We start from the raw sequence: 57406 nt of genomic DNA on the forward strand, positions 1-57406 counted from the left end.
GGTGCGTGACCCGAAGTAGTCGGTCTCGGAGTCGAACGCCGCGAACACCGTCGGCCCGGCTTCCGGATGCCACAGCCCGTGCTCGTCGGTGTCCAGGCCCAGACAGTCGCGGTACCACGCGCTCAGGGCCGCCGGGTCGGCGGCGCGCCGGAAGTATCCGCCGATTCCAAGTACACGTTCCATGCGGCCATGGTGGCAGGGCCGGCCTCGAGCGGGCCGGTGCCACGCCCCGGCCCGGTCACCACTCCTCGCTGCGTGCGGTAATATTGATCACGAGCCGGTCGCCGCAACTCACGTCGCCTGTTCATGCGTTGGTGGTCCAAGGAAAGACGCCCCACTTCCTGTGGGGAAATGCAGGTGCAAGGCCTGCCCGGCGCTCCAATCGGGGCCTGTCCGCACAGCCGGACAGGCCCCGACGTGTTTCCTCGGCTCACCCCAGCCGTGGCCCGGCGCGCGGACCTCGTCCCCCAGGGAGCCGGTCTGGCTGCTCGCACTCGGCGGGGCGGTTGCCGATCTCCGCCCGCTGGTAGCCTCTGCACGCGCTGACCAGCGCAGCCGCCCTGGAATCGATCCTGCGGCTCCGTTCTTGGAAAGAGTGACGTGATCAAGCGGGTGCACATGACCGCCGGAGTGGTTCTGGCGGCAGTCATAGTTCTGTCCGGTTGCGGCGCTACGAAATCGGACGAAGCGAAGTCCACTCCGCAGCCTGCGTCCACGGCAGGGAGGTCTGACAGCGGCGGCAAGCAGAGTTCGCATCCGACCGCCCCTTCCACCCCCACGGCGTCCGCCTCCGTCACTGCTGCCCCACCACTCAAAGACGGCACCGCCGTGCTCACGCGCTGCGCGGACACGGACGACCCGTACGCGACCGTCGCGGTGCGGAATCCGAACGGACGCCAGGGTGTCTTCGCCGTGAAAATCAGCTACAAGAACGCGAACGGCTTCACCATGGCCGAGACCTACGACCAGGTGCCGGTTCCCGCGAAGAGCAAGACGAAGGTCCGGGTGGCCGTTGCCAGCGCGGGGCCCGTGGACCAGATCGCTCGCTGCGAGGTCGATCCACGGGCCACCGCCGTGCGGTGACAGCCCACGGAGCGCCTTTTGTGGAGCTGCTGAGCGGAGGCCCGCAGGACGCCCGGTCCAGACTGCCCCGCTTCGACCGGCTTGTCTCGGGCATCGCCCGCGAGCACGAGCCGAGTTCGGGACAGCGTGGGGCAGCCCGCAGGCGGCCGCGGCTACCCTCACTCCGTGATGGAGCAGTGGAAAGGCCACATAACCCGCCATCCCCTCTCGGGCGCCGTGGAGTTGACGCTCGCCTGGCAAGCCGTACTCCTGCTGTTCGCCAAGGTGATCCTGCCGCCGCTGGCCCCGTCATGGTTCCCGGACCTGGGCGCCTGTCTGGTCAATGCGGCCTGTTTCGCAGCTGTCTGGTGCGTGCTGTGGCGGTGGGGATGGCTGCGCGCCTCCGGTGCCGCCACCCTCGGCCGGCGGCACCGCTGGTGGCTCGCCCTGCCGATGCTGCTGATCGCCGGCTCGTACGCCCTCGCCGGCCTCGACGGCAGGACGACGGTCGTGGTCAGCTCGCTGGTGTCCCTGTTGTGGGTCGGCCTCAACGAGGAGGTCTACAGCCGGGGCCTCGTGCAGCAGACTCTCACCCCGCTCGGCCCGGTGCGCGCGGCAGCCGGCGTCGCCGTCCTCTTCGGTGCCGGGCACTTCCAGAACTACCTTTTCTTCGGCGCACCGTTGGAGGACACCCTGTGGCAGATGCTGTCCGCGGGGCTGTTCGGGTTCACCTGCGCCGGTCTTCGTTTCGCGATCGGCTCCGTCTGGCCGATGGTGGTCGTCCATGGGCTCGACGACTTCTTCCAGGTGCGCTCTCCTGGCGCGGCTCCGGACTGGTGGCAGGTGTGTGTGTACGTGTTTCACGCCGTGTACGGGTGGTGGCTGCTGCGCCGCTACGGCACCCGAGACGTCCTTGCACCGCGCGGTGCGGCCCCCACGGACGACGACGAGCACCCCGAAGCAGCCGGGGCGCTCGATTGACACGTTGACTGCCACGGCTGCGGCCCGACGCCGCTCGCCCCCTACCATTCGGGGGCAGGGGGCTCACGGGGGCCCGGGGCAGGGGGCTGAGCATGTGGTCGATCGGTTCACGGCCGGTGTTCCGGCGCTTCGTCGGCGCCGTCGCGGTCGGAGTGGCGCTGGCCGCGACCTCAGGATGCACGGTTCCCGTCGATGCCGTCACCGGCATCTCCGTCACCGGCGACGGCCATCTGCTCGGCGTCATGATGGTCTGCGGACATCAGATCGATGGCGCGACCCTCTACGTGGACAGCGACGACGTCGACAAGACGGTCACGGTCGGTTCATGGACCGCCGACCGCCCTCTGGAGGTCGGTCTCACCACCTGGACCCTCGATTCGCCTGCCGCCGGCTGGACCACGACGAGATCCCTCCCTCGCCTCGCCACCAAGACCACGTATGCCCTCTACGGCTGGACCAAGGACAACTCGTGGTCATCGAGGAGTGTCTCGTTCACCCCGAGCGACCGGGACGGGCTCTCTCCAGGGGAAGTCCGCTACGACAAGATCTCGGACGATGGTGACGCATCCGAAGTCACGGTCCCCGTAGCGGAGTTCAGAGCGAGGGCCTGCCAGGGCAGGTGACGCTAGTTCAGCGCGATGTGCCAGCGGTTGTCGGCCGTGCCGTCGTCCGCGTCCTGGATCGCGAAAGCGCCGACGGCGGTGGAGTTGCCCGCGATGGCGAGCAGCTTGCCGCTGTTCACGTTGCGGATCTTGTAGGTTCCGTCGCCTTGGTCGAGCAGGGTCCATTTGTGGTCGGCGGTGCCGTTGTCGTCCCACTGGAGAACGGTCGCGCCGTCTGCTGTGTCCATGTTCAGGACGCCGAGCACCTTGCCGCTGTTGGCGTTGCGGAAGCGGACCGCGCTTCCGTCAGTGATCATTTCCCATTCGTGGTCGGCGGTGCCGTTGTCCGTCCATTGCAGAGCGCGGCCGCCATTGGCAGTGGACATGTTCTGGATGCCCAGCAGGAGACCGCTGCTCGCGTTGACGAGACGGATGGTGTTGCCGGTGGTGTTCCAGTAGACGGCGTAGTTGAAGCCGTGCGCGTCGTAGAACGGGCCCAGGTTGACGGTGGAGCCGCCGGAGGTGGCGGTGAAGGCGAGTGAACTGCTGGTGGTCCGTTTGATCGAGGACGTGGTCAGTGCGGGGTGGGCACTGAGTGCGGAGTCACCGTAGTTGCCCGCGAGGACGACCGGGCCGTAGGTGATCGCGGCGACGTTCGCGTTGTCGTTGGTCGGTCGGATGCCGATCCGCATGGGCAGGCGGACGGTGACCGTGTCGCCGGAGGTCCACGAGCGGTTCAGCGTGGCGTAACTGCCGGGTGTGGTGGTGAGGGTTTGCGCGACGCCGTTGACGCTGATGGTGGCCCCGGTGGTCCAGCTCGGTATGCGGATGCGCATCGCCCACGTTCCGCTGACGCTGCCGGTGACCTTCAGGGTCGTGGTGTCGCTGACCGGGTAGGTCGTCGTCTGGGTGACGGTGATACCGCGCTCCGTCCAGGTGAGCACCGACGGCACGAACATGTTCACGGTCAGCGTGGTGTCGTTGTGGAAGTAGATGGAGTCCATCAGCCTGGTGTGCATCTCCAGTCCCGTGCCCTGGCAGCACCAGAACGTGCCGTAGTCGGTGCTCCAGGTGCCACCGCCCCACGCCGGGCCCACACCACGTCGGCCTCCCGGGTTGAGCGGGGTGAAGTAGGTGACGTGGCCGTGGTCGTCGGCCGGGTTCTGCTGGCCGATCATCTGGTTCAGCCATGCCCGCTCGTAGTAGTCGAACAGCGCGGCGCGGTCCGGATCCAGCGCGAACAGCTCCCTGGTGAGGGTGAGCATGTTGATCGTGTTGCAGCTTTCGCACGTGTCCTTGTTCAGGTAACCGGCGATGGCGTTCGGGGCGCGGAAGTGCTCCGCCTGGCTGTTGCCGCCGATGGCGTAGGTGTGCGCGTTGACGGTGATGTTCCAGGCGTTGGTGGCGATGTCCCGGTAGCGGGTCGTGCCGGTGGCCTTGTACTCACGGGCGGCCCCGATCCACTTGGGCACCTGGGTGTTGGCGTGGAGCCCGTTGAGCTGGTCCTGGTTGGCCGCCAGCGGGTCGAACACCGCGGCGTGGTCGAACCGCTGGGCGACGGTGAGCCATCGCGCGTCGCCCGTCTGCTGGTAGAGGTCGGTCAGCACGGTGTTCATGCCGCCGAACTCGGTTTGCAGCATGGCCTGCATCTGTTGGCTCGTCAGCCTGCCGGTGCGCGCGTCGACCCATCCAGCCAGGGCGAGCAGCACGTCACGGGCTTGGGTGCTGCCGATGTGGCGCCATACGTCCAGCAGGCCGGCGAGGGTCTTGTGGATGGTGTAGTAGGGCACGTTGCCGTTGTTCAGGGTCCGCTGCTCCAGAGCGGTGAAGTCGGCCTCGGGGTAGCCGGAGAGGTACCCCGCGCTGAAACCGGCGGCAGTGTTGTTGGCCTGGCACTTGGCCAACTCCGCGACCATGTAGGTCGCCTTGTCCCGGCAGGTGGTGTCACCGGTCGCGGCGTACAGCTGGGCCCACGCCGTGAGGAAGTGCCCCTGGACGTGGGTGCGGAAGGGGAACGTCGGCGCGTCCCAGCCGCCGGTGGCGGCCGCGCCGTTGGTGGACAGCTTGTGGTTGGCGCGGAAGTTGTACAGCAGCCGGTCGACGTCGACGAACCGCAGGTAGTTCTGGGTGCGGTTCTGGTTGTCCAGCCATCGGCTCGCGGTGAGCCGGACCTGGCCGAGTTCGAAGGGGTGCGCCAAGACCCCGATGTCGCTCCTCGCGGGGGCGACGGCCGCTTGGGCGGCCGGCGCGCCGAGGAAGGATCCGGTGGCAGAGGCGGCCGCGGAGGCCCCTGCCAGTTGCAGGAGACGACGCCTGCTGACGGAGGAAGACATCTCGAACCCTTTCGATACGGCAGAGCGACTGCCTGGACTGTTGATGTGCCGGCTCACACGTCCAACGGTCGGGCCTGGCGGGTCACGGGCTTGAGTGCTGCCGACCCGGCGCCCTGCACACCGGCGACATCGCCCGCACGTGGTTCGACTTTTCAAACATCGTTCGAAATATGGAACGCGGAGCTTCACCGACACGTTGGATGGACTAGTTGGATTAACGGATACGGACGTTGCCTGTGTCCAGCCGTGTGAACACAAAATTCTGACCGACCGTCGGGTCGCCCCGCCGTTCTGCGGCCACGCCCAGGGCGCGGCATCTTCGGAAGCGGCGGCTGCGGTCCCCGTGGCCTCGAGTGTGGTGCGCCGAGCGATCGGTCGTGTCGTATGCATGTACAGGAGACGGAGGGGCGACGGGGCAATAACAGAAACCGGGGGACGTCGCCGTAGCCGGATCAGGGGGCACGGTGAGCGCCGGAGCGCTCATCCGTACGTTCAACCAATCGGATCTGTCGGATGTATTGACGCACTCACTTTTCCAGATCTAGCCTCTGCCCGATTTCGCGAACAGTGTTCGACATATCGTCCAATACGCCTGATCGGACAGTGAGTTGGTCATGAAGACTTCCGGCTGAAGCGCCGGCCACCTGAAACACCGTCACCGGCACCGAGAAGCACACACACCCCGATCGGTGCCGCAACCGCCCCCACCTGGTCAGGTGTTCCTGCCCGCACGCCCTGACACGCCGTCGCCACGGCGTCCTGCGAGAAGCAATGAAACACCGCCGCCCGGATCCGCCCTTCCGGCCCGCGAAGTGTTCGGGTCCTGTCCCGCACGTTCCGAGACCAGGCTCCCCCCGCCGCCCCGCTCCCCCTTCACCCGGCGGCGGCACCCGCACCCGACAGGAGATCCGATGTCTGCGCTCCGCGCCCGGCTGACGGTGATATTGCTCGCCGTCTGCCTCCTCTTCACGGGCCAAGCCCTCACCACACCCCAGCGGGCGGCCGCCGCAGACCCCGGCTACCTGATGGTGCACTTCACCGGCGACTCCGCGACCGGTCAGATGCTGTACGTCGCGCACAGCACGGACGGCCTGCACTGGAACGACCTCAACGGCGGAGCGCCGGTCCTCAACTCGAAGATCGGTACGAAGGGCGTGCGCGACCCTGCACTGGTGCGCTCCCAGGACGGCAGGAAGTACTGGATCATCGCGACCGATCTGTGCGTCCGCTGCGGCTCGACCTACCAGAACGGCAGCCCCAACTTCGTGGTGTGGGAGTCGACCGACCTGGTGAACTGGTCGGACCCGTGGCTGCTCCCCGCCGCCTCACTGGTCCCCGGCGGAAAGAACGCGTGGGCGCCGGAGGCGATCTGGAACCCCGAGACCAACGACTACGTCCTGTACTGGGCGACGAACGCCACGCTGAACGGCATCAACAAGTACCGCATCTACGCCGCCCGCACCACGGACTTCCACTCCATCACCACCCCGCAGATCTGGATCGACCCGCCCGGCAGCACCGCGGTCGTCGACACCCAGATGACCGAGGTACCCGCAGGAACCGGCCCCTACCGCTACCTCAGGGTCTCCGGCGACGGCCAGAACAACGTCGAGGGCAGCAACTCGATCCTGGGGACGTGGACCAACCTCGGCAACCTCGCCAGCATCGGCCTCACCGGCAACGTGGTCGAAGGCCCGGTCTGGATGAGGTTCCAGAACAGCAATCGGTGGGCCCTCTACATCGACTACAACAACCCGCAGGGCGTACGCGAATACCGGCCGATCCTGACGACCGACCCGTTCGACGTCAGCACCTACCAGCTCCAGCCGGCGGCCGACTACGACATGGGCGGCACCGCCAAACGCCACGGCGCGATCACGCCCCTCACGGCCGCCGAGGAGAGCCGCGTCCTCGCCCGCTGGCCCAACACCCCCGCGCAGCGGCTCCAGTCGTACAACTTCCAGGACCGCTACATACGCCAGACCAACTTCGACGTGCGCATCGACCCGAACGTCACCCCGGTCGAGGACTCCCAGTTCCGGCTGCGGCCCGGCCTGGCGGGGACCGGAACCGTCTCCTTCGAGTCGGTCACCTACCCCGGCTACTACCTGCGCCACCAGAACTACGACTTCCAGCTCGTCCGCAACGACGGCAGCAGCCAGTTCGCCGCGGACGCCACCTTCCGCAAGGTCGACGGTCTCGCCGACCCCACCTGGTCGTCGTTCCAGTCGTACAACCACCCCGACCACTACATCCGCCACTACGCCTACCAGCTGCGCCTCGACCCGATCACCACGGCGACGGGACGCAGTGACGCCACGTTCCGCGTGACGAGCTGACACAGGGAGTTCCACTCACCTCCCACTCCACCCCGCATAGGAGTTCTTCATGATCAAAAAACAGTGGATGCACCGCGTCAGGCGCGCACTGCTGGCGGCCGGTGCCACCGCCGCCCTCGCCGCCGGCCTGCTCACCGCCACGACCACCCCCTCGCAGGCCGCCACCCAGGGGCCATGTGACCTCTACGCCGCGGGCAGCACCCCCTGCGTCGCCGCGCACAGCACCACCCGCGCCCTGTACGGGGCGTACAACGGCCCGCTGTACCAGATCAGGCGCGCTTCCGACAACGCGACCAAGGACATCGGCCTGCTGAGCGCGGGCGGATACGCCGACGCCGCCGCACAGGACTCCTTCTGCGCGAACACCAGCTGCGTCATCACCGTCATCTACGACCAGTCCCCCAAGGGCAACAACCTCACCCAGGCACCCGGAGGCGGAGCCGCCGGCGGTCCGGACAACCTCGCCAACGCCGTCGAAGCCCCGGTCACCGTGGGCGGGCACAAGGCGTACGGCGTCTACATCGCCCCCGGCACCGGCTACCGCAACAACAACACCAACGGCATCGCCACCGGCGACCAGCCCGAGGGCATGTACGCCATCTTCAACGGCAAGCACTTCAACGGCGGCTGCTGCTTCGACTACGGCAACGCCGAGACCAACAACCTGGACACCGGCAACGGCCACATGGAGGCCCTCTACTTCGGCAACAACAAGGGCTGGGGCTGGGGCAGCGGCAACGGTCCCTGGGTGATGGCCGACCTGGAGAACGGCCTGTTCTCCGGGGTCAACCGCGGATTCAACGCGGGCAACCCCAGCGTCGACCACCGGTTCCTGACCGCCATGCTCAAGGGCGGCGCGAACCAGTGGGCCCTGCGCGGCGGCGACGCCCAGTCGGGCGGGCTGTCCACCTTCTACAACGGCATACGCCCCACCGCCTCCGGCTACAACCCGATGCACAAGGAAGGCGCCATCATCCTCGGCATCGGCGGTGACAACAGCAAGTGGGCCCAGGGCACCTTCTACGAGGGCGTCATGACCCAGGGCTACCCCTCGGACGCCACCGAGAACGCCGTCCAGGCCAACATCACCGCCGCCGGCTACAGCAGCGCCTCGACCGGTACCGGAACCCTCACCCCCGGCTCCCGGATCTCTCTGAAGGCCACCACCTCGCCCTGCTGCACCTCGCACTACCTGCGCCACAACGACGCCGACTCCAAGGTCGTCATCTCCAACATCACGTCCGCCAGCTCGGCCACCGACAAGGCCGACGCCACCTGGATCGTCCGAGCCGGACTGGCCAACACCTCGTGCCTGTCCTTCGAGTCCGTCGACAAGCCCGGCCAGTTCCTGCGCCACTACAACTACCAGCTCAACCTGAACTTCGACGACGGCGGAAGCAACTTCGCGAAGGACGCCACTTTCTGCCCCACCACGGGCAACAGCGGCACCGGCACCTCGTTCCAGTCCGCCAACTTCCCGACGAAGTACCTCCGCCACTACAACTACACGGTCTACATCGCGAGCAACGGCGGCTCCAACGCCTTTGACTCCACGACGTCATGGGCCCAGGACACCAGCTGGCTCACCGCGGCTCCCTGGAGCTGACAAGGGACCGAACCCGTGGGCGGCTCCGGGCCGGGGCCGCCCACGGGTTCTCCATCCGCCCGCACCTTCCCACGCCCCGGAGACACCAGATGAGCGCCCACCAACCGTCGCGCCGGCTGTTCCTCGGCATGGCCGCGGCCGTCCCGCTGTCCACCACCGGCGTGCTGACCCTCGGCAGCGGGTCCGCGAGCGCGGCGACGGCCTCCCCGTACGTCATGGCCTACTTCACCCAGTCACCGAGAAACCTCGGCACGGACTACGGCCTGCACCTCGCGGTCAGCACCGACGCGCTGCAATGGATGCCGCTGAACCAGAACAACCCCGTCGTGACCCCGACCGCGGGCGACCTCGGTCTGCGGGACCCCTTCATCCTGCCCAAGCAGGACGGCACCTACGTCGTCATGGCGACCAACCTGAAGGGCACCGACTGGACCAAGAAGACGCCGTACATCCACGTCTGGGACTCCGCCGACCTGCGCTCCTTCGACAACTACCGGCTGCTGAAACTGCACGACATGGCCACCCACACCTGGGCGCCCGAAGCCTTCTGGGACGCCTCCCGCGGCCAGTACGCCCTCACCTACTCGGCCGTGAACAGCAGCGGACACAACGTGATCATGGTCAACTACACCACGGACTTCCAGACGGTGACGGCACCGCAGGTCTTCTTCGATCCGGGCTACGACATCATCGACGGCACCCTGGCGAAGGACGTGAACGGCGTCAACTACCTGTACTACAAGGGCCGCAACAGCCTGGTGGGGGCGAGGTCCACCTCCCTCGCCCCCGGCAGCTTCACCCAGTTCACCTCCGGCCTGGCGCCGCAGGGAGGCATCGAGGGCCCGATCCTCGCCGAGGCCTCCGGCACCTGGTACCTGTGGGGCGACGCCAACGCGCTCTTCTACGCCTACCAGACCGACGACCTCTCCACCGGCACCTGGACCCCCACCGACCGGCGCCTCTACACCCAGCCGCTGAACTCCAAGCACGCCGACATCAAGCCGATCCCCCAGACGGTGTACGACCACATGGTCGCCAAGTGGGGAAAGCCTGCCTGGAACCGGCTGAAGTCCTACAACTTCCCGGACAGGTACTGGCGTCAGGTCGATTCCCTCGGCCGCATCGACCCGTACCCGTTCGACCCGTACACCGACTCGCAATGGAAGCTGGTGCCCGGGCTGGCCGACCCCTCCGGTGTCTCCTTCCAGTCCGTCACCGCCCCGACCCGCTACCTGCGGCACTCCTACTACCAACTGCGGCTGGACGCCGACGACGGCACCGCGACATTCGCCCAGGACGCCACCTTCCACAGAACCGCCGGGCTCGCCGACCCGTCCTGGTCGTCGTTCCGCTCCCACAACTACCCGGACCGCTACATCCGGCACTTCAACTACGCGCTGCGTATCGACCCGATCTCCACCGCCACCGGCAGAGCCGACGCCACGTTCTCCGTCTGGTACTGAGCCTGGCGGTCACCCGAGGGAGCGTCCGGGCTTGCTCTGCCTGCATGTCAGGTCCCGGGGCCAGGACCGTGCGGTGTCGGGCCTGGCCCCGGTCCGTCAGGTCTGCAGGCGCCAGTGCTGATTGGCGCCGCCTGTGCACGTCCACAGCTGGACTTTCGTCCCGTTGGCCGTTCCCTGCCCGTTGGCGTCCAGGCAGAGCCCCGACTGTGCTGCGGTGATCGTGCCGTCGGCGTTGACGTTCCATTGCTGGTCCGGCTGCCCGCTGCAGTCCCAGATCGCGGCCGGGATGCCGCTGCCCGCTCCCTGACCCACGCCCAGGCACTTGTTGCCGTAGACGACCAGCTGCTTTCCGGCGGAGTAGGTCCACCGCTGGTTGGAGCCGCCGTTGCAGTCCCACAGCTGTGCCTGCGTACCGTTGGCCGTGGTCGAGTTGTTGATGTCCAGGCAGCGCCCCGACTGCTCGCCGATGATCTGCTGGTTGCCGGAAGGCGGGGGCGGCGGCTGGTTCGAGCCGAACTGGGTGAAGAACTGCCACACCGCCGCGGACGTCCAGGTGCGCCAGCCGTCACCGGTGGAACCGTCGATGGGGCCGGGGTCGTGGCCCGCTCCGTCGAACGCGGCCCAGACGACCGGGTATCCGGACCTGCATCCGGAGTAGGTGGTGATGATGTGCGTCAGGCTTCCGTAGGCCGGCTCGGGCGGGTTCTGCGGGGTGCAGCCGTTCGTGCGGACGAAGGTGTCACGCAGGTCGCGTCCCGACTGGATGGGCAGCACGTTGTCCCGGAGGCCGTGCAGTCCCATGTAGGCGATGGGCTGGTTGCCGCCGTTGCAGCCGCTGAGGTTCGCGCCGGAGTAGACCGCGACCGCGCGGAAGACCGTGGCACGGGAGCAGGCGAGGGCGTACGACATCGCGCCGCCGTAGCTGAAGCCGGCCGAGAACAGCTGGGTGGTGTCGACGCACAGGCCTGATTCGAGCTGGTTGACCATGGCGTCCACGAAGGCCACGTCCTGGCCGCCGGGGTTGGCCCAGCCGTTGCCGTTGCCCTGGGGCGCGACGAAGATCGTGCTGTTGTTGGCCTGGTCCGCCAGACGCCTGAGGCCGTAGTAGGACCAGTTGTAACCGTCCGTGCCGCCCGAGTCGACGTCGTTCGCCGTGCCGCCTCGCCAGTGGAAGCCGAAGACCAGCCGGTAGGGGTGGTTGCTGTCGTAGTTGGCGGGGACCCGCAGGATGTAACTGCGGTTCTGGCCGCCGCTCTGAATCGTGTGGTTGCCGCTGGCCAGCGTCGGGGCCTTGCCACAGCCGCTGCTCGCCGCCGCGGGCGCCCTCAGGCCGCTGCTGAACGAGGTGCCCGCGGCCGACAGGACGAGGAGCAGGGCGGCCAGCAGGGACATCAAGAGCGGTTTGCGTTTCATGCACACCTTCTTCCATGGTCGAATTCAGACGGCGGTGATGGTCCACGCGTTGTTGGTGCTGGAGTTCGGCGTCCACAGCACCGTGGTGGAGCCGTTCGTGGTGCTGCCGGCGCCGTCGAGGGCGGTGCCGGTGCCGCGGTTGACGATCTGGTAGCGGTTGTTGCCCAGGCTGTTGAGGGACCACTGCTGGTTGTTGCCGCCGTTCCATGTCTCCTGGCGGGCGGGGGCGCCGTTGGCGGCGTTGCCCCAGCTGTCGGCGACCATGCCGTTGGTGCGGTTCACGATGCGGTAGTAGCCGGTGCCGAGGTCGATCAGCTGCCATTGCAGGTTGGTGCTGCCGTCGTAGTTCCACTGTTTGAGGTTGGAGCCGGCGGCCACGTTGCCCCCGCTGTCGAGCACCAGCCCGCTGGTCACGTTGGCGATCCTCACCCAGCTCGTGGAGCCGCCCGGCGCGCCCAGAACGGGGATCTCGCCGGAGAAGGTGAGCTTGACGGTGTATGCCAGGGCGCTGAAGGGCGCGTTGGCGGAGGGCATGGTCAGGTGCAGGCCGGACGCGTCCTGGGTCGGTGCGGGCAGGTTGATGTAGGTGCCGGCGGTGTTGCCCAGCAGTTGGGCGCCGGTCAGGCTGCTGAGGTTGATCCGGTTCGAGTTCAGCGTCGTGACGGTCATGGTGCCGCCCTGCCACCCCAGCGCGGTGGCGTAGAGCACCTTGTTGTCCCGGCTGCGGGTGAACCGGACGTCCTGCGGTTTGCCGGCCACCGGTCCGCTGAACGAGCCTCCGCCCATCTTGGTGGGGCCCTCGCCGTAACTCGACCAGGAGCGGGTGGAGTAGACGGCCTCTCCGAAGCGGCCGAGCCAGTCGCCCATCGCGAGCAGGATGGACTGCTGCCCGGACGGGATGGTGCCGTCGGCCATCGGGGCGATGTTCAGCAGCATGCTGCCGCCCTTGCTGACCCGGTCGATCAGCGAATGCAGCAGCGCCTGCGTCGAGTAGTAGCCGATGCCCACCGTGTAGCACCAGCTGGAGGAGGAGATGCTGTCGTCGGTGAGCCAGTAGGGGGTGAGCAGATCCGCCGGGCCGCCGCGCTCGAAGTCGAAGACCTCACCCTTGTTGTTGAGGCCGTCCTTGTAGGTGGCGACGACGTCCTTGTTCCAGGCGACGGCCTGGTTGTAGTAGTGGGCGAGGAACTGGAGCCGGTAGGACTCCTGGACGAGGTTCAGGTCGAAGTCCTGCCAGACCAGGTCCGGTTGGTAGCCGTCGATGACCTCGATCAGCTTGTCGTACCAGAGCTTGTTCTCGGCGGCCGAGCCCTGCTGGCCGTAGAGGATGCGCAGCGTCGGGTCCGACTGGTTGGGCACGTGGTCGTAGAAGCCGTTGAAGTGGTAGGCGTGGTGCAGTGAGGCCATGAACTTCAGGCCCTGCCCGCGGATGGCCTGCGCGTGCAGCCCCACCAGGTCGAGCTTGGGGCCGTGCTGGACGGAGTTCCACGGGTTGGCGCGGCTGTTCCACATGGAGAAGCCGTCGTGGTGCTCGGCGACCGGGCCGGCGAACCGGGCGCCCGCGGACTTGAACAGCCGGGCCCAGGCGTCCGGGTCGAAGTTGCCGCCCTGGGAGGCCAGTTTGGGGGCGAACTGGACGTAGTTGCCCGCCTTGTCACGGCCGCCGTCGATGAAGTTGTTGTACGGCCAGGCCGCGGGGTCGCCGTAGGTGGCCTTGTGGTGGTTGTTCTCGGCGGAGCCGCCGACATACATGTTGCGCGGGTACCACTCGTTGCCGAAGGCGGGGACGCTGAAGGCGCCCCAGTGGTAGTAGATGCCGAACTTGGCGTCCTGGAACCAGGCCGGGGCCGGAGGGTGCTGGTCCACGGAGGACCAGCTCGCGGTGTAGCTCTGGGGACCCTCGGTCGCGGCGGCCTCGGGGGCGAACCGCAGCAGACCGAGAGCCGTCGACGCACCGGCCGCGGCCAGCAGTCGGCGCCGGCTGAGCGGCAGGTGGGAGGAAGTCATGGGGGACCTTTCACAGGGATCGGGGAGGTTCAGGGAGTACGCCCACCGGTCACGGGGTCAGTCGCGGGTCCACTTCTGGTTGCTGCTGCCGTTGCAGGTCCACAGCTGCAGCAGGGTGCCGTTGGCCGTTGCTGCGCCGGTGGCGTCCAGGCACAGGCCGGACTGGTCGCCGGTGATCGTGCCGTCGGCGTGCAGTGTCCACTTCTGGTTGGCGCCGCCGTTGCAGTCCCAGATGTCCACCTTGGTGCCGGGGCTGGTGCCCTGCCCCGCGGCGTCGAGGCAGACGCTGCCGTAGACCCGCAGCTCACCGGTCGAGGTGTTCGTCCACTGCTGGTTGCTGCCGCCGTTGCAGTCCCACAGCGCCACCTGGGTGCCGGCCGTGTGCGACTGGTTCGGCACGTCCACGCACCGGCCGGAGCCGACGCCGACGATCGGGCCGGTCGTGCCGCCGTCGTTCCCGCCGCTGCCGGGCGTGATGGAGAGGTTGTCGAACTGTGCCGTCTCGCCCTGGCTGGTCCCGTAGCCGATCTGTCCGGCCGCCCAGGTGCTGTCGTTCGCGGTTCCGACCGTGGTGCCGTCGACGACGGCGGTGATCGTGGTGCCGTTGAAGGTGAGGCCCAGGGTGTGCCACCGGTTGGTGCCGAGCGCGGCGGTCGTGCCGCGGGCCAGGGTGGTGACGGTGCCGTTGGTGTTGGAGTTGAGGATCGACCAGGCCCCGGTGTCGCTCACCCGCAGGCGGTAGGCGTTCTGCCCGCCGCCGTGGTCGTAGTCGTGCGCGCCCGCACGGCCGATCAGTTCGACGTATCCGGCCTGTTCGAGCAGCACGTCCGACGAGAGGGTGTAGTTGCCCCAGCCCGTCTCGCCGAGCAGAGCGTGCGGATCGGTCAGCGAGTCCCAGGTGATCGGCTTCTGCGGGCTCATCTGGCGCACGCACTTTCCGCTACGGCCGCCCCCGCAGGCCACCGCCTCGAAGGCGCCCTGCCAGTCCATGAGGTACTTCGCCTCGGTGCCGGTGGCGTAGCCGTCGAAGTTGTCGCTGTACGGCAGCTTCAGCGCGCTCCGGGCGGGACCGGTGGCGGTGCCCTTGCCCTGTCCGGTCGTGGTGGTCAGGGTGTACAGGTGTCCGGGCTGGACGGTGAGGCTGAATCCGCCGCCGGACGGGGTGATGTCCGCGCTGTGCACGAAGTGGTCGGCCGGGTTGGCGGACCCCACGTTCGTGGACCAGACGTGGACGGTGCCGGTGGACAGTCCCCCCGTGACATTGAAGTTCAGTGTCTGCGCGCTGCCGGCGTCCATGGTCTCGATGACCGTGGACCAGTCGGAGTTGTTCGTCGACTTGAGCGAGACATAGCTTCCGTTGGCGCGGTTGCCTCCGATGTAGCCGCTGGAGGCGTCGAGGTAGTGCCATCCGATGGAGGTGAACTGGCTGGTGTGCGCCATCACCCAGGTGTTCTTGCCGACCGAGTAGGCCCCGGACCACGGCTGGGAGGCCAGGGCCAGACCCATGGTGGGATACGGCAGGTTGGGGGTGAGCGCGGCGACCACCGGCCAGTTGAGGTAGGCGGTCATCCGGCCGTCGATGTATCCGCGGTTGATGCCGCGGGCCATGGCCTGCGCTCCCCCGTTGTAGTCGTCCGAGCCGTTCTCGCTCGCCCACAGCGGCTTGCCGGAGTTCAGGGCGGCCGCCGGCACCGTGCAGGTGGTCTGGGCGGAGCGGTAGCCGCAGGGATAGTGCGTGCCGATGGCGCTCACCGCGGAGGCGAACGCCGCGTTGGAGTTGACGTCGTTCGCCACGGCCCAGTCCGAGTCAGCCGCGACGATCTTGACGCTGCCGTAGCCGTTGCTGTTGAGAGCGCTGCGCAGCTGCTGGTACCAGGAGACGTTGTAGCCTCGCTCGTTCCATCCGCCGAGGTAGTCGATGCTCAGCCCGTGCTGTTTGGCACAGCCCAGCCACGAGACCAGGTAGTTGACCATGTCGGTGGACCAGAAGTTCCCGTTGCCGATCCAGCCCGGGGCGCCCCAGGCGAGCCCGTACAGCTTGATGTCGGGGTTGCGGGCCTTGGCCTGCTCCATCAGCCACCACTCGTAGCCCCGGTCGCAGTTCAGGTCGGAGCGGGTGTGCTGGTGGCTCGGCTCGGCTCCCGAGGTGGAGTTGGTGTCTCCGCCGATCTCGGCCTTGAGCATCTGCAGCGAGGCTCCGTAGCCGGGCTTGAAGAGGTAGTCGAGGACCTGGCCGCGTTGGGGTTCGGGGTAGTCGATCAGGAGTCTGCTGTTGCCGCCTCCGCCGCTGATGGCGCCGACGCCGTCGAAGGTCCGTCCGCCGGAAGTGCCGTTGAGGGTGATGGAGGTGGCGGCCCGGGCCGGGGTGGCGGTGGTGCCGACGACGCCGCCGGCGGCCAGGACGAGGCCCGCGACGACGGCCGCCGGGACGCGCAGGCGCCGTAACAGCCGTGCGATTGCTGACACGGTGGGGTCCTTTCGCAGGTGAGGGGGTGTCCACGGCCGGTGCGGTCGGCGGACGGTTCAGAGCGGTTCGGGACGGTTCAGCGGACGAAGACGTCCTGGTTCAGGAGGCTCAGCGGACGAAGAAGTCCTGGTTGGTGCCGGGTGTGTTCTTGCACTGCCACTGGTCCAGTTGCTGGCCCAGGTTGCTGCCGCCGCCGTAGACGTCCAGGCACAGACCGCTGTTGCGGTTCTGGAAGGCGTAGGAGCCGTCGGACTGGCGCACGGGCAGCCAGAGGCCGTTGGGCGCTGTGCCGGGAGGCTGTTGGACGATGTCCGGGGTGCCCGCCGTCGTGGAACTGCCGGCAACCGCGATGTCCTGGCCGGAGCTCTGGGCGCGCAGTTCGCCGTAGCCGCCCGAGGCCGGTACGAACTGGAACTGCTGGTTGCTCTGCCCGTTGCAGGTCCACTGGTCGATCGCGGCGCCGGCGCTGCCCGAGTTGCCGTACACGTCGAGGCACAAGTTGTCGTGGGCGGCGACGAGTTGGTGGTAGCCGGTCGGGAAGCCCTCGCCTCCGGAGGTGGCGGGGGTGAGGTAGACGGCGAACGCGTCGTGCGCGGCCTGGAACGTCAACGGCACGGTGATCGAGCCGCCCGAGGCGCTCACGTTCTGGTCGTAGACGGTCAGGGGCGCGGCGAGGGGTGCCTGGTCCGGGATGCGGTGCACGGTGACGTGCACGCTGCCCGCGTTCGTCAGCCAGGGCACGGACGACAGCCCGTTGAAGGTCACGGTCGAGGTACCGGAGTTGCCGTTCGCGTCGCCGATGATCGCCACCGCGCGCTTGTTGGCCTGGTCCGCGGAGGCCGAGATCGCCGTCGACCCGACCTGCCCGGAGGTGGCGACCAGGGTGCCGGTCATGTCGGCGTAGTCGCGCAGCGCCCACCAGTTCCCGGTCGGCTGCCAACTACCGCCGCTCTGGGTGAGGACTCCGGTCAGGTTGGGGGTGATGCAGCAGACCCAGTTGCCGCGCATCGCGTTGGTGTATCCGGACTGTGCGAACCGCGCCAGGTACCAGGCCGTCACCCCGGCGGTCTGCCGGTCGGCGGGCTGGTACTCGTTCGCGGACAGGGGCAGCGGGGCGATGCCCGCCGCGGTCAGGGCGCTGTTGAGGGACTGGGAGACGGTGACGGGGTCGTCGACATCGCCTTCGTCGTGGTTGGTGATCATGTCCGGTACCGTCCCGGCCGCCTTCACATGCGCGAGCCAGGTCCGCCATTCCCCCGGGTTGTTCTGCGGGGTGAAGGCGAGCGACGGTCCCACGATCTGCGCCGAGGGGGCGATGCGCCGGATCTCCCGGTAGGCGGTGTCCCACATCTGGAAGTACTGGGCGCTGTTGACACCCCGGGTCCAGAAGGCGGAGATGTCCGGCTCGTTCCAGATGTCGTAGGCGAACGTCAGTCCCGTGGCCTGGAGTGCGCCCACCGTGGAGTCGATGAAGCTGATCCAGTTGGAGCAGTCGCCGTTGTCGCACGGGTATCTCGTGTTGGACGGCTGCCCGCCGTTGGCGCCGTAGATGTCGCTGACCAGTACCTGGTACTGCGCGTGGTACGGCGGCTGGGTGAGGCGTTTCGCCTGCGCGACGATCGAGTCGAGGTCGGCCCGAGTCGCCGATCCGTACTGGTAGTTGTCCTTGATCCAGCCGCCGGAGAACCAGCCGCCGCCGCGGAACGCGTTGATCCCCAGCGGCTTGATGAACTGGTCCGCCGGCTGGCTGCCGTCCTGCGTGAAGCCGTAGAGGAATCCCTCGCCCACGCCGGTCGACGGGCCCCGCGTCGAGGCCAGGTTGACGCTCAGCGCCTCGCCCGAGACGGCCCGGCTCTCGGCCGTCGCCGACAGTTGCAGCACGAACGCCAAGACGATGCCGACGGCCAGTACCAGACGGCCGGGTCGCGCTGTCGTCCTCATGCGGGTCCTCCTGCGTCACGCGTCTGGGGGTCAGCTCAGTGACCACTGCTGGTTGGATCCGCCGTTGCAGGTCCACAGTTCGACGGGGGTGCCGTTGGCGGTGGCGGCGCCGGTCACGTCCAGGCACAGGCCGGACTGGGCGCTGGTGATCGTGCCGTTGGCGTTGACGTTCCACTGCTGGTTGGTCTGGCCGTTGCAGGCCCAGGTGATGACCTTGGTGCCGGGGCTGGTGCCCTGGCCGGAGGCGTCCAGGCACAGCCGGCTGCCGCCGGAGTACACGGTGAGCTCGCGGGCGTCGGTCCGGGCCCAGGTCTGGTTCGCCGCCCCGGTGCAGTCCCGGATCTGTGTCTGCGTACCCGGGGTCGTGGATGCGCCCGGGACCTCCAGGCACTTGCCCGCGCCCACCGCGTGCAGCGCGGTCGATGTACCGCCACCGCCGCCCGAGCCGTACCCGGCCGCGGTGATGCTCGCCTGGACGGCGTTCTCCGTGGCGTCGGAGGGGTAGCCGGCCGTGATGGCGCCCTCGAAGAACTCGCCGGTGCCCGAGACGCTGTTGTCGCCCCCGGTGCCGAGCAGGACGGAACTGTCGACCTTCATCGGCGAGTAGCCGTTCGGCAGGGGGCCGGAGAAGGTGGTGGTCAGCCCGCCGCTCGCGCCGTTGCCGTATTTGAGGGTGAAGTTGCTGGTGCCGTTGTTCTTCTCCCAGGCGCTGACGAACGGGTAGTGCACACCGGGGTTGTTCGGGTCCTTGTTGGAGCCGGTGTTGGTGTGGAACATGCCGTTCTCCAGGTCGGCCTCCACCCACGGCCCCGACCCGGTGCAGCCGCCGAACCAGCAGGCGTTGCCCCAGTAGATGGCGTTCATGGTGGCGTTGCCGGTGTCGGTGTGGGTGTTCTCACCGAGGCCGTAGTCGAAGCAGCACCACTGGTTCGTGTAGTTCGACGACGTCACCATGTAGATGCCCGAGGGCTGGGATCCGGTGGGGACGCCTTTCGCGTTGTCGTGCCGGTAGCCGACGCCCTGGGCGACCTTGACGCCGAAGACCTGATGGCCGGCCGCGGTCACCGGCAGGGCCATGGCGTCCGCGCCGACATCGGACCCGTTCGGCCCCGGGCCTTTCCAGTAGCCGCCCCAGGAGATCGGCATGTCGTTGTGCTGGGCGGTCTGGTCGTAGATCTTCGTGATCGTGCACGACGTGCCCGCGCAGAACGACACCTGGGACGCGCCGTCCGCGTACCCGCCCGCGCTGAGCACTCCGATGTCGCGGTAGCCGTGGTCGGAGGCCCGCTGGATCTGGTACAGCGGTCCGTTGTACGACGCGAAGAGCGCCCTGGTCGTGGCGTGCGCCGTCACACACGGCGTACCGCCCGCGGCGTAGAGGTCGCACGGGAGCGACGCGTCGGCAACGCGCTGAGCCACTGTTGCGGACCGGGGCGCCGTGGCGAACGCCGGGCCGCCGAACGCGGCCACGATCATCGCCAGGACGACAAGGAGCACGGCTTTCCCTCGCCTGCGGGGGCGATCACCGGCTGGTTCGAGCATGGAAACCTCCTCCAGGGTTCGAATGCGGAGTCACCCCAACGTCCACCGCTGGCTGCTGCCGCCGTTGCAGGTCTGCAGCTCGGCGAGGGTGCCGTCGGCGGTCGCCCCGCCGGCGACGCCCAGGCACAGGCCCGACTGGACGCCGGTGACCGTGCCGTTGGAGTTCAGCGTCCACTGCTGATTGCTCTGGCCGTTGCACGACCAGATCTCCACCTTCGTGCCCGGCGTGGTCTGGTTGTTGTAGGCGTCCAGGCACCTCTGGCTGCTGCCGGAGTAGACGGTGAACTGGTTGGACGCGGTGTGGGTCCAGGTCTGGTTGGCGCCGCCGTTGCAGCTCCAGATCACCACCTGGGTGCCGGCGGTCGTGGTCGAGTTGGGTACGTCCAGGCACTTGCCCGCGCCCACGGCGTGCAGCGCGCCGGTCACGCTGGTGCCGCCGCCGCTGGTGCCGCCCGCGACCCGGTACATCACCGTGCCGTGCGCCGGTACGGAGGCGCTGATCGTGCCTGCGGTGGTGGAGGTCGCCCCCGACCACAGGTCGGTCAGGGTGTAGGAGGACGCGCCGCTCTTCCCGATCGCGGCCGCGGTCGTGGAGATGGTCGCTGTCGAGCCCGTCTCGTTGAACAGGGCCACCGACACGTCCCCGTTGGCCAAGGGCTTGGCCAGCACGTCGAGGCCGCCCGAGGAGGAGACCATGGTGCCCTGCTTCCCGAGGGGGTCCTGGTCGACCGCGATCACCCGGGAGTTGGTCAGGGTGGACAGGGTCTCCGCACTGGCCGAGGGGATGTTGGTGCCCGCGATCAGCGGCGCGGCCATCTCCGCCCACAGGCTGAACTCGCTGCGGCTCTCGGTGGCCGTCATCGAGCCGTTGCCGACCTCCAGCATGTCCGGGTCGTTCCAGTGGCCCGGCCCCGCATAGGAGGCCAGTCCGACGTTGCTGTGGAAGATCGACAGCATGCTGGAGAAGGTGGCGCTGATGTCACCGGTGGTGCGCCAGCTGTTGCCCACGTCCGCGCCCCAGGTCCACACGTTGTCCTGGCCCCAGTTGCACAGGCTGTACAGGATCGGCCGGCCGGTGGCCGCCAGGGCGTCCCGCATCGCGGTGTACCGGCTCTGCGCGGACACCCCGTTGTTGTTGCAGTTGTCGTACTTCAGGTAGTCCACGCCCCACGACGCGAACGACTGGGCGTCCGTGCTCTCGTGGCCCAGGCTGCCCGGATACCCGGCGCAGGTCGCGGTGCCCGCGTCTTCGTAGATCCCGAGCTTCAGTCCGAGCGAGTGCACGTAGTCGGCGGTGCCCTTGATGCCGTCCGGGAACTTCGCCGGGTCCGGCACCAGGTGGCCGCCGGAGTCGCGGTTGTGGGTCATCCAGCAGTCGTCGATGTTGACGTAGGTGTAGCCCGCCGCCTGCATGCCGTTGGTGTGCATCGCCTGCGCGGTCGACTTGATCAGCGACTCGGAGACGTTGCAGCCGTACGCGTTCCAGTCGTTGAAGCCCATCTGCGGGGTCAGTGCCAGCCCGTTGCCCAGGGCGGCGGCGGGCTGCGCTGTGCCGAGGGAGAGGAGAGGGACGCCCACGCTGAGCAGCGCGATGGAGAAGGCGAAAGCCAACGCCCGTTTGATCATGTGCATGTCATTAGCTCCTGGGCCGGGTTGCGGCAGAACTCGCCGTGGGGCAGAGGGACTCAGCGGTATCCGGCTGCGGTGATGTTGGCCTGCACCGCGTTGTCGGTCGCGTCGGAGGGGTAGCCGGCGACGATGGCTCCCTCGTAGAAGGTGCCGGCGCTCAGGTTGGCTCCGCCGCCGGGCTTGCAGCAGTCACCGCCGCTGCCGAGGACGATGGCGCCCTGCTTCTTCATCGGGCTGTAGCCGGCGGGAAGTGCCCCGTCCCACAGGGTGGTCAGGGTGCCGGACTGCGCGTTGCCGCCCTTGAGGGCGAACCTCGACGTCCCGTTGTTCTTCAGCATCGCGGTGACGAACTTGCTGGTGAAGGCTCGCTGGTTGGTGTTCCAGGACTGGCTGCCCCCGGAGTACAGGCCCCATTCGAGGTCGGCCTGGACCCAGGGACCGCTTCCCGAGCACCCGCCGAACCAGCACTGGGTGCCGAAGTTGATCGCGTCCATCGCCCCGGCCGCGTCGGCCTTCCGAGTCGTCTCGCTGTTGCCGTAGTCGAAGCAGCAGCCGTTGTTGACATGGGTGCCGCTGGTCACCATGTACGCCCCTTCGGGCGCGCTGCCGGTCGGCACTCCCGTGAGATGGCCGTCCCGCCAGTAGCTGTTGCCGGGGTTGATGTACAGGGAGTACGCCTTGGTTCCCCCGGCGGTCAGCGACTCCGACGTCGCCTTGGCGGGACTGCTCTGACTCGATCCCGGGACCTGGGCCGATCCCTGGTACCACAGGTCGTTGCCGCGTCCGGACTGGTCGTAGACGACCGTGATCACACAGGAGGTGCCCGCGCAGAACGAGTCCTGCGCCGCCGCGTCGGCGAAGCCGCCGGCCGCCCGTACGCCGATGTTCCTGGTCGTGTTGTCCGAGGCGCGCCTGACCTGGTAGAGGCTGCCGCCGTACGACCCGTAGAGCGCCCGTACGGTGCTGTGCGCGGCCACGCAGGGAGTGCCGCCCGCGGAGTAGAGGTCGCAGGGGCCCGACCCGCCGGGAGCGGGCGGAGTCGTCGAGGTGGTCCACTTCTGGTTGCTCTGGCCGTTGCAGGTCCACAGGATGACCGCGGTGCCGTTGGCCGTGCCCGCCCCGTTGACGTCCAGGCACAGGCCGGACTGGACGCCGGTGACCGACCCGTCGGAGTTCTGTCGCCACATCTGGTTCGCCTGGCCGTTGCAGGTCCAGATGATCACCGGGGTGCCCGGCGCGGTCCGGTTGTCGTAGGCGTCCACGCAGCGGGTGCCGCCCATCGTCCTCAGCTCGCCCGCCGAGGTGAACTCGAACGCCTGGTTCGGCTGGTTGTTGCAGTCCTGGATGTCGAGCGCCGTTCCCGGGGTGTCGACGTTGCCCTTGACGTCCAGACACCGGCCGGACGCCGAACTCACCAGGGGCGCCGGCGTCGCTGCCGGAGCGGACCACGTCTGGGAGGTCGCCGTCATCATGGCCAGCAGCGCCATCACGGCTACGGCGGCGAAGGCCGGCAAGCGTCGTCTGCGAGCCGTGGGACACCGACGGGAGAAGGGTGAAGACCGCATGCTGTTCCTCAGGGATGTGGGGGAAGGTGTCGAGGCTGTGCCAGGCCGAACGGGATGGTGGCTAGGGCGATCGAGAGCACCCACAGGAACCGCTCAGACATCCCATGTCCTAGTGATTCCACAGGTCTTCGAACGAGTCAATACGCTCGGCACACCCCATCAGATTCCGATCCATCCCATGTATCGCCCCTGGTCAGAGCGGTGTGAGGGCATGCCGGAAGCCGCGTCCGGCGACGGCCGCCGTACCGGACGCGGGGTGTGCGTTCCGGGTCACCTCACCTGAAGTTCCAGTGCTGGTTGGCACCGCCGTTGGAGTCCCAGATCTGGACCGGGGCGCCGTTGCCGGTCTGCCCGCTGGGGATCTCCAGCGCCCGGCCCGACGCGACGTTGATCAGGGTGTAGGAGCCGTCGCTGTTCTGACTCGCCCGCCAGTGCTGGTTCGCACCGCCGTTGGCGTCCCAGATCGTCATCCGGGTGCCGTTGCCGGTCTGGCCGCCGGGCTCGTCCAGGACCCGGCCGCTGGCGACGTTCGTCAGCGTGTAGGAACCGTCGCTGTTCTGACTCGCCCGCCACTGCTGGTTCGCGCCGCCGTTGGCGTCCCAGACCTGCAGGGGCGTGCCGTTCGCCGTCTGGCCCCCCGGCACGTCCAGGACCCGGCCCGCTGCGACATCGGTCAGCGAGTACACCTGCCCCGAGACGATGCCTCCGCCCGGATTCCCCGTCCCTCCGCCGAGCGCCGAGAGCGACGCGTCGTAGGCCGGCTTCTTGTTGCCGTTGTTGTCGAACAGCAGCGGGTTCTCCCCCGTCCGCCACGAGTCGCTGTCTCTGATCCCCCACACCGTGATGCCGGTGCAGCGCGCGACACTCATGCAGGCCCGGACCGTGTTGCCGTACGCGGTCGCCGAGGCCTGCGCGATGTCGAGCTCGGTGATCTGCACGTCCACGCCGAGGGCGGCGAAGTTGGACAGGGTGGTCTGGAAGCTCGACGGCGGGCCGCCGGTGCCGAAGTGGCTCTGGAAGCCCACGCAGTCGATGGGCACACCGCGCGCCTTGAAGTCCCTGACCATGTTGTAGACGCCCTGGGTCTTGGCGTCGGACCAGTTCTCGATGTTGTAGTCGTTGTAGCAGAGCTTGGCGGACGGGTCGGTCGACCGCGCGGTGCGGAAGGCCTCCTCGATGAAGCCGTTGCCCAGCACGTCGTGGAACACCGAACTGCGCTGCTGGCCGCTGCCGCCGTCGGCGAACGCCTCATTGACCACGTCCCAGGCGTAGATCTTGCCCTTGTAGTGGTTCATCACGGTGGTGATGTGGTTGTTCATCACGCCGCGCAGGGTGTTCGCGTCCCGGATGGAGCTGACCCAGCCGGGCAACTGCGAGTGCCACACCAGGGTGTGGCCGCGCATCCGCTGCCCGTGCGCGGTGGCGTGGTTGACGATCTGGTCGGCCGGGCCGAAGTTGAAGTTGCCGCGGGACGGTTCGGTGGTGTCCCACTTCATCTCGTTCTCCGGGGTGATCATGTTGAATTCCCGGTCGAGAATCGTGGAGTACGTCGAGTTGCCGAGTTTCCCGGCAGCCACGGCCGTACCGAAGTAGCGGCCGCTGTCGGCGGCGGCCGCGCCCAGCGTGCCGGACGCCGCGTGCGCGGTGAGGCCCGCCGGTCCGGTCAGGGCCAGTGCCGTGCCGGCCGCCAGGGCGGTGGCCGAGAGCAGGGCCCTGCGCAGCAGCGGCTCGTCGTTGAGCCAGGACATGAAGGATCAACCTCCTTGTGCGGTGCGTGAGAAGGGGGTCGCGAGGTCAGGACACGGGCAGGGCGGTCCACTGCTGGTTCGTGCCGCCGTTGCAGTCCCACAGGACCAGTTGCGTGCCGTCGGTGGTGGACGCGTTGGGGTCGTCGAGGCAGCGGCCGGAGACCGGGTTGCGGTAGCCGCCGTTGTACGTCTGCCATTGCTGGTTGGTGCCGCCGTTGCAGTCCCAGATCTCGATCTTGGTGCCGTTGGCGGTGCCGCGGCCGGTGACGTCGAGGCACTTCCCGAGCGCCCGCAGGGTGCCGTCGGAGCGCGCGGACCAGGTCTGCGCGGCGGAGCCGTCACAGGTGCGGATCTCCGCGGCGGTGCCGTTGGCGCTGTTGCCGCCGGTGACCCCCAGGCACTTGCCCGCGATCCCGGAGCGCACCTGCCCGGCCGCGGAATCCGGCGGCTTGATCCAGCCTGCCGCGTCCGCCGCCTGGATCCCCGCGTTGAAGGCGTCCGCCATCTTGGCGAAGCCGCTGTCGTTGGGGTGCAGGGCGTCGGACAGGTCCGCGGCGGTCAGGGCGCTCATGTCGACCAGCCGGACGTGCTTGCCGGCCGCCTGCTCGGCCTGGACGATCCCGGGCAACTTGGCGTTGAACGCGGGCCGGTTGGCCTCCTCGGAACCGCTGGTGGAGATGATCACGGTGCCGACGAGCACGGTCGCGTCGGGTACGGCCCTGGTGATCTGGTCGATGAGCGCGCGCAGCCGGTCGGCCGCGGTCGGGATCTGGTAGTTGCCGTTGAGGTCGTTGGTGCCGATCTCCAGGGTCACCACGTTGGGGCGGTAACGGGCCAGCACGGAGTCCGCGATGCCGGCGATCTGGTCGATCCGCCAGCCGGAGTGGCCTTCGTTGTCCGGGTCGGACATGGTGCCGTTGCGCCCCGAACCCACGAAGTCCAGGGTGTGCCCCTCGGCTGTCAGCTTGTTCCCGAGGAAGTTGCGGTAGCTGTTCCCGGACGGGCTGCCGACGCCCCAGGTGATCGAGTCGCCCAACGGCATCACCCGCAAGGGCGTGGGCGCCGCGGCCCGTGCTGCGGAGGGCGGCGCCTCGGCGGCGGTGGCCGCGGCGGGCCACGCGGCGCCCATGCCGAGGATGGCCGCCAGTGCCGCGGCCAAGGGGGCCCAGTACTTCTTCATCTGCGTTCCTCACTGGGTGCGGGTCAGTGGGTGGGGTGAACGAATCGCCGGTCCGTGCAGGCGTTTTGGAGGCGCGAGCAGGTCAGCGGGGAGTGAAGTCCTGGTTGGTGCCGGGTGCGTTCTTGCAGGGCCACTGGTCCAGTTGCTGGCCCAGGTTGCTGCCGCCGCCGTAGACGTCCAGGCACAGACCGCTGTTCTGGTTCTTGAAGGAGTACGAGCCGTCGGACTGCTGCACCGGCAGCCACAGCGCACTGGGCGTCGCGCCCGCGGCCTGCTGCACGATGTTCGGCGTACCGGCGGTCGTGGAGCCGCCCGAGACCGCCACGACCTGTCCGGAGTGCTGCGCGCGCAGTTGCCCGTAGCCGCCCGAGACCGGCACGAACTCAAACTGCTGGTTGCCCTGCCCGTTGCAGGTCCACTGGTCGATCGCGGCGCCGGCGCTGGTGGAGTTGCCGTACACGTCGAGGCACAGGCTGTTGCTGGCGATCACCAACTGATGGGAACCCGTGGGGAACCCGCCGCCGCCCGAGGCCTGGACGCCCGCCTGCTGGATCACGTCTCGGGCGCCCTGGGGCCAGTTGGTGCCGCTGACCTGGACGTTGCCGGTGAGGACGTTGTTGTGTGGAGGGCCGGTGGCCACATACGTGTTGCCGCCGTTGTACCAGTTGCCGGAGAACGTGTTGTCGTCGGTGTGGTTGTTCGCGTTGGCGTTGGTGAGCGCCCAGTTGCCCGCGTCCTGCACCACGTTGCCGGAGACCTTCAGGTACCGGGAACCCTCGTCGAGGTAGAGCGCGGTGGTGCGGTTGTTGTCGTACATGTAGTTGTCGGAGATCACGGAGCCGGGGGCCGCGGACAGGCTGTAGATGCTGCCGCCGTCGAACATCGCGTTCTTGGTGTCGAAGACCAGGTTGCGGGAGACGGTGTTGTTCTTCAGCGTCGTGGGCGTGCTGTAGATCGGCTGGTAGTTGTACGTGCCCCGGTTGACGTAGTCCTGGCTGCCGCCCGGGTCGTTCATCCCCCAGCCCCAGCCGATGTCGATCCCGTCGTAGGGCAGGTGGTCGCACTGGTTGTGGGTGATCGTCGCGTTGGTGACGTAGGTGGACAGGATTCCCGCGGTCTCCTTGTAGTCGGTGCCCACCCCGCTGACCTTGTTGTTGCTGATGGTGATGTTCTGGTTGGTCATCTGCGGGTTGCTGGGATGGTGCGCGTCCGGCTGGATGCCGCCGACCTGGATGCCACTGCCGGCGAGGTCGGTGAACGTGTTGCCGGTGACGGTGATGCCGTTGGCGCCGAGGCCGGTGCCGGAGGCCGTGGCGACGCCGTCGTTGCCCACGCCCAGTCCGGCCTGCCCGAGTTCGGAGAAGGTGTTGCCCGAGAAGGTGATGCCGGTGGCGGCGGAGACCTGGACGGCCGCGGGCATCTGCTCCCAGTGGTTGCGGGTGGCCTCGAACTGCGTGCATCCCGACTTGCAGGTGCTCAGCCAGTTGGCCGGCATCGCGTAGGCGCCGGTGATGTGGGCGCCGCTCTGCTGGTCCGCGTAGCCGTCGGGTCCGCTCGGGCCGAGCCAGGAGGTCCCGGTGAACCGCAGGCCGGAGAACGCCAGGCCGGTCACGGGTGAGGCATAGCTGCCGCTGATGCCCAACAGGCTCTGCAGTCGGGGTAGTTCGACGGTGAGGCTGTTCGGGTTCTGCCCCGGCTGGGCCCGGTAGTACAGGTCGCCGGCGGACGCGTCGAGGTACCACTGCCCGGCCTGCTTGAGGAACGCGTAGTTGTTCTCCAGGTACATGGTCCCGCCGGCGAACGGCGCGTTGATGGTGTCGTAGCCCCACGAGTTGTTGTTCCACGCGGGCTGCTGCATGGTGATCGTCCTGCCGCTGATCGACTGGACCGGCGCGTAGCGGTCGGTGAAGGAGTTGACGCTCTCGACCTCCATGTGGCTCTGGTCCGAGAGGCCGGCCAGGTAGTCGAGGGAGGAGTCGGTGACGGTCAGACCGGTCTGGGTGAAGGTGAAGGCGGAACGGGGCACCTGGATCGCCGCGCGCGGTGCCTGCTTGCCGTTCACGTACAACTGACGGGTGTTCACACCGGTGCCGACGTGGACCGACCAGATGTTGCTGTTCTGATCATGCACCTGCCAACCAGATATCTGCTGGGCGCCGCTCACGACCGGTTGCTGACCGGACATGGCCTGGTAGGTGATCGTGTGGCCGTTCTGGCCGCCGTCGCCGGAGCCGAAGGTCAGCGGCTTGGACTGCCGGTAGGTGCCACCGGCCAGGTGGACCACGACGTCGGAGTCGGCCGAGAGCCGGTGCGCGGGCTGTCGCGCCTGGTCGATCGTCGCGAACGGCTGCCCGGCGGAGCCGTTCCCGCCGGGAGCCGCGTCCGGGGCCACGTACAGATCGGCTGCCGCTGCCTGCCGCCCGGCCGGTACGGCGAACGCGGCGCCGGCCATCGGCAGGCTCCCGGCGAGTAAGGCGAACATGGCTACGGGGGCGGCCCACAGGCCGCGGAGCGCTCTGGCTCCGGACATCGTCATCCTCCAGTGGGGGGTGGCGCCTGGTGTGGGGGCGCCCGGTGCGGGGACGGGGTGGCGCCGTTCGCCGTGGGACGCGCCTGTCGTCGGACGGTCGGAAGATCTCGGGGCTGGGGCCGGTCCTCTCAGCTGAGGTTCCATCGCTGGTTGGAACCACCGTTGCAGGTCCACAGTTCGGCCAGGGCGCCGTTGGCTGTGGAGGCGCCGGTGACGTCGAGGCAGAGCCCGGACTGGGTGCCGGTGATCGTGCCGTCGGAGTTCAGCTGCCACTGCTGGTTGGCGCCGCCGTTGCAGGGCCAGGTCACCACCTTCGTGCCGGCGGTGGTCTGGTTGTTGTACGCGTCCAGACACAGCTGGCTGCTGCCGCTGTATACGCTCAACTGGCCGGAGGAGGTACGGGTCCAGCTCTGGTTGGCGCCGCCGTTGCAGTCCCAGATCTGCACCTGCGTGCCCGCCGTGGTCGACGAGTTCGGCACGTCCAGGCACTTGCCCGCGCCCACCGCGTGCAGCGCGCCGGTGCCCGTCCCGCCGGTCGCATTGGCGTAGCCGGCCGCTGTGATGTTCGCCTGGACCGCGTTCTCGGTGGCGTCCGACGGGTAGCCGGAGGTCATCACGCCCTCGTAGAACGTGCCTTGGGCGCCCTTGCTGTTGTCACCGCCGATGCCCAGGATGATGGCGCCCTGCTTGCGCATCGGGTTGTAGCCCGCGACGTTGGGACGCACACCGTCGTAGAACGTGGACAGGCCGCCCGACTGCGCGTTGCCGCCGCGGATCGCCCAGTGGTTCGGGCCGCCTTTGACGATGGCGGTCGTGTAGCGGTGGTTGATGGTCGGGTCGTTCGCGTTGTAGTGCTGGTTCACCCCGGAGAACAGGCCGTTCTCCAGGTCGGCCATGATCCAGGGGCCGTTGCCCGAGCCGTAGCCCCAGACCTTGATGTTGCCGAAGTAGATGGCCTCCATGGTGCCGTTGCCGTCGTCGTTGTTGTCCGTCTCGGCATTGCCGTAGTCGAAGCAGCAGCCGCCGTTGTAGTGCGTGCCGTCGAAGATCGCGTACATGCCCTCGGGGTTGTCCCCGGTCGCGATGCCGTTGGTGTGGTTGTTGCGGTATCCCGTCCCGGGTGCCACGAAGACGCCGTAGGCCTTGTGACCGCCCACCGTGGTGGGCGCGGCCGTCGCGTTCGCGAGGTTGTCGGGACCACCCGCGGCACCGCCGCCGGGCGCCTGGGTGAGGTGGTTGGCGCGACCTGACTGGTCGTAGATGATCGAGATCAGGCAGGTCGTCCCCGCGCAGAACGAGTCCTGCGCGGCGGCGTCGGCGTAGCCGCCCGCGCTCAGGACGCCGACGTCGCGGGTGGCGTTGTCCGAGGTGCGCCGGACCTGGTAGAGCGGCCCGTTGTACGAGGCGTACAACGCCCGCGTCGTGCTGTGGGCCGCCACACAGGGCGTGCCTCCCGCCGCGTAGAGATCACATGGTCCGGACGTGGCGGCCCGGGCCGTCCCGGTCGTGGCACCGGCCAGTGCGCCGGCGGCGAGCACGGCAGCGGCCGCCGCCCGGGCGATCGTTTTCAACCGAGAGCTGCGGGAGCGCTCCCACGATGGCACAGATGCCTGCCCCACCTCATTTCCCGGCCGCCCGCGGCGCCGTACGGCAGCGAGCAGTCCTGGGGCGCCACCGCGCCCGAACAGCACGTGGCGTCTCGTACCCGTCGTTCCCATCCGAACTCCCCTACCGTGCCGGCGGAACCCCGTCGCGTTCTGTGCTGGTGCGCTGAGAAAAGCGGAAGCGCTTGGAGGTGCCGATCTTTCAGTGGGATTGCAGAGAGGTTTCGGGGGGAGACGGTGCTCTCGTTTCCGCAGTGCTGTCAAGGGCCTTGACGCTGTCGTCCGGCCCGATTAGCGAATCGGTTCGACCGCCGATCTTCCCGGATCCACCTCCACCGGCCCGCTCGAGCCGACCGGCGTGACCGTGGACAAGGAACGTGACAGGCCCTCACGCCGGCTCCGCTCGGCCAGTCGCGTGCGTCGGGCCGGCGGCTGGGCCGCAACCGCTCGGCGCCTCCGTCACTGCCGTTGACCTGGTGCGCAGTCGCCGAACAGCCGTTGCCGAGGAGACGGTGCGCACCGCACCGGCTGGTGAGACGGCCCCGGGCCCGCCCGTGGGCGTCCTCTTCGGCGTGCGGCAGACCATTGCTCGCGTATCGTGCCGGTCGTGGCTTCTCGTCGAAGCGCTTGCGCGGAACCGATTCGATGACTGCTTCTCGCAACGCGTGAGACGCGGAACGCGTGATGAACCCGGCAGGCCGAACGCCGCCCGCGCGCACTCGACGGGATCGGGGGCGTTCTGATTCTGCGCTGATCGAGATGGACGCCTTGGGGCAAGGGTCAGATCCGGCCGTCCTGGACGTGGACGTGGCCGGCTCTTCAGCAAGTCTGGGAGGTATCCGGCATCAGAGATTCGAACTGACCTGTGATGCCGTCCGGGTCGTCCGGGTCACAGGCCGAAGGCGCCGCCTTCGATGAGGATGAGCAGGCCGAGGGTGATCAGGACAAGGGGCAGCAGGACGGGACCCCAGCGGGAGAGGAGCACGGAGAGGGGGAACAAGCCGAGGACGGCGGGCCAGCCCGCTGGAGGTCGCCGCGGTCACCTTCGCCAACGGCGGGGACAACATCGGCGTCTACGTACCCGTCTTCGCCAACTCGCCCTCGTCGCGGTGGTCCTTCCAGGCTTGCCAGGCGGCCTTGAAGCCCAGCGCGAGCGGCAGGAGCCCGAGGTAAGGGATGACGGAATCGGGCAGGAAGGTGGCGCCGAATGCGGCGGCCACCGCTACGGCGAGGATCGCGGCGAAGCCCAGGTACTGGCCCAGCACGATGCGACGGGCGGATCCTCGGTGGCCGGCGCCCTGGGCGAAGAACAGCGCCAGGACCAGGAGGTCGTCGATGTTGGTGACGGCGAACAGTCCGGCGGCCTGCCCGATGATGCCCAGGTCCACGAGTAGGTGCTGTCCTTTCGATCTCTTCCTTCTCGTGACCATCGAACACCACGCCCCCGTTGACCGTCTTGCGGCATCGGGACCGGCCTCGGTGATCGGTCCGTCGGCTCGACCACGCCCGTCCCTCAGGTCCGCCTCGGCATGACCCACGGTCGACGAGCTCACCGGCACACGGCCTGCCGCCGTCCGCGCCGACCCGGCCCGCCCTGGTCCGGCCAGTCTTGGGACACGCTTTACGCGACACATGCAACTGGAACCCGCGCCGTATCTGTCTGACAGGGGGACGGGCTCGTGAGGGCCGAAGAGCGAGAAAACGGGGGAGTTCGTGGGACGGCGCAAGGGCAGCATAGGGGTCGCATTCGTCACGGGCGTGATGCTGGTGGGCGCGAGCGCCTGCGGTGGTGGCGGCAGCGACAAGGCGAGCGGCGACGACGCAAAGGCGTCGGGAAAACCGAGCGCGAGCGCCTCCCCGTCACCCACGAAGCCTGCGGGCCCGCCGATGCTGCTGGAGACCATCACCCCGCAGACGGGAACGACGGTCGGCGTGGCCATGCCCATCTCGGTGATCTTCACGAACCCTGTGGCGGCCAAGGCGCGAGCCGACGTGGAGAAGCACATGAAGGTGAGCGCCTCACAGCCGGTGGCCGGCGCCTGGCACTGGATGGGCGACAAGCGCGCCGACTGGCGCCCGAAGAACTACTGGCCGTCCGGTACGACGGTGAAGATCGACGCCGACATGACAGGCGTCAGCAACGGCAACGGACGCTACGGCGTGCACGGTTACACGCACACCTTCAAGATCGGTGACGACGTGCGCGCGGACGTGTCGGTGACCGGCCACACCATGAAGGTCACCCGCAACGGCGCTCCGGTGCGCACCCTGTCCATCAACGCGGGCAGCGCCGAGTACCCGACGTGGGACGGCACGATGGCCGTCATCGACAAGCAGGAAAAGGTCCACATGACCTCCTGCAGCGTCGGCATCAGCTGTGACAAGGGCAGTCCGAACTACTACGACCTGACACTGCCCTGGGACATCCACCTCACCCAGTCCGGCACCTACGTCCACTACTCGACCGGCGACCCGAACCCGGGCAGCGGCAGCGCCCGCGGCTCGCACGGCTGCGTGCACCTGTCCCTGCCGGACGCCAAGTGGTTCTACGACCAGGTCAAGCAGGGCGACCCCGTCACCATCACCGGCTCACCCCGCGGCAAAGCCCCGGCCGACAACGGCTACGCCGATTTCAACCTGGGCTGGGACCAGTGGCTCGCGGGCAGCGCGACCGGCGAGCAGACAACCAGCGCTCTGTGAGCATGTCGGTGACGGCTGTGTGAGCAGGCGGTGCTCATCGTTTCGATGGGTACCGCCTTTCCCCGAGCAGCAACTGACACTCGACGATATGCCCGGCGCGTGGCACTGACGGGACGTCAAAGCCTCGTATTCAGGGGCAGGTTGATGTCGACCCGGATGCAAAGTACATGCCAAATGCTAGCCTCCTGCCGTCGTCCGCACAGGAGAGGCACCGCGTGAGGAAACTACTGAGTTTCGCGTCCGTACTGGCACTCTTGACCGGAATCGCCATTGTCTCGACAACGTCCGCCTACGCCGCCACAGACAGAAGCGGGGCGGAACGGCTGAACATCCCGAACAGCAGCGCATGCAGGGCGGGACGCACCGTCATGCAAGGCATGGTCGCCGGGCCGGGCGGCCAGCTCTACATCATCTTCACCAAGGCGGGCGGGGAGGACCCGGTCCTGTCCAGGTGGTTGCGTGACGGCTCGACCTGGGACGGTGCCAGCTGGACCTGCGCCGGGGCACCGACCTCCATACCCGCACTCGGCCACGGCAACGACCTCGCCTACCATCCGGACTACCGGGACCAGGGGCCCGCCTTGATCGCCACCCAAGGAAGTGAATCGGCCTATCCGAGCGCCGATGTGACGGTCATTCACCTGAACTCTTCGGGATCCATTGGCGCAAGTGAGGTGGTCCACCTGCCCATCGGCAATATCAGCGGCCTCTGCTACAGCGCGACGGCGGCCGACGGAGCCGGCAGATATGCTGCCCGGCGCTCGGGCAATCTGTGGACCCATCCCGGTGCCGGTTCGCTGACGAGCGGATGGACGCTGGTGAAGAGCAACCTGACGAGTCACGACAATCGTTCCGACCAAGGCACCGACTGCTCCGAAAACTATGTCTGGAACACCAAGTCCATCAACAGTTCAACGCCCGAAACGGGGTGGAACTGGGTGTACCAGTACAACTGGTCCGGAGGTGACGTGGAGAGCGACATCGGGATTCCGGGGAACGGCAAGACCGACGAGATCGAAGATGTCACCCACATCGGGAGCGACTTCTTCATCGGCGTCAACCGAAACAGCGGGGACCCCGACTCCGTGAAGGTCTTCATCGAGTGAAGCCCGCTTGGCGGGCGGCAATGACCTGGGCGGCGAACGCGCCAGGGGTGGACGCGTCAGGGGTGCACGTGCCATGGGTGCACGTGCACCCCTCGACGTGGCGCCGCCCCTGTTGCCCGCTAGCGCCTCCGGTCGTCGTCGAGTCCAGCGATCACTCTGACGTCCGCCTCGGACATGCCCAGAACCCTGGCGATCTCCTCGACAAGAAGCGGCTCCGGGTTATGCCTTCCGCTGCGCAGCATGTGGATCGTGGACATCGACCGAGCCGTCTCCCTGGCCATCGCCTTGACCGGAATCCCGCGTAGGTCCATCAACCCGGTGAGCACAGTGGCGAACGGATGCGGCTCCAACTGGCCCGCAGGGGCAACGGCCGGCCCGAGGACCACATCGCCCATGTTGGCCTGGAACCGGGTCAGTTGGTCGCCCGCGAACCCGACCTTCGCGACGAAAGGCAGGCTCTCACCATCGCTGGAACCCACCGTGCCCGGCACGGACACCTCGGTGAACCGTGAAGGCCCGCTCTGGCGACCGGTGTCGATCTCCACGGGAAGTCCCGGCTCGACCTCGCGGACCTTCCAGTCAGGGTTCCACCACGGCAGTTCCCCCAACACCTCGTTGAAGAAGGGCGGCAGAACCGTGAGATCCACCGGATCCGGAGGGTTTTTCTGACCACTCCAGATGACATCGGGCCAGTACCTCAGCGCCGCAATCACCTCTACCGTCAGCGTGCGATCCGCAATCACCATCGCCACCCCTCCTGCCCGTCGACACAGCCACAGCATCGCCGATTCCAGGCCCTCCCCGAGCCGACCGACGACCCCGCGAACAACCGCCAGAGGGGTGCGGGGCACACCTTCCCGGCACCCCGCCAGGGCTTCGATCGCGCTCAGGTGCGGATCAGCCCGTCCATGCCTTGATCTGAGCGGCGACCTCACGGACCGGGAGCCCGTCCCGGGCGGCGCGGGCCAGCGGCACAACGCTGTCCAGTCCGGCGCTCACCGGCATACCGTACGCCGGCAGGTAAGCCGCGGTCACCGTGGCAGCGAACAGCAGGTTCCGCGCCTCCAGGCTCGGGTTCCGCGCCAGCTCGCACAGCAGCGCCGCAGCCTTGTGACGGGGCTCGGGATAGACCTCGTGGTCAAGGATCTCTGCTCGGTGACGCGCTTCCGCCGCCACGGGGACGCCGTAGTCGACGACCTGGGGATCCCCCGGAATCTGCTGCGCCACCGCCAGGATCTACGCCAGATCGACGCGGAGGTTCACGCGGCGTCCCTCGGCTCCGCCTGCGCCGGACGGTCCGGCAGGCCCGGGTAGCGGTCCTCACCGACTTCTGCCTCGAACGCGTCCGTGTACGCCGCCAGGAACGAGGCGGCGCCCGCCATGAAAGCGGCACGGGACTGATTCAGATCGGCCTCGATGAGGTCAGCGACATACCCCTGCTGTAGCTATACATCGATACATCGATACCAGTACCTAGCAATCGCGCGAGCACCCGGACCGGCACCCCCGAACCCGAAGCCGGGACGTGATCATTTCCAGGGCGGAGGCAGGCCCTACTGCGTACGCGGCTGCCACTCGAGCATCATGATGGTCGCGTCGTCACGGAGCCTGCTGGTCTCCACGTCCAGGATGGAGTGGATCAGCCGCCGCAGGCTCTCCGGGGCCAGCTCCCCCGCGGCGGTCGCGCGGATGACGTAGTCGGCGAACCGCCGGAGCCCGAACAGTTCCCCGTCGTGGGTACGGGCCTCGGTGACCCCGTCGGTGTAGAGGAGTACCCGGTCGCCCGGGCGCAGGGTCACCTCGTGGATCGTGCGGCCGCGGTCGGACAGCAGGTACGGCAGACCCAGCGGAGGGTCGGCGTCCCTTTCCAGGGCGTGCTCCATCAGCCGGTGGTCCCGGATGAGCAAGGGGGCGGGATGCCCGCAGTTGCACCACCGCAGAACGCCCGAGGCCAGATCCAGTTGGGCGAGGATGCCGGTGCAGAACTGATCGGGCAGCCATTGGGCGAGGGCCTCGTCCACCGTCTGCGCCAGTTGCGGCAGTTCGGCTCCGATCCGGCGCGCGTTGCGGCAGGCCGCCAGGGCAAGGGCGCTGGTCAGGCCGGAGGCGAGGTTGTGTCCCATGGCGTCGAGGACGGTGGCGTGCAGGGCCGTCTCGGTCAGAGCGTGGTCGAAGGCGTCGCCGCCGATCTCGTAGGCGGGTTCGAGGACGGCCGTGGAGACCACGCGCGCGTTGCCGATGGTTCGGGGCGGCAGAAAGGCGCGCAGCATCTCGGAAGGCAGCTGCATGCGTTCGGTGCGGGTGCGCTGGACGTAGGAGTCCTTGAAGGCGCGCCGGGAGGTCACCATCATCGCCACGAGCGTGGCCAGGGCCTTGCCGCGGTTCAGGGCGGCAGCGGTGAGCACGGGGCCGTAGACAGCGAGGACGCCGAGGCGTTCGGCGCCGTCCAGCAAGGGGAACCAGGCCGTCATCGCGCCGGACTCCGTGGGCTCGACCCGCAGGGACTGGGTGCGGTACGTCCAGCCGGCCAGGGAGTCGTCGATGGGCAGTGTCGCGGTGACGTCGGTGAGCGGGACCAGGTGACGCTGCTGGATGTCCGCGAGGTAGGCCACGGAGTGATGCAGCCCGAGGGCCTTGGTGCAGCGGGCCAGGGCGGTGGTGAGGTCTACGGTCCGGTTGGCCGAGTCGGCCAGGAACTGGTGCAGCGGGTCGTCACCGGCATCGGGCATCGTCACCCCGTTTCGCCTCCCTGCGTCGCCTTCCTCAGGCCGCGTGCCATCTGGGACCCGTCGTTCAGCAGTCTCACACCACAACCACCCGAGCGCACTCGGACGGGATCCGCCCGCTGACACGGGGCGCCGGCACGAGGAGCGGCGCTCCCCCCGCCGACCGCGCGACGCCGCACGCGCACGCAGACCGCTGCGCGGCCCCGCGCCCGCCTGTGGGGCCACAGTGGTGGTCGTGGTGCCGTGACTGCTCTGGTGGGACAGGCGCTGGATAGAGTGGCCGCGGGCAGCTCGGCGAAGGGGTGGGGGATGACCGGGCAGGTGGAGGACTTCGACCGCCTGGTCGAGCCGTTCCGGGCGGAGCTGTTGGCGTACTGCTACCGGATGCTCGGCTCGGCGCACGACGCCGAGGACATGGTCCAGGACACGTTCCTGCGGGCCTGGCGGGCACGCGAACAGTACGACACCACCCGCAGCTCACTGCGTACATGGCTCTACCGCATCGCGACGAACGTCTGCCTGACCGCCCTGGAAGCGCGCGGCCGCCGGCCGCTGCCGTCGGGGCTGGTGGCCGCGTCGGACCCGCTCGGCCCGCTCGTCCGCGGGGAGCAGGCCTGGCTCCAGCCGCTGCCGGACTCGATGCTCGACGCGGGCGATCCCGCGGCTGCCGTGGTCAACCGCAGCAGCCTGCGGCTGGCGTTCGCCGCCGCCCTGCAACTCCTGTCGGCGCGTCAGCGCGGCGCACTGATCCTCCGTGACGTGCTCGGTTTCTCCGCCGCCGAGGCGGCGGAGATCCTCGGCACCACGGTCGCATCGGTGAACAGCGCCCTGCACCGGGCGCGTACCGGCGTGCGGGGAGTTCACACCGACGCGGAGCCGACGGCGGCCGAACAGCGCGCCTGGGTCGACCGTTACATGAAGGCGTTTCTCCAGGCCGACGTCGAGGGCCTCAAGCGGCTGCTCACCGAGGACGTCATCATGGAAATGCCGCCCATGCTCAACTGGTTCACCGGGCCGGGCAATTACGGCCTGTTCATGGAGTGGGTCTTCCGGGCGGCCGGAACGGACTGGCGTCTCACGGCAGTTGCGGCCAACGGCCAGCACGGGTTCGCCGCCTACCGCCGCGTCGGCGACGCGTACGAGCTGCACACACTTCAGCTCTTCACCGTCACCGCCGAAGGCATCAGCCGGACCTCGGTGTTCCAGGACTCCGAAGTCTTCGCCTCCTTCGGTCTGGTCGCCCGACTCGATCCCGAAGAATTTCCTTCCGCGGAGGCGCACAGTTCCGGCCCGGCCGCCGGTATGTACTGACGAGTTCCCCGGAGCCCCGGGCGGACCTCTCACAAGGGAGACCCCGATGTCAGACACCCGTGCGGCCGACGCAGCAGCCATCCGGGCCGTCTTGGCCAAGTCCTACGCGGCCTGGGAAGCCGGCGACGCCGACGGCATGGTCGCCGACTACACCCCGGACGCGACTGCCATCATGACCGGCTCCCTGCGCGGCAGCCGCGAGAACATCCGCGCCGGCATGGCACAGGCCTTCGCCGGCCCCCTCAAGGGCAGCTCGACCAGCAACAAGCAGCTCAGCATGCGCTTCCTCGGCGCGGACGCGGCGATCGTCGTCAGCGAATCCGGCATCCTGTTCCCCGGCCAGACCGAGCTCCCGGACGCGGCCAAGGTGAACGCGACCTGGGTGCTCGAGCGCCGCGACAGCAGGTGGCTGATCGCCGCGTACCACAACAGCCCGGTCCTCGCGCCGGGGCAGTAAGCGCAGTACACGGGGCGCCCCTGCGCCAGTAGGGGCGCCCCACGAGGCGGGCAGCTCAGCACACTCTTCCCGGTGGCTTCGGGGGAAGTGCGGGCACCTCGGGCGCACCCAGCCGCTCATGCCCTGCTCCTGCTCAGCGCGTCGCTCCTCGCCCTGCGCCGACCACAGACCACGACCACACCCACCGCATCGACGGAACCGAAGGAAGTGTCCGCGTGAAGATCCTGGTCACCGGAGCAACCGACCGCGTCAGCAGCCACCTGGTGAGACAGTTCGCCGAGCATCATCACGTCAGCGCCACCGGCGAACCGTCCATGCGCACACGCAAGGCCGCACCAGCGTGCGCCGCGGACAACGCGACAGCAGCACGAAGTCCTGGCGGGAGCGGGTGCGATGGCGGCCTCTACGTACATGGAATACGTACTCCTACCGACGCGTTCCCGGCATCCATGCCATTTCCTTGTGTTCATGACGACACCGGGTGTGAGAGCGCAGATGCCACGGAGTGTCAGGCTCGCCATGGTGGGGGTTCGGGTGCGGGCTCTGCTGAGCCTGGCGGCGGGCGCCCTGCTGTTGTCCCTGGTGAGTGACGCGGTCGGCCACGGCGGGGGCGAAGGGGCCGGGCTGCTCCGGTCAGGGGCGATGCCGTCCGTGCCGGTCGCCCTCGCGCTCGTGCTGTGCGGGGCTTTGTCCGGCAGGCAGGCCCCGAACTGGTTCGACCGGTGAGGCGCCCGGCGGGGACGAAACGTTCCGCTCTGCCTGTCGTCGCGGCGTTCACCCTGGCCGTTCTGTTCAGCGCAGGCTGCTCGGGCGGCGACGACACCTCCGCCTACGGGGATCCCACCCTGAGCCCCAGCGCCACGGAGGTCACCGAGTCGCCGACCCCCTCCCTGACACCCCCTTATCCGACCGGAGCCCCCGGCTGCCACGACAACAAGGGGTGGACGACGGCGGAGTCCGTGGACTGGGTGAAGCTCGATGTCGACACTCCCAAGCAGAACTCAGGCTCCGGCGACCTGGAGTTCTCCAGCATCCCGGGATACCTCGGGCCGCTCTGCCACAAGATCACCGTGCAGGTCGAGTTCTGGAAGCTGGTGTACGGCGTCGCGGACGGCGACGACGGCGAGTCGCTCTCGGACGGGTCGCGGCCCGACTACTACTTCGACATCCGCCGCGTGAAGCGTGTCGAGGTGCGTGCCGACGCCGATAGGGAACGGAGGATTGCCCTGCCCGAGTCCCTCTACGCGGACGACCGCAGCCCGTGCGTGGGCGCCCTCCTCACGGTCACCGTCGGCAAGCCCCTCAAGAGCAAGGAACTGCCCAAGGAGGTAGAGGTCGGCGGCACCCAGGACGTCTGGGGAACCGAAACGGTCGAATTCCGCTCGAAGCGGGTCGCCGACTACGAGCTCTCCGAGCCCTCGGCACCGCAGGTGTGCAGCCCGGACGGCCGCCCCACCGCGGACCCGGCCGACGTGCCCCCGCCGAGCGCCGAGCCGACCGGCCTGTACCCGACGGACCTCTACCCGTCGCCCAGCTACAGCTGGGACCTCGAGGACATCCTCCGCTCCCCCACACCCTGACCTGCCTGCGCGGGCGTCTGAACGTGCGCAGGCCTCTTCCCGTACATCAACAGACCCTGGCACACAGCCAGTTCATCAGGACACCGACCTCACCATGGAGAACTGCATGCGCATGCGCACCACGGCCACCGTCGTCACCAGCGCCGCCGTAGTCTCGGCGCTCGGCCTCCCGGGCGCCGCACAGGCGGCACAGCACCCGGGCGCGGCGGCGCCGTTCGGAGCCTTCGTCTCCGGAGGCGTCGAGCCGCAGGACGCGGTGGGCGGCACCACCTTCTCGGACGGCGTCGTCAACGGCGGCAAGGACATCGTCCTCGGCGTGACGGGCAAGAAGACCGTTTCCGTCACGTTCTCCGCCTTCGACGCGGAGGGCGTCGCCCTCACCCAGGCATTTCTGTGGCAGGGCACCGACAGTTCGAGCACGGACACCATCACCGGCGCGTTCCAGTCGGACGACGACCCCGTCTGCACGGAGTCGCCGGCCGAGGGTGGCTGGAGCTACAGCTGCAAGACGGTCTTCACCATCGACCCCGCAACCGCCTTCAAGGACGACAACGGCACCGCCGGTACGTGGAAGCTCTTCCTCGGCGCCTACGACCTGTACGCCAACGCCAGTTACGACGACGACGTCACCAGAACCCAGTTCAAGCGGGCCGCGAAACTCACCGCCAACGCCTCCCCGGAGCCCGTGAAGAAGGGCAAGACCATCACGGTCACCGGCAAGCTCAGCCGCGCCAACTGGACGACGGGCAAGTACGCGGGCTACTCGACCCAACCGGTCAAACTGCAGTTCCGCAAGAAGGGCACCAGCACCTACACCACCCTGAAGACCGTCAAGACGAACTCCACGGGGAACCTGAGCACCACCACGAAGGCCACCTCCGACGGTTACTACCGGTTCGCCTTCGCGGGCACCACGACCACCGGCTCCGCGACCGCCACCGGTGACTTCATCGACGTCAAGTAGGGCGAGCAGGGCCGGATCCGGGCCGGGATCAGCCCGGATCCGGCCTGGCGTCCATGAAGCGGTTCCCGGTGCGGCGGCGGGCCATCAACGCGGCCAGGGCGGTGCGGGAGGAGACCCCGGTCTTGCGGAAGGCCCGGGAGACATGGGTGTCGACGGTACGCCGGCTGACGTAGAGCCGGTCGGCGATGGCCTGGCTGGTGAGGCCCTGGGCCACCAGCTCGGCGATCTCCAGTTCCCGGGCGGTCAGGGTGGCGAGCCGCTCGGCGAGTTCGGCGCGGTCCGGGGAGCCGTACGCGGCCTCGGATCCGCCGTCGGGGGGACGGGTGGCGTCGGCGAGGCCCACCAGCATGCCGCTGCCGCCCGCCTCGGCGAGCCGCCGGCCCCGCAGCCAGGCGAGCGTGCCGTCACGGCCACGCCCCGCGGCCGCCTCCAGCGGGGCGCCGAGCAGCAGAGAAAAGGCCTCCCAGAAGACCGCCCCGCAACGGGTGCTCTCCACCGCCGCCTGGGCGAACAGGTCCGCCGCCGCTGCGGGGTCCCCCTGCGCCAGCGGCAGATGGGCGGTGCTGCGCAGCGCGGAGGCCCGCTGCATCGGCAGTCCCAGCTGTTCCGCCTCCTTACGGGCCTGTTCGGCCCACTGCCGGGCCTCCTCGGATCGACCCGTGACCAGGGCGGACGTGACCAGGATCTCCAGGTACAGCGGCCGCATCGAGGGCTGGATCCGGTGCAGTTCGGGGCCGCCCGCCTGGAGCAGGGCGTCCCTGGCCCGGATCGGATCGCCGGCCATGAGTGCCGCCCAGCCGAAGATGCACCAGGCGGTGGAGGCCCACCAGTTCACCCCGCTACCGGCCGCGGCCACCGCCTCCTCGGCGACGGCGAGGGGGCGCGGATCGCCGGTCGGGCAGGCGGCGACGAGCGCCGAGGCCTTGCTCGCCAGCGCGAACGTGAGCAACTGGTCGCTGCCGATGCCGCGGGCGATGTCCTCCGCCTCGTCGGCCAGTTCCACCGCCGAGGTGACCCGGCAGGTCTGCACCCGGACGTGGGACAGGCAGAGCAGCAGATGAGGCATGACGTAGAGCTGGCCGCTGCGGCGGGCGATGTCGAGGCCGCGCTGGGCGTGCCGCTCCGCGTCCGGGTAGTGCTCCAGAAAGGCCTCGGCCCAGCCGAGTCTGGCGAGCGGTTCGCACAGGGCGGTGAGGTCGTTGTCGGGCAGCGAGTCGACCAGGGCGGCGGCCTGCTGGGCGAGTTCGTGTGCCGCGGTCATGGTGCCCTCGTACGCCTCCCCCAGGGCGGCGACCGCGAGGACGGCCGCCTCACCGGCCTCGTTCCCCATCGAGCGGGCCGCCGCGAGGGCCGCCTCGACCTCGGCTCGGACCTCGGGGTACGAGATGCCGCTGCCCTGGGGCGCGGCCGAGCCGAGTTCCAGGCCGAGCCGGACGACGTCGGCCGGTGCGGGGCCGCGGGCCAGCTCGCGGCGCAGCAGCGCGACGGCCTCGGTGCAGCGCCCGAGGTGACGCTCCACCAGCGCGCACAGCACGACCGCGCGCACTCTGACGTCCTGGTCGTCACCGGTGGGGCAGTCACCGGACGACCGGGACGGGGTGGCTATGAGCTCCTGGAGCAGGTCACGGCTCTCGCGCAGCCCCCCGCACGCGGCCAGGGCGCGGGCTCGCCGCAGCGTCAACTCGCGTCGCCGGGAGGCGTGTTCGCCCGTGTGCGGAAGATGACGGAGCGCCACGTCGAGCCAGTGGGCGCAACTCGCCGGGGCCGTGCGGGCCGTCCGTGCGGCGGCCTCCTCGAGCACGGCCACCGCCGCCGGGTCCCACGCGATCAGCGACCGCTCCACATGGTGGGCCCGCTCGGCGGCGGATGCACCGGCGAGGGCCAGCTCCTCGGCGGCGAGCCGGTGGATGTCGACGCGTCGCAAGAAGGGTGTGCTCTCGTGGACGAGCGTGCGGACGACCGGATGCCGCAGTGTCAGCAGGCCCTGCGGGTCGGAGCGCAGCAAGTCACGGTGGATGAGGTCGTGGACGTCGTCGGTGAAAGCGGTGCCGGAGCGGCCGGTCACCCGGCCCAGCATCGCCGGGGTGGCGTGCTCGCCCAGCACCGCGACGGCCTCGACGATGCCGCGCTGGGAGGGGGTGAGCGCGGTGAGTTCCTCCAGCAGCAGGGCCCCGAGCTCTGGTGGCGACGAGGCATCGGGCGTCGTACCCCCGCGGCGAGCTTGCAGAAGGGTCAGGAAGTACAGCGGGTTGCCCTCGCTCGCGGCATGCAGTGCGGCGGTGTCGGCGGCCGACATGCCGGGGCCGGCCAGTTCGGCGCAGTCGCGTGCGCTCAGCGGCCCCAGTCCGAGTCTGGTGACCGTGCCGTCGTCGACTCCGCGGGTGAGCCTGGCCGCGAGGGACTCGGGGCTCTGGCGGTCCCGGCGCGTCACGGCCAGGACGACAGGGGCGTGCACGGCGTGACGTACGAGATGATCGAGCAGTTCCAGTGACGCGGAGTCGGCCCAGTGCAGGTCGTCGAGGGCCAGCAGCAGTCCGGACGGGGCGGCGAGCCGCGCGAGCAGGGCTGCGGTGGACCGGTGGAGTCCGAAACGGTCGGCCGCGTCGGTGTGTTGGGCGTCGCTCGGCTGCAGCAGGGGTAATACCGCGTCGGCCTCCTGGAAGCCGTCCAGGGCGCGCGGGTCGAGGTCGGCGAGCGCGTCGGTGAAGACCTGGAACGGCACCTCCCGCTCGTACTCGGTGGCCCTGCCACGCAGTACGGTCAGTCCGCGGCGGCGCGCCCGCGCGCAGACCTCGCCCAGCAGCCTGCTCTTGCCGATCCCTGCCGCACCCGTGATGTCGACGACCTGGGATCGGCCCGTGCCGCGGCTTTCCTCGCCTTTCGCCGCGCCCCGGGCGGCGCGGGCGGAGCGGTCGAGCAGTTCGTCGAACCGGGCCAGTTCAGCAGACCGGCTCAGCAACGGGGCTCTGTCCCCGGCGTCTCCAACCACCCCGTCCGCCGCCACAGTTACCCCCGTGTCTTGACATTCCCCTCACATATCATTCTCATCTGTTGATCGACATAACCGCCGCATCTGCACCGCGGAACGGACGTATCTCACACATCGCGGCACCGTCACCGACGGTTCTTCTGAGGCTGACCACGCGGTACACCGCCCGCCGGTCCCGGCCGGTCGCGGTCGCGTGGCGGTAATCAACTTGCTGCCCGCCCCGTCGGCCGGGCAGGGTCCGGATCATGCTTGAACTACAAACCTTGGAAGCGGACGACTGGCCCCTTTGGCGGGAGTTGCGGCTGGCCGCGCTTGCTGAGGCGCCCTACGCGTTCGGATCGACGCTGGCCCAGTGGCAGGGCTCCGGCGACCGGGAGGAACGCTGGCGCGCCCGCCTGTCGATTCCTGGCGCGCACGATCTCATCGCGCTCCTCGACGGCCTCCCGGTGGGCATGGCCAGCGGAGTGCCGGGCGAGGGAGCAGGGACCGTGGAGTTGATCTCGTTGTGGGTCGCCCCCTCGGCTCGCGGCAAGGGCGTGAGTGACCATCTGATCCAGTCGGTCGAGCGGTGGGCGGCGGAGCGCGGTGCCGCGACGCTGCGGTTGTCCGTCAAGCCGGACAACCGCAAGGCGACCGCGCTGTACGAACGGCACGGTTTCACGGACACGGGTGAGCCCGGCGATCTTCTGCCCGATGGCGTGGGCAGGGAGCGGGTCATGGCGAAGCGCCTGACGACCGCTGTCTGATCTCCCCGTCCGGGCACTGCGGGATCCCCCGCGTGCCCAGGTCGCGGCGGCGAGGGGGCGATCGCCCGAGCGGATGCCGTGCTCGTTGCGGATGCGGGCGCGTTCTCTGTGTGCAGCGCCGGTGGGCAGTGCGACAGCTGTATCGCCAGGTCGCATACGTAGCGAGGCAGGTCCGTGTACGCACGGGCGGCGGCCAGTGCGACCTCGGATCCCGCCTTGAGCAGAACCACGACACGGCGTTCCCCCGCGGCGGCTTCCGCTTGACACGGCCACCATATCGGTAACAGTGTAGCCATTATGAGTACCTGGTCTGAGCCCCAGCCCGATTCCCGGTTCGTCGAGGTGGACGGTCTGCGGATCCACTACAAGCGCGCGGGGAACGGCCCGGCACTCGTGCTGCTGCACGGCAGTGCCTCATCCCTGCAGCACTTCGACCGCGCGACGGATCTGCTGTCGGATTCGTTCGATGTGATCCGCCCCGACCTGCCGGCGTTCGGACTGACGGGCCCGCGCAAGGACCGCGACTACCGCGTTCCGGCGTACGCCGCGACGGTGGCGGGCTTCCTGGAGGCGCTGGGCCTGCCGCGCTACGCGTTGGCCGGCAATTCGCTGGGCGGCAACATCGCCTGGAACGTCGCGCTGGATCATCCGGAGCGGCTGACCGGCCTGGTACTGGTCAACGCGACCGGCTACCCGGAGAAGACGGTGCCCGCGGGGATGCGCCTGACCCGCAACCCGCTGGTACGGCCCCTGCTGAGGCGGGTGATGCCGCGCGGGGCCATCGAGCGCAGCCTGCGTGAGAACGTCGGGCCGCATTCGCAGATCGTCGACGACGCCATGGTGGACCGCGCCCATCAGCTCATGAGCCACCCCGGTAACCGCTCGGCCTTCGTCGACTTCTGCAACACCGACCAACCGGACCGCAGCGCGCAGATCCCCCGCATCGCGGTACCCACGCTGGTGCTGCGCAGCGCGGGCATCGACGGCCAGCATTTCGCCCGCGACATCCCCGGCGCCCAGGAGCTCGTCCACCCCCACGGCGGACATCTGCTACCGGAGGAGGAACCGCAGTGGGTCGCGGACGCGATCGCCAAGTTCCTCGGCTCCTGCGCCGACACCCCCACGCACTGAAGGGCAAGGAGGCCCGTTCCATGAAGTACTTCGTCGCCTCGGGCGAGGACCGCAAGCTCACCGCCAGCTCGCGCAAGGCGCTGCGCGGCAGTTTCGTCGAGCTGTCCGACGGCGTCACCCACTACGAGCTGACGGGGCCCGAGGACGGGGACGTGGTCCTGATGGCGGGCGCACTGACCATCCCGCTGTTCTACTGGGACGGCCTCGTCAGCGAGCTGCACGCCCGCGGGCTGCGCACGCTGGCCTGGAGCGCCTACGGCCGCGGCTATTCCGACCGGGTACGGGCGCGATACGACGAGACGCTGTTCGCGCGGCAGCTGGCCGAGCTGACGGACCGGCTCGGCCTGACGGCGCGGCCCCTGCACCTGGTCGGCACCTCCATGGGTGCGCTGGTCAGCATGACGTACGCCGCCCAGTACCCGGCGTCGGTCTCCACCCTCACCATCGTGGGCCCTGCGGGCCTTGCGAAACCCCGCCTGACCTCACCCCACCGGCTGCTGCGCAACGACCGGCTGGCCGGCCTCATCGCACGGCGGCGCGGCCGACAGATTCTGCAAGGACACCTGGGACACAACGTCCGTGACCCCGAGCTCGGCGCGAAACTGACCGAGATGGTTCTCGACACCTTCCGCTTCGAGGGCTCGCTGTACGCGGTGTTCGACACGCTGCAGCACCTGCCTTTCAGCGGCCGCGACGACCTCTTCCGGCAGGCGGGGGCCCTGGGCATTCCGACGCTGCTGCTGTGGGGCGACGAGGACGACGTCACGCCGCTGACGCAGTTCGACACGGCGCGCGCTCTGCTGAAGCCCCAAAAACATCACGTAATTAACAAATGCGGGCATATGGCACCTTTCGAACGGCCTCGCGACGTCGCCGATCAGCTCGCCCCGTTCGTGTCCGCACGCACCGGAAGGCTCGACTCATGAACAACCCGCACGCCGTCGACGTGCTGATCATCGGTGCCGGCCCCTCGGGCTCCGCCTTGGCGATCGACCTCGTACGCCGCGGACTCGACGTCCGGATCGTCGACCGGTCCCCCCACGCTTTCGACGGCTCGCGCGCCAAGGGCGTCCAGCCCCGCAGCCTCGAAGTCCTCGAAGACCTCGGCGCTCTGGACGACGTGCTGGCCGGCGGCGACATCTATCCCAAGCTGGGGCTCCATGCGGGACCCATCGGTGTGCCGTGGAAGATGTTCCCCCACAAGGAGGCGACCCCGGACGTCCCGTACCCGAACACCTGGCTGATCCCGCAGTTCCGCACGGACCGCGCCCTGCACGCCCGGCTCGGTGAACTCGGTCGCGAGGTCGAGTTCGGCAAGGAACTGACCGAGCTGACGCAGGACGAGGACACGGTGGTCGCCAAGGTGGTGGGCGCGGACGGGGTCGAGGAGATCGTCGCCCGCTATGCGGTGGGGGCCGACGGCGGCTCCAGTGCGGTGCGCAAGCAGCTCGGCATCGGGTTCGTGGGGACGACGGACGAGGCCGACCGCGTGCTCATCGTGGACGCCTCCGTCAGTGGCCTGGCCCGCAACCGGTGGCACATGTGGCCCGGCCTCGGCGGCAAGCTCATCGGGGCCTGTCCCATCCCCGACAGCGACATGTTCCAGTGGATGATCCGGCTCACGCCCGACGAGAAGCCGCCCCAGGAGATCGGCGCCATCATCGACCGGATCCACTCCCACACCCGCAACCGGCACATCCAGCTGCACGAGATCCACTGGAAGTCCGTGTTCCGGCCCAACATCCGTCTCGCGGAGCACTACGGCCGCGGACGTGTCTTCCTCGTCGGCGACGCCGCGCACGTCCACACCCCGGCCGGTGCCCAGGGCCTGAACACCGGTATGCAGGACGGTTACAACCTCGGCTGGAAGCTCGGTCAGGTCCTCGCCGGAGCCGACCCGGCCCTTCTGGACACCTACGAGGCCGAGCGGCAGCCGATCGCCGCCGGGGTCCTGGGTCTGTCCACGGAGAAGTGGGGCGGCATCGCCAAGCTCGACCCCTCCAGCATGAAGCGCGGCAAGGACGAGCAGCAGCTCTCCCTGACCTACTACGGCGGCCCGCTCGCCCCCGCCGACAGCGGCGGCACCGGCACGCTGCACGTGGGCGACCGCGCCCCGGACGCCCGACTGCTCACCGCGGACGGCGCCGAGACCCGCCTGTTCACCCTCTTGAAGGGACCGCACTTCACCGCCATCGCCTACGGCCCCGACGCCGCCCGGGACCTCGACCTCCTCGACTGGCCGACGACGGGCGCCCAGCTCAAGCGGCTCACGATCGGCTCGGCCGCGGGCTTCTGCGACGCCCGGAACACGTTGCGCAGTGCCTACGGCCTGACCGGCGACACCCTGCTGCTGATCCGTCCCGACGGCTACATCGGGCACATCGCCACGCGGGATTTCCTCACCACCGCACAAGCCGCCGTGCGGGCAATGACGCCGCAGGCAAGGAGCCGCACCATGTCCCAGCAGAGCCACACCTCCCCCGCTGCGGGAGCCACCGAATGAGCCGCACACTGCTGCGCGGGGCGCAGGTCATCACGATGACGCCGCGCAGGCCGGACGCCGAGCATGTCGACATCCTCGTCGACGGCGAGACCATCGCCGCCGTCGGCGAATCCATCGAGGCGCCCGACGCCGAACTCGTCGACTTCTCCGGCCGCATCCTCATCCCCGGCCTGGTCAACGCCCACCTGCACACCTGGCAGACCGCGCTGCGCTCGGCAGGTGCCGACTGGACGCTGATGCAGTACCTCACCCACCTCCACGGTGCGTGCGCCGGGCACTACACCCCCGCCGACATGCACATCAGCACTCTGGCCGGCGCCCTGAACCAGATCAACTGCGGTACGACCACCCTGGGCGACTGGTGTCACAACGCCCAGTCGCCCGAGCACGCCGACGCAGCCGTCGAGGGACTGGTGCGGGCCGGGATCCGAGCGGTCTTCCTGCACGGAACGCCCTACCGCTCCCCGGACACACCCCACCCCCTCGGTGCGATCGACCGCCTGCTCGACGGTCCCGTCCGCAACCACGCCCTCCTCACCCTGGGCATGGCCCTCCAGGGGCCCCAGTACTCCTCACCGGAGACCGCGGTGACCGACTTCCGAGCCGGCGCGGAACGCGGCCTTGTCGTCTCGATGCACCACAGCGGCGGCGCACCCTCACCAGGCTGGGAAGCCGTGCGCGACGCCGAGCTGTTCAGCCCCCTGACCAACGTCGTACACGGAACCGACCTGCCCGCGGACTGGCTGAAGACGCTGGTCGAGGCCGGCGTCACCTTCACCACCACCCCGGAGAACGAACTGGGCCAGGGGCACGGCACACCCATCACGGGATCCCTGCTGAGCCTGGACGCGGCGCCCTCCCTGGGCACCGACATCGACACCGCCGTACCCGGCACGGTCCTCACCGCCGCCCGGATCGCCCTGGCGCACCAGCGCAGCGTGGACCACGCCCACCACCGGCAGACGACCGGCACGCACGCCGACACACCGTCCGTCACCAGCAAGCAGGCTCTCGCCTGGGCCACGGTCGAAGGAGCGAAGGCACTGGGCCTGGCAGACAAGGTGGGCCGGATCGAGGCGGGGATGCAGGCCGATCTGGTCGCGGTCGACGCCCGGGCGCTCAACCTGTGGCCGGCGCACGACCCGGTCGCCACGGTCCTGCACGCCGACATCGCCAACATCGAAGCCGTGATGGTCGCCGGCACCTGGCGCAAACGCGATCACGCCCTGCTCGCATCCGGCCTCGACGAGGTCAAGGACCGGCTACGCGAGTCCGGAGACCGGTTGCTGTACGGCATCAGGCCCGCGGGCTCTCCCGGCTGACGGACCGCACCAGCCCCCGTCCTTGAACCGCGCGCCGACGCGCACGAGACCCCCCTCGTCGGCGCGCGCGCCAGCACCCTTTCAGCGTCAAGACATCGCCCCTGACGGATCAGGGGTGGGAACAAAGATCGCTTCGGCAAGGGCGCCTGCCAGAAGGTCCCGGTCACCGGTCAGGGCTGGATGTTCTCCAGGTCCTCCAGAAGGCTGGGGTGTTTGGGCTCCCAGTTGAGCGCCCGCCGGGTGTACGAGCTGGACGAGGGCTGGTCGCTCGCGAAGATCTGGCCGAGGGGACCGAAGGTCTCCGCCGGTACCGACTCGACCGGCAGGCCCAGCCGTCGGCCGATAACCGTGGCGATATCGCGAACCTTGTCCCCCTCATCAGCCACGGCGTGCCAGGAGGTACCCGCTTCCGCGTGTTCCAGGGCGAGCCGGAAAAGGACTGCCGCGTCGAGCGCGTGCACGGCAGGCCAGCGCTGCGCGCCGTCGCCCGGGTAACCGGACACTCCGGTCCGGCGTGCAATGTCGGTCAACAGGCCGGCGAATCCACCGGAACCCTGGTGGTGAACCGTGCGCGGCAGGCGTACGGCGCTGCTGCGGACCCCGCGCGCGGCCAGGGCCAGGACCGACGTGACCGCACGGCCGCGACCGCCGACCGGGCCGTCGGTGGGCACCGGGTCGCTTTCGACGGATGCGCGGCCCGGCACGGCGGGCGTACCCGAGACAGTGACGAAGGGACGGTCGCTGCCGACGAGTTCCTCGCCGAGGGCCGCGAGGGCGGCGCCCTCTTCCGCGACCGACTTCGCGAGGGCGTCGGGGCTGCTGAAGGCGTGGTCGAACGCGAGGTGGACCACCCCGTCGGCCTGTGCGGCACCGGCGCGAAGGGCGTCCAGGTCGGCGAGGGCCCCCCGGAGCGGCTCGGCGCCGGCCGCCTCTATGGCCTGCGCGGATACATCGGAGCGAGCGAGTGCGAGGACGGTGTGGCCGTTGGTGAGCAGTTCGGCGACGACAGCAGATCCGATCAGGCCGGTGCCACCGGTGACGAAAACGCGCATGGGAAACTCCCCCAGGAGTGACGGGACTCTTGTCCCATCACTCTACCTCGATGATGGGACAAGAGTCCCATCACTTAGGATGGTGACCATGGGTAGATGGGAACCAGGCGCACGTGAACGCCTCGTCGTGGCTGCTGTCGACCTCTTCACCGAGCAGGGGTACGACGCCACGACGGTCGCGCAGATCGCCGAGCGCGCGGGAGTCACCAAGAGCACCTTCTTCCGGCACTTCCCCGACAAGCGCGAGCTGCTGGTCGCCGGACAGGAGACGCTGAGCCGACTGCTGGCCGAGGGGATCGCCGACGCGCCCGCCGGCGCCACTCCGCTCGAAGCGGTCGCTGCCGGTCTCGAGCGCGCGTCGAGCGCGATGGGCGCCATGAGCCGCGAGTTCGCGCCTCGGCTGAAGGCGGCTATCGCCGCCAGCGCCGAACTTCAAGAGCGTGACGCCCTCAAGAGCGTCAGCCTCGCGGCCGCGATGACGACCGCTCTGGTCGCCCGCGGCATCCCCGATCCAACCGCGGCTCTGGCGGGCGAGCTGGGCGTCCTCGCCTTCAAACGGGGTTACGCCCAGTGGTCCGAGGGAGACGACGACGGCAAGGACGATCTCGCCGGGTACGCCCTGTCGGCCCTCGACGAACTGCGTGCAGCGAGCGCCTCACTGGGCTGACCGGCAACCTCAGGGACGGTGGTGAAGGTCATCGAACATGAGCTGACAGCCCGCGGGAGGCGGTCCTGCGGGAACTGACCGCGTCTTCCAACACTCGGGTCGTGCCGGCGGGGTAGAGCGGTCGGGTGGATCGGCCCGGCGCCCGAACTGTCGGCAGGCCGTCCCCGTGGGGCAGTTACGGACGCACGATCCGGCCCTGCGCGCTGCCTTCCACAACTTCCACATACGCACGGGCCACCTCGGAGACGGGAGTGCCGGCGGCCGAGTCCATGCCCATGCTGTCCAGGGTCTCCTTGATCCACCCAGGGCTGATGAGATTGATCCGTAGATTCCGCGACAGCTCACCCGCCGCGTTGCGGACGAAACCCTCCAGACCAGAGTTGATGAGGGCGCCCAGCGACCCGCCGGCCAGCGGAGTGGAGAAGGTGCCCCCGGTCAGGGTGACGGAGCCGCCGTCCCGTAGATGACGCACGGCTCGCCGGGCCAGGGCAACCTGTCCCAAGAGCTTGCCCTGCACCCCGGTGGAGATCTCGGCATCGGCCGCTGACACCAAGTCCACCAGCGGACCGTTGGCGGCGCAGCACACCACCGCGTCGAGGTCTGGCACATCGTCGAAGAGCGCGTCCAGGGAGGAAGGGTCTTCCAGATCCACCCTCACCGGGCCTCTGCGCGAAGCCTTCACGACCTGATGAGACGCCTCTAACGCGCTGGTGACAGCCGTACCGACCGTTCCGGTCGCCCCGATCACAAGTACTTTCATGTCACCGATCATGTCAGTGGCGGCACCCCAAGTGCCCGTACGCCGATCCGGACGCCGAGACCTGGACCGGGGCCCCGCCGCCCACATGGCCGGTGACGGCGTTCGTCCTCAGCGTCGTCGTCACGGTGATCCTGAGCTTCGCCCTGAAGGTGGCGAGGCCTGGGAGGGCACCGACGTCGCGTCCCCGGGGGACGGCACGGCGGCTGCGGCACAGACCACGGCTAGGCCGCCGCCCGGTCGGCAATCGAGTCCAGGGCGGCGGTCACCGTGGTGGTCAGCGTTGCGGCGTCGGCACCAGCACGCGAGCGCAGATTGACGCCGTAGGCGAGCAGCGCCAACAGATCGGCGGAAGCACCCGGATCGGCGCCGGGAGCGAGCTGCCCCTGGCGCTCGGCGCTGACGAGCGCCGCGTACAGCGCGTCCCGCAATTCCTGATGGTGCTGATCGAGGACGGTGCGCACTTCGGGTTCACTGTTCTCGGCACCGGCGTGCGCATTGGAGACCATGCAGCCCCAGCGGGCGTACTCGCCCGAGCAGCGGGCCTCGATCAGGCTGCCGAAGAACTCGGAGACGGCCGGAAGTCCCCGCTCGTCCTCCGCCAGGCGCCGAAACATCGGCTGGGATCGCCGCTCAAGGTAACGGCGCAGCGCGGCGAGGTAGAGCTCCTGCTTGCCGCCGAACGTGGCGTACAGGCTGGAACGGTTGAGTCCGGTCGCGGTCACCACGTCCTGGATCCCGGTCGACGCCACGCCCTGCCGCCAGAACAGTCGCACCACGGTCTCCAGGGTGGCGTCAGGATCGAAGTGCTTGACGTCCGGCATGTTTCACCCCGCCATCTTGAAATAAGAATTCCAAGATACTCCGCGTTCACCCTGCCCCTCATGAAGAGCCAACCAGCTCTCGGGGTGCCCGCGTACGGGTCGCAGATCCCCGCTCCGCCGCTGCCCGATTGGCATCTCCGTGGGGCTGGCGCGCGGCCGCGCACGCCCTTATCTTGGAACGGTCGTTTCAAGATCTGCCCCGCTCCAGTCGTCAGCCAGGAGGAACCACCGCCATGACAACCCTGAACGCGGAACTGCGCACCTTCTTCGAAGCCCGTCAGCAGCAGATCCCCGCAGAGATCCGGGAGATCATGCAGCGGGCAAGCCAGGAACTCGCCGCCTCGGGCCAGGCCGACCGTGCCCTGACCGTCGGTACGCCGGCCCCGCGCTTCAGCCTCCCCTCCGCGACCGGACAGACCCTCACCCTGGACGATCTGCTCGCCCAAGGCCCGGTCGTCCTGACCTTCTACCGCGGCGCCTGGTGCCCGTACTGCAACATCGCCCTGCGCGCCCTCCAGCAGCACCATGAGGCCATACTTTCCCGCGGCGCCCGCCTGGTGGCCGTCTCACCCCAGATCCCCGACGAGTCCCTCACCCTGGCCGAGAAGCACGCCCTCGACTTCGCCGTCCTCAGCAACATCGGTTCCGACATCGCCAAGCAGTACGGCCTCGCCTTCGACCTCCCCGACGAGCTTGCCGCCGTGTACGACAAGCTCGGCTTCGACCTCCAGCGCGTCAACAACGGTCACTCGCGGACGCTGCCGTTGCCCGCGACCTACGTCATCGACCGCGACGGCACCATCCGCTGGGCCTTCGTCAACACCGACTACACCAGCCGCGCCGAGCCGACCGACATCCTCGACGCTCTCGACGCACTGGGCTGATCCGCTGGACGCCGTCTTCTCCGGTGTCCCGCCTGTGCCTGAGTCCACGAGGCCGGGAGCGCGCCTGGTGCCGGGTCCGGGAACGATCCATGAACAAGCCGCGATCAGGAGCGGCCATGCGCCAGCCCGCCACGCCCTCATCGACGGGCTGCTCTCCCTGGGTGGCATCGGCCGGAGCAGCTACGCCGGCCCGCCTATGCAGCCTGGGCGCATGCGCCGGCAGCGGACAGCATGGGGTCTTCACCGTTCACGGACGACCGACCTCGGTGCGCTGGGCTTCCGCTCACGCGAGGCCGTGGTGCGGCTTATCCGGGCAGACGCCCGCTCGGGGCGCCGGCGGGATCGTCGGGAAGGGCGATGCGGGCGGTGATGCGTTTGCCGACCGGCTCGCGCTGCACGGTGAAGCCCTGGGCCACGGCCATGACGATCTCCAACCCGTGCTGGCCCACCCGCCCCGCGTCCGCGGCCCGCGCCACGGGAAGCACCGGATCGGCGTCCCACACCGACACCTCGACCAGGTCGCCGTCGATCCGCAGATCGACCAGGAGCGGACCGGGCGCGTACTTCACCGCGTTCGTCACCAGCTCACTGACCACCAGCAGGGTCACGTCCATCGCCCGCTGCGACACCGGCAGACCATGCTCGGACTGCACCCGCGCCAGAAAGTCGGCCGCCAGGCGCCGGGCCTGAGCTATCTCGACGTCCTCCCCGGCCAGGGCCAGCGTGGTCCGTATCTGCCGTTCGCAAGGCAACGACGCGTCCTCGCCCACCGGTACCGGCTCCATCACGATCACCTGCACTCCCCCGCTCCCACTCCCGGTTCACATCATGCACGTCTACCCCCGCGCCGCCCGCGCAGTCCACTTTCCGGCCACCGCCGTTGCCCCGGCAGGCAGATGATCAAGAGGGTGGTGACGCGTGCGGGGGGCTGTGTCAGGATCGCTGTCATGACTGAGCGACCCGCAGCCGAACCCGCCACGCACAGCGCGCCGCAGACACTGACGGTCGCCGTCACCGACCTGGACGGCATCAACATCCTCACTCCGGCCGGAGAGATCGATTTCGCCACCCGTGATGTGCTGCGCCAGGCCCTGGACACCGCCAAGGCCACCGGCCCACACATCGCCGTGGACCTGCACCACGTGACGTTCATCGACTCCACCGGCATCAACGTCCTCATCGCCGCCCACCATGAGCTCACCGCGGCCGACGGCTGGTTGCGCCTGGCCGACGTCCCTCCAGCCATACAGCGCACCCTGGAGATCGTGGGCGTCGATACCGTCATCGGCTGCTACCCCACCGTCACCGACGCCCTCGCCTGATCCGCTGCCGTCGCCTCCCTTGCGCGGGACTGCCCCCGACCGGTGACGGGCGATCGGCGCAGGGGAGGTGTCGGGACGGGCGGGAGGGGGACTTGGAGGGGCAGGCAGGGTCGGCGGCGTTCCCCAGGGGGCCGAACCCGGCTCAGGCTCCTCCAGTTCAGCCAGGAGCTGGAGGCGCCGACCGTGACTACGGGGTCAGGCCAGGGTGCCCTGTTCGCAGACGCGGCGGGCGACGTCGCGGAGTTTGGTGTTGCTCTCCTGGGAGTAGCGGCGCAACACGTCGAAGGCCTCTTCCTCGGTGAGGCGATGCGTGCCCATGAGGATGCCCATGGCCTCGCCGATGAGGTGGCGGGTGGCGACGGCCTGTTCCATCTGCGCGTGAGTGCGGGCGCTGGAGAAGGCCACCGCGGCGTGCGACGCGAGCAGCCATCCCGCGGTCTCACTGTCTGGAGTGAAGGCGCCGGGCTTACGGGAGTACAGGTTCAGCGCGCCGAGATCCTCCTCGTCGGTGAACAGCAGGAAGCCCATCATGCTGCCCACGCCCAGTGCAGCTGCCCGGGGTGCGTAGGCGGGCCAGCGCTGGTGTTCGGTGGTGAGGTCCGCGATACGGAAGACGCGGTCGCCCTGTGAGCTGCGGGCGGCGTCGAAGCAGGGCCCCTCGCCCATCTGCTGCTGCAGGGCGTCACTGTCCGTGACAAAGGGGTCGGTGGGGGCGAGGGATTCCACCCGCGTGCCGTGCAGGATGAGGATGCCGGCCGCGTCACAGCCCTCGACCAGCTCCGTGGCCGACGCCGTGATCCGCTCCAGCGTCGCCGCCACCGAGTCCTGCGCCAGCAGGTCCCGGGCCATCGCCGCCATCTGCTGCGCGAACCGTGACCAGTCCACTCTCGTCCTCCGTCGCTCGCCCGGCCTGGACAAGCCTTATACCCAGCATTCCACGCAACCTTTGCCGGGGGCAGGGAACCGCTCCGGACGGCGGCCACGAAGCGGGCGTCCTGTGAGCCTCCGGTCCGCCAGCCGTCCCTGGAGGTATCGGCGGCGACTTCTCCACGGCAGATTCTCATCCTTCCCATCCGGCAGATCTGCGACCGAAGGGAAGAGGTCCTGCGGGCGCCCGCGCTGGAGATCCTTCACTCGGCCCGCTGTGCGAAGAAGTCCGCAAGGCTGGACGCAAGTGCTTCTGGAGCCTGTTCGGCGACGTGATGCCCGGCGTCGATGCCGTGGCCGCGGACATCCGTGGCCCACTGGCGCCAGATCTTCAGCGGGTCCCCGTAGAGTTGCTCGAGGTCGTCCCGCAGCGACCAGAGGATCAGAGCCGGGCACTGGATCTGCTTCCCGGCGGCGCGGTCGTCCTCCTCGTGTCGTCGGTCCACGGTGAGGCCGGCGCGGTAGTCCTCCAGCATCGCCCGCACCACGTCGGGGTTTCTCGTGGCCGATCGCCACTCGTCGTAGTTCTCCCGCCCCATGCTCTGCGGATCACCGTGGTACCAGCTGTCGGGATCGGCGTTGATGACCCGCTCGGGGATGTTCGGCTGGGCGAAGAAGAACCAGTGCCACCACTGCGTGGCGAACTCGGGTGTGATGCGGGACAAGTGCTCGGTCAGCGGCAGACAGTCGATCAGTGCCACCCGCGAGACCACGCCCGGGTGATCGAGTGTGAGCCGCAACGCGACAGCGCCCCCACGGTCGTGCCCAGCGAGCGCGAATCGGTCATGGCCGAGGGAACGCATCACCTCGACCACGTCGCCGGCGACAGCCCGCTTGGAGTGTCCCGCGTGGTCTTCGGTGGGCGCCGGACCGGTGGAACGGCCGTAGCCCCGCAGATCGGGGCAGACGACCGTGAAGCCGCTTCGCACCAGGAGCGGGGCGACACGGTGCCACGTCGCAGATGTTCGAGGGTGACCGTGCAGCAGCACCACTGGCGGCCCCTGTCCGCCGTGGCGAACGAAAATCGACGCCTGATCGACCTGAACCTGCTTGGTCTGAAAGCCCTCGAACAAGACCAGAACCTCCCGCCGTCCGACCTGCCGGCGGCCGAGTGCCCTCGGGGAGAACCGTTGAACGCCTTGCGCGGGCCTGTCGTGTCGGCGACGCCTCAAAAGGGAGGGCCAGCGTTCCCCACAGACACCCGCCTGCCGAACGCACTCGGCAAGAAGCCGCAGCAGAGCGAGGGAGGCGGAGACGAGCGGGCGCCGACGGTCGTCACGGCGAACACTCCGCCTGGGCGTCCTCGAGCCGCTCGCCGACCGGCGCAGGTAGTGGACCGGTTCGACGCATGTGACTACCAGCGAGTAGCGCGTTGACAAGCCCGAACAGCAAACTGATGATGTAATCAGTCCTGCGGAGATGGTCA

The 57406-nt window shown here is 68.9% G+C and carries 45 protein-coding genes and 1 pseudogene (1 of these 46 only partly in view); 21 read left to right on the plus strand and 25 right to left on the minus strand.

Annotated features, from left to right (window positions below; all coding sequences use genetic code 11):
• Positions 1-183 carry the 5' portion of a VOC family protein gene (locus ACFUO4_RS01015; protein WP_383478367.1) on the minus strand. 192 nt of this gene lie to the left of the window's left edge, so only the first 183 of its 375 coding nucleotides appear in the window; its start codon is at positions 181-183; its stop codon lies beyond the left edge, outside the window.
• Positions 184-600: 417 nt separating this feature from the next.
• On the opposite strand from ACFUO4_RS01015, the gene ACFUO4_RS01020 reads away from it, so the two are divergent.
• The 3 genes from ACFUO4_RS01020 (at position 601) to ACFUO4_RS01030 (ending at position 2666) form a co-directional block, all read left to right on the plus strand.
• Positions 601-1083 carry a hypothetical protein gene (locus ACFUO4_RS01020; protein ID WP_383478370.1) on the plus strand — a complete coding sequence of 161 codons (483 nt, stop codon included), beginning with the start codon at positions 601-603 and terminating at the stop codon, positions 1081-1083.
• A gap of 168 nt (positions 1084-1251) precedes the next feature.
• Positions 1252-2043: a CPBP family intramembrane glutamic endopeptidase gene (locus tag ACFUO4_RS01025; protein WP_383482193.1), complete on the plus strand. Its 792-nt coding sequence runs from the start codon at positions 1252-1254 to the stop codon at positions 2041-2043.
• 92 nt (positions 2044-2135) lie between these two features.
• The gene (locus ACFUO4_RS01030; protein WP_383478373.1) at positions 2136-2666 is read left to right on the plus strand and encodes a hypothetical protein; all 531 of its coding nucleotides are present in this window, start codon (positions 2136-2138) and stop codon (positions 2664-2666) included.
• Positions 2667-2668: 2 nt separating this feature from the next.
• On the opposite strand, the gene ACFUO4_RS01035 is transcribed toward ACFUO4_RS01030, so the two are convergent.
• The gene (locus ACFUO4_RS01035) at positions 2669-4978 is read right to left on the minus strand and encodes a beta-L-arabinofuranosidase domain-containing protein (protein WP_383478376.1); all 2310 of its coding nucleotides are present in this window, start codon (positions 4976-4978) and stop codon (positions 2669-2671) included.
• Positions 4979-5889: 911 nt separating this feature from the next.
• On the opposite strand from ACFUO4_RS01035, the gene ACFUO4_RS01040 reads away from it, so the two are divergent.
• The 3 genes from ACFUO4_RS01040 (at position 5890) to ACFUO4_RS01050 (ending at position 10386) form a co-directional block, all read left to right on the plus strand.
• The gene (locus tag ACFUO4_RS01040; RefSeq protein WP_383478379.1) at positions 5890-7317 is read left to right on the plus strand and encodes a glycoside hydrolase family 43 protein; all 1428 of its coding nucleotides are present in this window, start codon (positions 5890-5892) and stop codon (positions 7315-7317) included.
• A gap of 49 nt (positions 7318-7366) precedes the next feature.
• Positions 7367-8923, plus strand: coding sequence for an alpha-L-arabinofuranosidase B (locus tag ACFUO4_RS01045; RefSeq protein WP_383478382.1), 1557 nt, complete (start codon positions 7367-7369; stop codon positions 8921-8923).
• Between the two features lie 89 nt (positions 8924-9012).
• Positions 9013-10386 carry a glycoside hydrolase family 43 protein gene (locus ACFUO4_RS01050; RefSeq protein WP_383478385.1) on the plus strand — a complete coding sequence of 458 codons (1374 nt, stop codon included), beginning with the start codon at positions 9013-9015 and terminating at the stop codon, positions 10384-10386.
• Positions 10387-10482: 96 nt separating this feature from the next.
• On the opposite strand, the gene ACFUO4_RS01055 is transcribed toward ACFUO4_RS01050, so the two are convergent.
• From ACFUO4_RS01055 to ACFUO4_RS01110, 12 genes and pseudogenes are all read right to left on the minus strand, one after another.
• Complete coding sequence (locus ACFUO4_RS01055; protein ID WP_383482196.1) at positions 10483-11778, minus strand: ricin-type beta-trefoil lectin domain protein; 1296 nt, start codon at positions 11776-11778, stop codon at positions 10483-10485.
• 45 nt (positions 11779-11823) lie between these two features.
• A complete protein-coding gene (locus ACFUO4_RS01060; protein ID WP_383478387.1) occupies positions 11824-13806 on the minus strand; it encodes an alpha-L-fucosidase in 1983 nt (660 codons plus the stop codon).
• Positions 13807-13863: 57 nt separating this feature from the next.
• Positions 13864-16272, minus strand: a complete 2409-nt coding sequence (locus tag ACFUO4_RS01065) for a ricin-type beta-trefoil lectin domain protein (RefSeq protein WP_383478390.1) — start codon at positions 16270-16272, stop codon at positions 13864-13866.
• Positions 16273-16381: 109 nt separating this feature from the next.
• Positions 16382-18214: an RICIN domain-containing protein gene (locus tag ACFUO4_RS01070; protein WP_383478393.1), complete on the minus strand. Its 1833-nt coding sequence runs from the start codon at positions 18212-18214 to the stop codon at positions 16382-16384.
• A gap of 30 nt (positions 18215-18244) precedes the next feature.
• Positions 18245-19756 carry an arabinofuranosidase catalytic domain-containing protein gene (locus ACFUO4_RS01075; RefSeq protein WP_383478396.1) on the minus strand — a complete coding sequence of 504 codons (1512 nt, stop codon included), beginning with the start codon at positions 19754-19756 and terminating at the stop codon, positions 18245-18247.
• Between the two features lie 30 nt (positions 19757-19786).
• Positions 19787-21388 (minus strand): glycoside hydrolase family 27 protein, encoded by a 1602-nt coding sequence (locus ACFUO4_RS01080; RefSeq protein ID WP_383478399.1) that lies wholly within the window; start codon positions 21386-21388, stop codon positions 19787-19789.
• Between the two features lie 53 nt (positions 21389-21441).
• A complete protein-coding gene (locus ACFUO4_RS01085) occupies positions 21442-22872 on the minus strand; it encodes an arabinofuranosidase catalytic domain-containing protein (protein WP_383482199.1) in 1431 nt (476 codons plus the stop codon).
• 356 nt (positions 22873-23228) lie between these two features.
• Positions 23229-24698 (minus strand): annotated as a pseudogene (locus ACFUO4_RS01090) (endo-1,4-beta-xylanase); the annotation flags it as partial.
• Positions 24699-24744: 46 nt separating this feature from the next.
• Entirely contained in the window at positions 24745-25878 is a 1134-nt protein-coding gene (locus ACFUO4_RS01095) for a ricin-type beta-trefoil lectin domain protein (protein WP_383478401.1), read from the minus strand.
• Between the two features lie 82 nt (positions 25879-25960).
• Positions 25961-28408, minus strand: coding sequence for an RICIN domain-containing protein (locus ACFUO4_RS01100; protein WP_383478404.1), 2448 nt, complete (start codon positions 28406-28408; stop codon positions 25961-25963).
• Positions 28409-28536: 128 nt separating this feature from the next.
• On the minus strand, positions 28537-30126 hold the full coding sequence (locus ACFUO4_RS01105; protein WP_383478407.1) for an arabinofuranosidase catalytic domain-containing protein: 1590 nt from the start codon (positions 30124-30126) through the stop codon (positions 28537-28539).
• A 959-nt stretch (positions 30127-31085) separates the two neighbouring features.
• Positions 31086-31400: a cadmium resistance transporter gene (locus ACFUO4_RS01110; protein ID WP_383478410.1), complete on the minus strand. Its 315-nt coding sequence runs from the start codon at positions 31398-31400 to the stop codon at positions 31086-31088.
• Between the two features lie 373 nt (positions 31401-31773).
• Between ACFUO4_RS01110 and ACFUO4_RS01115 the strand changes: the two genes are divergently transcribed.
• Together ACFUO4_RS01115 and ACFUO4_RS01120 are read left to right on the plus strand one after the other, a co-directional pair.
• Positions 31774-32712 carry an Ig-like domain-containing protein gene (locus tag ACFUO4_RS01115; protein ID WP_079306330.1) on the plus strand — a complete coding sequence of 313 codons (939 nt, stop codon included), beginning with the start codon at positions 31774-31776 and terminating at the stop codon, positions 32710-32712.
• A gap of 215 nt (positions 32713-32927) precedes the next feature.
• Positions 32928-33818 (plus strand): hypothetical protein, encoded by an 891-nt coding sequence (locus ACFUO4_RS01120; protein ID WP_383478413.1) that lies wholly within the window; start codon positions 32928-32930, stop codon positions 33816-33818.
• 119 nt (positions 33819-33937) lie between these two features.
• On the opposite strand, the gene ACFUO4_RS01125 is transcribed toward ACFUO4_RS01120, so the two are convergent.
• The 4 genes from ACFUO4_RS01125 to ACFUO4_RS01140 all read right to left on the minus strand — a co-directional run bounded on the left by ACFUO4_RS01125 (position 33938) and on the right by ACFUO4_RS01140 (position 36547).
• On the minus strand, positions 33938-34564 hold the full coding sequence (locus tag ACFUO4_RS01125) for an XRE family transcriptional regulator (protein WP_383478416.1): 627 nt from the start codon (positions 34562-34564) through the stop codon (positions 33938-33940).
• A gap of 151 nt (positions 34565-34715) precedes the next feature.
• On the minus strand, positions 34716-35045 hold the full coding sequence (locus tag ACFUO4_RS01130) for a hypothetical protein (protein WP_383478419.1): 330 nt from the start codon (positions 35043-35045) through the stop codon (positions 34716-34718).
• 32 nt (positions 35046-35077) lie between these two features.
• A complete protein-coding gene (locus tag ACFUO4_RS01135) occupies positions 35078-35200 on the minus strand; it encodes a hypothetical protein (protein ID WP_383478422.1) in 123 nt (40 codons plus the stop codon).
• A 171-nt stretch (positions 35201-35371) separates the two neighbouring features.
• Positions 35372-36547: a PP2C family protein-serine/threonine phosphatase gene (locus ACFUO4_RS01140; protein ID WP_383482202.1), complete on the minus strand. Its 1176-nt coding sequence runs from the start codon at positions 36545-36547 to the stop codon at positions 35372-35374.
• 306 nt (positions 36548-36853) lie between these two features.
• Between ACFUO4_RS01140 and ACFUO4_RS01145 the strand changes: the two genes are divergently transcribed.
• The 5 genes from ACFUO4_RS01145 to ACFUO4_RS01165 all read left to right on the plus strand — a co-directional run bounded on the left by ACFUO4_RS01145 (position 36854) and on the right by ACFUO4_RS01165 (position 40856).
• Complete coding sequence (locus tag ACFUO4_RS01145; protein WP_383478425.1) at positions 36854-37855, plus strand: RNA polymerase subunit sigma-70; 1002 nt, start codon at positions 36854-36856, stop codon at positions 37853-37855.
• 46 nt (positions 37856-37901) lie between these two features.
• A complete protein-coding gene (locus ACFUO4_RS01150) occupies positions 37902-38312 on the plus strand; it encodes an SgcJ/EcaC family oxidoreductase (RefSeq protein ID WP_383478428.1) in 411 nt (136 codons plus the stop codon).
• A gap of 495 nt (positions 38313-38807) precedes the next feature.
• A complete protein-coding gene (locus tag ACFUO4_RS01155; RefSeq protein WP_383478431.1) occupies positions 38808-39038 on the plus strand; it encodes a hypothetical protein in 231 nt (76 codons plus the stop codon).
• On the plus strand, positions 39035-39892 hold the full coding sequence (locus ACFUO4_RS01160; protein WP_383478434.1) for a hypothetical protein: 858 nt from the start codon (positions 39035-39037) through the stop codon (positions 39890-39892). The genes ACFUO4_RS01155 and ACFUO4_RS01160 overlap by 4 nt, the downstream gene beginning before the upstream one ends.
• Positions 39893-39998: 106 nt before the next feature.
• The gene (locus tag ACFUO4_RS01165; RefSeq protein WP_079306328.1) at positions 39999-40856 is read left to right on the plus strand and encodes a hypothetical protein; all 858 of its coding nucleotides are present in this window, start codon (positions 39999-40001) and stop codon (positions 40854-40856) included.
• Positions 40857-40884: 28 nt separating this feature from the next.
• Here ACFUO4_RS01165 and ACFUO4_RS01170 read toward each other — a convergent pair whose 3' ends face one another.
• A complete protein-coding gene (locus ACFUO4_RS01170) occupies positions 40885-43815 on the minus strand; it encodes an AAA family ATPase (RefSeq protein ID WP_383478438.1) in 2931 nt (976 codons plus the stop codon).
• Between the two features lie 275 nt (positions 43816-44090).
• On the opposite strand from ACFUO4_RS01170, the gene ACFUO4_RS01175 reads away from it, so the two are divergent.
• From ACFUO4_RS01175 to ACFUO4_RS01195, 5 genes are all read left to right on the plus strand, one after another.
• Positions 44091-44591: a GNAT family N-acetyltransferase gene (locus tag ACFUO4_RS01175; RefSeq protein WP_383478441.1), complete on the plus strand. Its 501-nt coding sequence runs from the start codon at positions 44091-44093 to the stop codon at positions 44589-44591.
• 297 nt (positions 44592-44888) lie between these two features.
• Positions 44889-45722, plus strand: a complete 834-nt coding sequence (locus ACFUO4_RS01180; protein WP_383478444.1) for an alpha/beta fold hydrolase — start codon at positions 44889-44891, stop codon at positions 45720-45722.
• Between the two features lie 20 nt (positions 45723-45742).
• On the plus strand, positions 45743-46648 hold the full coding sequence (locus tag ACFUO4_RS01185; RefSeq protein WP_383478447.1) for an alpha/beta fold hydrolase: 906 nt from the start codon (positions 45743-45745) through the stop codon (positions 46646-46648).
• Positions 46645-48225 carry an FAD-dependent oxidoreductase gene (locus ACFUO4_RS01190; protein WP_383478450.1) on the plus strand — a complete coding sequence of 527 codons (1581 nt, stop codon included), beginning with the start codon at positions 46645-46647 and terminating at the stop codon, positions 48223-48225. Before ACFUO4_RS01185 ends, ACFUO4_RS01190 begins: the two co-directional genes overlap by 4 nt.
• Positions 48222-49547, plus strand: a complete 1326-nt coding sequence (locus ACFUO4_RS01195; protein WP_383478453.1) for an amidohydrolase family protein — start codon at positions 48222-48224, stop codon at positions 49545-49547. Before ACFUO4_RS01190 ends, ACFUO4_RS01195 begins: the two co-directional genes overlap by 4 nt.
• A 170-nt stretch (positions 49548-49717) precedes the next feature.
• Here ACFUO4_RS01195 and ACFUO4_RS01200 read toward each other — a convergent pair whose 3' ends face one another.
• Positions 49718-50599: an SDR family oxidoreductase gene (locus ACFUO4_RS01200; RefSeq protein WP_383478456.1), complete on the minus strand. Its 882-nt coding sequence runs from the start codon at positions 50597-50599 to the stop codon at positions 49718-49720.
• A gap of 88 nt (positions 50600-50687) precedes the next feature.
• On the opposite strand from ACFUO4_RS01200, the gene ACFUO4_RS01205 reads away from it, so the two are divergent.
• On the plus strand, positions 50688-51266 hold the full coding sequence (locus ACFUO4_RS01205) for a TetR/AcrR family transcriptional regulator (RefSeq protein WP_383478459.1): 579 nt from the start codon (positions 50688-50690) through the stop codon (positions 51264-51266).
• Between the two features lie 175 nt (positions 51267-51441).
• On the opposite strand, the gene ACFUO4_RS01210 is transcribed toward ACFUO4_RS01205, so the two are convergent.
• Both ACFUO4_RS01210 and ACFUO4_RS01215 read right to left on the minus strand, forming a co-directional pair.
• A complete protein-coding gene (locus ACFUO4_RS01210; protein WP_383482205.1) occupies positions 51442-52026 on the minus strand; it encodes a short chain dehydrogenase in 585 nt (194 codons plus the stop codon).
• Positions 52027-52247: 221 nt separating this feature from the next.
• Entirely contained in the window at positions 52248-52847 is a 600-nt protein-coding gene (locus tag ACFUO4_RS01215; RefSeq protein ID WP_383478462.1) for a TetR/AcrR family transcriptional regulator, read from the minus strand.
• Between the two features lie 233 nt (positions 52848-53080).
• Here ACFUO4_RS01215 and ACFUO4_RS01220 point away from each other — a divergent pair, with 233 nt between their 5' ends.
• Entirely contained in the window at positions 53081-53731 is a 651-nt protein-coding gene (locus tag ACFUO4_RS01220) for a peroxiredoxin-like family protein (RefSeq protein ID WP_383478465.1), read from the plus strand.
• Between the two features lie 305 nt (positions 53732-54036).
• On the opposite strand, the gene ACFUO4_RS01225 is transcribed toward ACFUO4_RS01220, so the two are convergent.
• Positions 54037-54516 carry an ATP-binding protein gene (locus tag ACFUO4_RS01225; RefSeq protein WP_079306324.1) on the minus strand — a complete coding sequence of 160 codons (480 nt, stop codon included), beginning with the start codon at positions 54514-54516 and terminating at the stop codon, positions 54037-54039.
• A gap of 162 nt (positions 54517-54678) precedes the next feature.
• On the opposite strand from ACFUO4_RS01225, the gene ACFUO4_RS01230 reads away from it, so the two are divergent.
• Positions 54679-55053, plus strand: coding sequence for an STAS domain-containing protein (locus ACFUO4_RS01230; RefSeq protein WP_079306128.1), 375 nt, complete (start codon positions 54679-54681; stop codon positions 55051-55053).
• A gap of 195 nt (positions 55054-55248) precedes the next feature.
• Here ACFUO4_RS01230 and ACFUO4_RS01235 read toward each other — a convergent pair whose 3' ends face one another.
• Together ACFUO4_RS01235 and ACFUO4_RS01240 are read right to left on the minus strand one after the other, a co-directional pair.
• The gene (locus tag ACFUO4_RS01235; protein WP_383478469.1) at positions 55249-55938 is read right to left on the minus strand and encodes a GAF and ANTAR domain-containing protein; all 690 of its coding nucleotides are present in this window, start codon (positions 55936-55938) and stop codon (positions 55249-55251) included.
• Positions 55939-56183: 245 nt separating this feature from the next.
• Positions 56184-57053, minus strand: a complete 870-nt coding sequence (locus ACFUO4_RS01240) for an alpha/beta fold hydrolase (protein WP_383478471.1) — start codon at positions 57051-57053, stop codon at positions 56184-56186.
• Between the last annotated feature and the right edge of the window lie 353 nt (positions 57054-57406).

The sequence above is a fragment of the Streptomyces sp. NPDC057280 genome (genome assembly GCF_042668605.1).
Taxonomy (GTDB): domain Bacteria; phylum Actinomycetota; class Actinomycetes; order Streptomycetales; family Streptomycetaceae; genus Streptomyces.

What these genes read in the sequence shown, in the direction of transcription:
- ACFUO4_RS01150 (WP_383478428.1), top strand. Translation starts at nt 37,902, where the DNA reads ATGTCAGACACCCGTGCGGCCGACGCAGCAGCCATCCGGGCCGTCTTG.
- ACFUO4_RS01085 (WP_383482199.1), bottom strand. Translation starts at nt 22,872, where the DNA reads ATGGCGCTGCTGGCCATGATGACGGCGACCTCCCAGACGTGGTCCGCT.
- ACFUO4_RS01165 (WP_079306328.1), top strand. Translation starts at nt 39,999, where the DNA reads ATGCGCATGCGCACCACGGCCACCGTCGTCACCAGCGCCGCCGTAGTC.
- ACFUO4_RS01145 (WP_383478425.1), top strand. Translation starts at nt 36,854, where the DNA reads ATGACCGGGCAGGTGGAGGACTTCGACCGCCTGGTCGAGCCGTTCCGG.
- ACFUO4_RS01210 (WP_383482205.1), bottom strand. Translation starts at nt 52,026, where the DNA reads ATGAAAGTACTTGTGATCGGGGCGACCGGAACGGTCGGTACGGCTGTC.
- ACFUO4_RS01220 (WP_383478465.1), top strand. Translation starts at nt 53,081, where the DNA reads ATGACAACCCTGAACGCGGAACTGCGCACCTTCTTCGAAGCCCGTCAG.
- ACFUO4_RS01190 (WP_383478450.1), top strand. Translation starts at nt 46,645, where the DNA reads ATGAACAACCCGCACGCCGTCGACGTGCTGATCATCGGTGCCGGCCCC.
- ACFUO4_RS01115 (WP_079306330.1), top strand. Translation starts at nt 31,774, where the DNA reads ATGCTGGTGGGCGCGAGCGCCTGCGGTGGTGGCGGCAGCGACAAGGCG.
- ACFUO4_RS01070 (WP_383478393.1), bottom strand. Translation starts at nt 18,214, where the DNA reads ATGAGGACGACAGCGCGACCCGGCCGTCTGGTACTGGCCGTCGGCATC.
- ACFUO4_RS01230 (WP_079306128.1), top strand. Translation starts at nt 54,679, where the DNA reads ATGACTGAGCGACCCGCAGCCGAACCCGCCACGCACAGCGCGCCGCAG.
- ACFUO4_RS01180 (WP_383478444.1), top strand. Translation starts at nt 44,889, where the DNA reads ATGAGTACCTGGTCTGAGCCCCAGCCCGATTCCCGGTTCGTCGAGGTG.
- ACFUO4_RS01025 (WP_383482193.1), top strand. Translation starts at nt 1,252, where the DNA reads ATGGAGCAGTGGAAAGGCCACATAACCCGCCATCCCCTCTCGGGCGCC.
- ACFUO4_RS01205 (WP_383478459.1), top strand. Translation starts at nt 50,688, where the DNA reads ATGGGTAGATGGGAACCAGGCGCACGTGAACGCCTCGTCGTGGCTGCT.
- ACFUO4_RS01105 (WP_383478407.1), bottom strand. Translation starts at nt 30,126, where the DNA reads ATGGGAACGACGGGTACGAGACGCCACGTGCTGTTCGGGCGCGGTGGC.
- ACFUO4_RS01215 (WP_383478462.1), bottom strand. Translation starts at nt 52,847, where the DNA reads ATGCCGGACGTCAAGCACTTCGATCCTGACGCCACCCTGGAGACCGTG.
- ACFUO4_RS01055 (WP_383482196.1), bottom strand. Translation starts at nt 11,778, where the DNA reads ATGTCCCTGCTGGCCGCCCTGCTCCTCGTCCTGTCGGCCGCGGGCACC.
- ACFUO4_RS01175 (WP_383478441.1), top strand. Translation starts at nt 44,091, where the DNA reads ATGCTTGAACTACAAACCTTGGAAGCGGACGACTGGCCCCTTTGGCGG.
- ACFUO4_RS01135 (WP_383478422.1), bottom strand. Translation starts at nt 35,200, where the DNA reads ATGGCGGGCGCCGCCTCGTTCCTGGCGGCGTACACGGACGCGTTCGAG.
- ACFUO4_RS01200 (WP_383478456.1), bottom strand. Translation starts at nt 50,599, where the DNA reads ATGCGCGTTTTCGTCACCGGTGGCACCGGCCTGATCGGATCTGCTGTC.
- ACFUO4_RS01035 (WP_383478376.1), bottom strand. Translation starts at nt 4,978, where the DNA reads ATGTCTTCCTCCGTCAGCAGGCGTCGTCTCCTGCAACTGGCAGGGGCC.
- ACFUO4_RS01100 (WP_383478404.1), bottom strand. Translation starts at nt 28,408, where the DNA reads ATGTCCGGAGCCAGAGCGCTCCGCGGCCTGTGGGCCGCCCCCGTAGCC.
- ACFUO4_RS01095 (WP_383478401.1), bottom strand. Translation starts at nt 25,878, where the DNA reads ATGAAGAAGTACTGGGCCCCCTTGGCCGCGGCACTGGCGGCCATCCTC.
- ACFUO4_RS01030 (WP_383478373.1), top strand. Translation starts at nt 2,136, where the DNA reads ATGTGGTCGATCGGTTCACGGCCGGTGTTCCGGCGCTTCGTCGGCGCC.
- ACFUO4_RS01185 (WP_383478447.1), top strand. Translation starts at nt 45,743, where the DNA reads ATGAAGTACTTCGTCGCCTCGGGCGAGGACCGCAAGCTCACCGCCAGC.
- ACFUO4_RS01225 (WP_079306324.1), bottom strand. Translation starts at nt 54,516, where the DNA reads ATGGAGCCGGTACCGGTGGGCGAGGACGCGTCGTTGCCTTGCGAACGG.
- ACFUO4_RS01050 (WP_383478385.1), top strand. Translation starts at nt 9,013, where the DNA reads ATGAGCGCCCACCAACCGTCGCGCCGGCTGTTCCTCGGCATGGCCGCG.
- ACFUO4_RS01125 (WP_383478416.1), bottom strand. Translation starts at nt 34,564, where the DNA reads ATGGTGATTGCGGATCGCACGCTGACGGTAGAGGTGATTGCGGCGCTG.
- ACFUO4_RS01195 (WP_383478453.1), top strand. Translation starts at nt 48,222, where the DNA reads ATGAGCCGCACACTGCTGCGCGGGGCGCAGGTCATCACGATGACGCCG.
- ACFUO4_RS01155 (WP_383478431.1), top strand. Translation starts at nt 38,808, where the DNA reads ATGCCACGGAGTGTCAGGCTCGCCATGGTGGGGGTTCGGGTGCGGGCT.
- ACFUO4_RS01140 (WP_383482202.1), bottom strand. Translation starts at nt 36,547, where the DNA reads ATGCCCGATGCCGGTGACGACCCGCTGCACCAGTTCCTGGCCGACTCG.
- ACFUO4_RS01060 (WP_383478387.1), bottom strand. Translation starts at nt 13,806, where the DNA reads ATGACTTCCTCCCACCTGCCGCTCAGCCGGCGCCGACTGCTGGCCGCG.
- ACFUO4_RS01040 (WP_383478379.1), top strand. Translation starts at nt 5,890, where the DNA reads ATGTCTGCGCTCCGCGCCCGGCTGACGGTGATATTGCTCGCCGTCTGC.
- ACFUO4_RS01080 (WP_383478399.1), bottom strand. Translation starts at nt 21,388, where the DNA reads ATGCACATGATCAAACGGGCGTTGGCTTTCGCCTTCTCCATCGCGCTG.
- ACFUO4_RS01075 (WP_383478396.1), bottom strand. Translation starts at nt 19,756, where the DNA reads ATGCTCGAACCAGCCGGTGATCGCCCCCGCAGGCGAGGGAAAGCCGTG.
- ACFUO4_RS01045 (WP_383478382.1), top strand. Translation starts at nt 7,367, where the DNA reads ATGATCAAAAAACAGTGGATGCACCGCGTCAGGCGCGCACTGCTGGCG.